Raw genomic sequence first — 56,733 nt, 5'->3', positions numbered from 1 at the left:
AGGGGCCGAGGGCGAAGCGGCGCGGATGGGGGCGTCCTTCGCGGTCCAGGATCCGGCCGTCGGCTGGGTCGACGGAGAGCAGCCCGGTGCCGGTGCCGGCCGCGCCGTCCTCGTACAGCCCGCTCAGCAGCCGGCTGCGCGTCGTTCGCAGCGAGGGGTCGGGCAGCCGGGCCTCGACCAGGGCGCGGGCCTCGGTGGACGCGCCGGGGACGGTGGTGCCGCGGGCACGGAAGACGCCGTGTTCCTCGTCGGCCTCGACGGTCATTCCGGCGCCGAGGAAGCGTACGACCCCGGCCCGCGAGAGGGCGAGGAGCTGGCGAAGCCGGGGCCCGGGCGGCCCGGATGCGAGGTAGCTGAAGAAGCCGTGCCACCGCTCGCCGATGTCGCCGAAGCGGGTCAACTGCCCGTAGACGGAGAGCAGCCCGAGGAAGACGGCGAGGTCAGGGCTGTGCCGGGGGTCGTGCCGGCGTTCGAGGTCGGCGGTGATGTAGGCGCGCAGCCCGTCCTGCAGCGAGTCGTACGAGGCGTGGCGCACCCCGTCGAGTGGATGGTCGAGGGCATCGAGGTCGAGCCGGTCCGCGGGGTCGGGGACGGCGGAGGCGACGAGGGCCGCGAGCTCGGGGCTGCCGGGCGCGGCGACGGCGTAATCCTCCTCGAAGTCGCTCAGGTCCACGGCGGTGCGCTCGGGATGGGCGGTGAGGAGCCGGTGGTAGTGGGCGTGGCCGAGCTCCTTGGCGACCAGCGGCCAGAGGTCGCGCCGGAAGTCCGGGGGGCCAGGGCGGCCCAGGATCTCGTCCGCCTGGTCGGCTCCGAAGTGCCGTGGCAGGGGCGGCCGTTCACCCTCCAGGGAGTAGCCGATCTTGGAGTGGTACGGGACGCCCCGCCGCGACCCGACATACAGGACGGGCTCCTTGCCGGAGGGGATGTAGACCCCGTCCTCGTAGCGCCCGCCGCGGCCTTCGGTGAGCAGCACCATCAGGTCGATGAAGGCGAGGCCGAAGCCGCGCACGAGGACGGGTTCTCCCGCGGGCAGGGCCGTCAGGTCGGTGTCGGCGGTGAAGCCGGGCGGCAGGTGGACCAGCCCGTGGCGCGCGGCGAAGGCCGCCAGTTCCTGCTGGCCGGCGTCCGGTTCGGCGTCGAGGTGGCCGACGGCGAGGACGACGAGGTCGGCGTCGAGCGGTTCGGCGCGCCCCTGGATCCCGACACGCTGCCGGCCGTCAGGAGGTCCCGAGACGCACAGGGCGTGTCCGGTGTGCTCGTGGACGGTGATGCCGGGCGGGAGGGCGGCGAGCGTCCGCTCGTACACCCAGCGCAGGTAGGCGCTCTGCAGCCGCCGGCTGGGGAAGTCCTGGCCTCCGAGGGCGTGGACCTCCGCCAGGATCCCGGGGTCGGTCCGGATGACGGTCCGCCCTTCACGGACGTCCGCCGCCCAGGTGTGGAGGGCGGGGCCCGGGCGGACCGGGCCGTCCAGCAGGACCGTGTCGTCGGTGAACATGGTGACGTCCTCGGCCATGGAGTTCATCCAGAGCAACGGGGACTGGTCCTCCCGCCAGATCCGTCCGCCGCCCGGCGGGTACGGATCGACGAGGTGGATGTCCAGGGGCCGGCCCCCGTACAGCTCGGCGGCGTTGGCGGCTATTCGCTCGATGACACCGGTGCCGCGCGGTCCGGCCCCGATGACGACGAGCGTCGGTCCGGCGCTCACCGCGCGCCCGCCGTGCCGCGTGCGTAGTGGCGTTCGACGTAGTACTGGCCGATGGACAGGAGCGAGGTGACCGCCACGTACCAGAGGGTGGCGACCAGCAGCAGCGGGATGACCTCGTAGGTGCGGTGGTAGACGAGCTGCACGGAGTACAGCAGGTCCTGCACGGCGATGATGCTGACGATCGAGGTGCCCTTGAGCGTCCCGATCAGCATGTTCCCGGCGGGCGGGATGATGGAGCGCATGGCCTGCGGCAGCACGATCCGCCGGAGCCGGCGCCAGGGCCGGAGGCCGAGCGACTGGGCGGCCTCCAGCTGGCCGCGCTCGACGGAGAGGATGCCGCCGCGGACCACCTCGGCGGCGTACGCGGCCTCGTGGAGCGTGAGTCCGATGACTGCGACGGTGACCGGGCCGAGGAGGTTGACCGTGTCGACGCCCAGGATCTGCGGGTAGAGGGCGCCGATGTTGAACCAGAAGAGCAGCTGGACCAGGATCGGTGTGGACCTGAAGAGCCAGATGTAGCCCCAACTCACGGCCCGCAGAACGGGGTTGCCGGAGAGCCTGCACACCGCGAGCAGTGCGCCGAGGGCGAAGCCGAGCGCCATGACGAGGCCGGTGAGCCAGAGGGTGAGGCCGAGGCCCCTCAGTACGGAGTCGGTCGTGAGGTACCGGCCCACGACGTCCCACTGGAAGGCGTCGTTGCGGACGACGGAGACCAGGGCGCCGGCGAGGAGGAGGAGGACGACGACTGCCGCCGCCCACCGGCCGGTTCGGCGTACGGGGACGATGCGCGGGGCGGGCCCCCCGGTATGTCCGCCCGGCGGGGACGAGAGGGGCGGGGAAGAAATTTCTGTCTGCGCGGACATGCGAAGGCTCCGTGGATGCAGAGATCGAACACGGGGCGTGCCTTCAGCGCGTAACACAACGTGGACCGGGCCCCTCAGCGCCGGTCCGCCTCCGAGAAAAGCGCCACCCCGGTCACGTTGTCAAGCTTGTCCACAGTATGAGCCGTACGTCTCATGCCGGTTGACGCACAACCGGATGCCTGCTCCACTTGGGCCATGTATTCGCAGCTGTGGCTGGTCACCCGCTCCCACATCGACTTCGGTCGCGTGTGGTCCTGTTCCTGTTGAGCTGACCCCCCTGCGTCTCCGTTCTTCCCGCTCGCGCCCCTGCCGGCGCTGGAGCGGCCTTCCCTGCGTTCCTTCACGTACACGACATCGCTCCGCCCTCCCCTCGTACAGCTGATCTCCCGCCCCGACGCCCCGTGCCGCCCAGGCACCGGGGCGCGGTCGACGAACCCGGAGAAACTCCGCCATGCCCAGAACCCGGCAGACCGCTGCCTTCGCGCTGATCACCGTGGCCGCCCTCTCGCTCACCGCCTGCGGATCGGGTGACCCCGCGGCAGCGCCGGCGGGGGCGGGACCAGCGGGCAAGGGGAACACCCCGACGACCGACGTGGTCTCGTCGGTGAGGAAGAGTGACGACGCGGCGAAACTGCTGCCGGGGCAGGTGCGCGCCTCGGGCACCCTTTCCCTCGCGTCGAGCGTCGGCGCTCCGCCCGGGGCGTTCTACCAGGAGGACGGCAGGACACTCGCGGGTGCCGACATCGACTTCGCGGACGCGGTCGCCAGGAAGCTCGGACTGAAGCTGAAGCGGGAGGTCGCCTCCTTCGAGGCGATCCTGCCGGCACTCGGCAGCGGCAAGTACGACCTGGGCACGGGCAACTTCGGGGTGACGGACGAACGCAGGAAGACCATCGACTTCGTCACGTACATCAACGACGGGCAGGGCTTCGCCGTCCGGGAGGACAGCGGCCTGGAGAAGGTCACCGATCTCACCCAGCTCTGCGGCCTCACCGTCGGCACCGGCGCCGGAACCACCTTCGAGGCGACCCTTGAGGAGAACAAGCACCTGTGCGCCGACGCCGGCAGGAAGGCGTACGAGGTCAAGACGTACGCCGACCAGGCCGCCGTCTGGATCTCTCTCCAGCAGGGCCGCAGCGACGTCCTGATGTCCACGATCAACGGACTGCGCTACGCCGTGACCCAGCAGGAGGGGCTGCGCTTCCTCAACGAGTACAAGCGGCTCGACGTCGGCTTCGCCTTCAGGAAGGGCACCCCCCTGGCACCGGCTTTCCAGGCGGCGGTCAACGGCCTGAAGGAGGACGGGACCTACGACCGCATCCTGAAGAAGTGGGGCACGTCCGAGTCGGCGATCGAGACGTCGCGGATCTCACCTCCCGAGATCGGCTGAGTCCGGCCGGCGCCCGGTCAGCAGTCGCACCCGCAGTCGCAGCCCTCGCCGCAGCTGCAGCAGTTGCCGCAGCAGTCACAGGCCTCGCAGCAGTCCCCACAGTCGCACTTGTGGCAGAGGCCTTCGCGCTCCTGACCGGTCCACGGGTCGTTGAAGCTGCCGGAGCAGCACATCTGGCAGGTGCAGGCGAGACCGGCCCAGACCAGGCAGCCGGCGATGAGGCCGCGCCGGTTGCGCGGGGGCTCGGGCGGGAGCGGCGGACCGGAGGGTCCCCCCGGCGTCGGCGCGTACGGGTTGCCGGGCGCCGGGCCGAAGGAGCCCGACGGCTGCCCGCCGTGCCGGTGTGCGCACGGGGCGGGTCCGAAGGCCCTGTCCACGGAACGCCGCAGCTCGTGCACGAGGAGCACGTGGGCCAGCGCGCCGTCGTCGAACTCCGCGTCGCGCATCGCGAGGCGCACGCCGTGCAGCGCGTCGTCGCAGAGGCGGCGGGCCTCCTCCAGTGGTGTGCCGGTCGCTGTGAGCGGGTTCCAGGCACCCGACGCCGCGTCAGCTTCGAGGTCCTCCACGGCATCCAGCAGATGGGCGAGCCGGCCGAAGAGCCGTCCCGCCTCGGCGAGCGGCTCGGCGTTCCGCGGCCTGCCCGCGAGGACGGCGGTGTGCGCGAAGGCCGCGGCGGTCGCCGTCTCGGTCGGCTCGGTGACCGTCAGCAGGGAGGTCCCCGGCCCGGCGAGTGACTCGATGCCGGTCTGCCGGTCGACGGCGTCCACCAGGACCGCGGTGTCGAAGCCGAGCTCGGCGCCGGTGCGCGCCCCCGCCCTGTCCCAGCCCGCGGCGACCCGGCGAGCGGCGGCGGCCACCGGGCGCCGCTTCAACAGACCGTCGCGGTCGGCCACATGGTCGCGCACCTTCGCGGACGCCAGCACGAGCGACACGGCGGCGGCGAGCCTGGCCCCCTCACCCCGCGCGACCGGGGCCGTACGCATCGAGCGCAGCGGGCACGGGCCGGCGGTGCGCCTCTGTCCCGCGGAGCGCTCGGACTGAGCCTCCGTCAGGACCGAGACGATGAGGCCGTCATAGTTCGTCACGACACGAGCGAACTGCCCGTGGTCCGCGCGAAGAGCGAGACAGAGCCCGCAGAGATGAGCCATCCACTCCGCCTTGAGCCCTTCGGACAGCCGATGGGTACAGGGCCTCACGATTCCGAACACGACGATCCCCCGGGAGCCGTTCACCTGCACGAGCCGGGCTCATGCACTTACGCGGCGAGCATCGTACCGAGCGATCCGTTCACCCGTCCGCCCCTCAGATCACCCGTACGGACGGGAGAATCATATTTTCGTTCCGCAAGCCCTCCTACGAGGTAGGTACCCTGACGAATCGCCACATGTTCTGCACCAGTAGCGTCACGAATCGCCTGCGCGGCGACTATCCCCTTGGCGCTGTATCCGCATCATGGACGACCATAGGGATAGGAAAGACATGCGGAACACCAACGAACCGCGGTGAGAGGAGGCGTCCATGGGATCGGTGCGCAAGGCGAGTGCCTGGCTGGGCCTCGTGGAGGACAACGACGAGCGGTACTACGACGACGAGTACTCCGAGGATGCTGAGACCGGCACGCATCAGCCATGGGTGACCGACCCCCGGGTGCAGGTGGCATCCGAGAAGGCCGAGGACAAGGGCCGTCGGATCGCCACCGTCACCCCGGACAGCTTCCGGGACGCACGCGGCATCGGAGAGCTCTTCCGGGACGGCGTCCCGGTGATCGTCAACCTCACCGCCATGGATCCCACCGACGCGAAGCGCGTCGTGGACTTCGCCGCGGGACTGACCTTCGGGCTGCGGGGCTCCATCGAGCGCGTGGCCACCAGAGTGTTCCTGCTGACCCCCGCCCACACCCAGGTGGTGAACGGCGAAGCCGTCGGCCGGCCGGCCGACGGCTTCTTCAACCAGAGCTGAGCAGGCGCTCGCCGGAACGTCCTACCGGAATGCGTCCAGGCCGGTGAGCGCCTTGCCCAGCACCAGCTGGTGCATCTCCACGGTGCCCTCGTAGGTGAGCACCGATTCCAGGTTCGTCGCGTGCCGCATCACCGGGTACTCCAGCGAGATCCCGTTGGCGCCCAGGATCGTGCGCGAGGTGCGGCAGATCTCGATCGCCTCCCGCACGTTGTTGAGCTTCCCGAAGCTGACCTGCTCCGGGCGGATCCTTCCCGCGTCCATCCGGCGGCCCAGATGGTGGGCGAGCAGGATGCCCTTGTGGAGTTCCAGGGCCATGTCCGCGAGCTTCGCCTGGGTGAGCTGGAAACCGCCGATCGGCCTGCCGAACTGCTCGCGTGACCTGGCGTAGTCCAGAGCCGCCTCGAAGCTCGCCCGAGCGGCACCCATGGCCCCCCAGACGATGCCGTAGCGGGCGTGGCTGAGACAGCTGAGCGGGCCGCGCAGCCCGGTGGCGCCCGGCAGGACCGCGTCGGCGGGCAGCCGCACGCCGTCCAGGACCAGCTCGCTGGTGACCGAGGCGCGCAGCGACCACTTGTGGGTGATCTCCGGTGCGGAGAAACCGGGACTGTCCGTCGGTACGACGAATCCGCGGATCCCCGATCCGCCGCCCTCCTGGTCGGTCTGCGCCCAGACGACGGCGACCCCGGCCACCGATCCGTTGGTGATCCACATCTTGCGGCCGCTGAGGACCCAGTCCTCGCCGTCCCGCTGGGCGTACGTCCGCATCCCGGCGGGGTCCGAGCCGTGGTCCGGCTCGGTGAGGCCGAAGCAGCCGATGGTCTCCCCGGCAGCCATGCCGGGCAGCCAGCGCTGCTTCTGCTCCTCGGATCCGAAGCGGTGGATGGCGTACATCGCGAGGGAGCCCTGGACGGAGACCAGGGAGCGGATACCCGAGTCGGCGGCCTCCAGCTCCAGGCAGGCCAGGCCGTACTGGACGGCACTCGCCCCGGCGCAGCCGTACCCCTGCAGGGACATGCCCAGCGCTCCGAGTGAGCCCAGCTCCCGGGCCAGCTCGCGGATGCCGGGGAGCTCGCCGTTCTCGTACCACTCGGCGATGTGCGGGAGGACCCGGTCGGCGGCCCAGGTGCGCACGGTGTCGCGGATCGCGAGGTCCTCGGGGCCGAGGAGGTCGTCGATGCCGAGGGGGTCACCCGGATCGAAGGGCGGCACCCTCATCGGCTTCGAGGGCTTCGCGGACTCGGTGGTGGACATGAGTGCCTCCGGCGGCTCGCACGGTACAGAAACGCGCCACGGTACTAAAACTAGCAGTGGTAGTTACGGCGCCGTGCCGACGTTACGGCTCAGCGTGCGGCCCGTCCAGAGCCGGCGGCCTCGGCGGGTGCGCGGCGGGCGGGGAGAGGAACCCGGTGCCCGGGGGCGTCCGATGAGCCGGACCGGCGGCGGGAGGCGGGTACGGCGGGGTCCGGCACGGCGGCCTCCTGCTCACCGCGGACGCCCTTGAGCGGCGGACAGTCCATGACGCGCGGCAGGCGCAGCGCCGCCAGCGCCCCGAGCAGCAGCAGGGCCGCACTGACCATCAGGGTGACGTGCAGACCGTCGACGAAGGCGTGCCGGGCCGTGTTCCGCAGCAGATCACCCATGGGGCCGCCCAGCCGGCCGGCCACCTGGTAGGCCTCGCCCAGGGAGTGCGACGCTGCGGACCCCGCCGAGGCCGGCACCCCCTCCTCCCGGAGCCGGGAGAGCCCAGGTGCGTAGGCGGCGTTCATGACACTGCCGAGCAGCGCGATCCCCAGGCCGGCTCCCAGCTGGTAGGAGGTCTCGCCGATCGCCGCCGCGCCGCCCGCCCGCTCGGCGGGGGCCTCGCTCAGCATCGACTCGTACGCCCCGAACAGGGTGGACTGCAACCCGAAGCCCAGCAGGACGAAACCGGAGGTGAGCAGTACGGGGCGGTCGTGCTGGCCCATCAGGGTCAGCAGGAGCACGGAGGCCGCCGTGAGCACGAAGCCCCAGGCGACCATCCGGCGCGGACCGACGCGGCTGAGCGTGTGCGAACCGGTGGCCCCGGCCGCCATCGCGGCGAAGGTCAGCGGGAGCAGCCGCAGACCCGTCTCCAGCGGGCTCAGGTCCAGGACCAGCTGGAGGTACTGGACCGCGATCAGCTCCAGGCCGACCAGGGCCAGCATGGCCAGCACGATGCAGCCGACGGCGGTGGTGAAAGCGGGCCGGGAGAACATGGCGATGTCGATCAGCGGATGTGTGCGGCGCCTCTGCCTGCGCACGAAGAGGGTGACCAGCGCGGCGCCGGCGAGCAGCGGAACGAGCGTGGCGGGGTTCAGCAGCCCCTCTCCCCCGCCGATCCGCTTGATCCCGAGGACGACTCCGAGCACACCGGCGGCGGCCATCAGCGCGCCGAGGACGTCCCAGGGGCCGTCGTTCTCACCGCGGGACTCGGGCAGCAGCCATCGGGCGAGCGGGAGGATCAGCGCCATCAGCGGGATGTTGATCAGGAAGACCGAGCCCCACCAGTAGTGCTCGACGAGGAAGCCGCCGATGACCGGACCGGTCGCGGCGCCGACCGCGGCGACCGCGGTCCAGATGCCGACGGCCATGGCCCGCTCGCGGCGGTCGGGGAAGACCTGGCGGAGTATCGACAGCGTGGCCGGCATGATCATGGCGCCGCCGACGCCGAGCATCGCCCGTGCCGCGATCAGAACGCCGGGCGAGTCGGCCGTCGCGGCGATCGCCGAGGCGACCCCGAAGAGCGCGTAGCCGAAGAGGAGGACGCGCCGCCTGCCGATCCGGTCACCGAGCGTGCCGAAGAGAATCAGCAGCGAGGCGCAGACCAGTGGATAGGCGTCCACGATCCAGAGCAGGCCGACGGCGCTGGGCCGCAGGTCCTCGGTGACGGCGGGAACGGCGACGTGCAGCACGGTCGCGTCGAGAGCGACGAGCAGCAGACTGAGGCAGAGGACGACCAGGACGACCCAGCGGTTGGCATCGTCGGCTGCTGCGCGCAGCCTGCTCACGGCCGTGGACGTCCCAGTCATGTACGTACCTCCCACAATGAGTCCCTCGCGCTCGGCAGACCCGCTGGGGAACCGGCTGCCGGTGTCCCCCCGGGCCCGGCATCGACGGGCGAGTGAGCCGTCAGAGTACGCGAGTTCCTGGTGGTCACGCGTGGTGCAGTTCATACGTTCACCGGCCACCAGGTGTGGCGTACACCACTCCACCCCCTGTACGCGGGGTGACGGCCGGACCGCCACGCCGGTACCTCGGCGCCCCGCCCCGCACCGGTCGGCGCGTCACCCGAATGGCCCCGCGCTCACCCGGAGCGATCACGCCTCCGCCATTTCGTCGACGCTCAAACGTTTCTACGAATAAGGGCCGGAACGAATAGCCGACGGGTCGAAACCATTCCCCGGCACACCACGAATGGATACCTGGCTGAGACAAAGTCCACATCACATCGTCATCACAAAGACGCGGGATCGGCCGGATCACACACTCACTCGCTGTAACGTCCATTGCGTGCGTACCGACATCTTTGCCCGTCTGGACCGGGAGCCGGAACCGCCGAAGATAGAGACCCCGCGGATGAGCCGTCACCGCATCGCTCTCTTCGGCGGGACTTTGGCGTTCTATCTCGCCATCGTCGTTGCCGTACTCGTCTCGTCCTGGCTGGTGACCCTCGACTGGAAGGTCATGCTGTTCCGGCCCTACCAGCAGTGGCCCGGACTCCACGCCTTCCTCGACTACTACGTCGTGCTGGGCCAGCGTGGCCCCACGGCCGTGATGGTCGCTTCCTGGCTCGGCTGGCGCTCCTGGCGCCAGCACACGCTGCGGCCCCTGCTCACGCTGGGCACCTCCCTGCTGCTGCTCAACGTGTCGGTGGGCGCGGTCAAGTACGGCCTGGGGCGGCTGGGCCCGCACTACGCCACCCAGATCGGCTCGGCCGAGCTCTTCGCCGGCGGCGATATATTTCCTTCGGGACACACCGCCAACGCCGTGGTGACCTGGGGAATCCTGGCCTACCTGGCCACCACGCCACGGGCCAGGCGCTATCTGTCGGCCCTCTCCGCGTTCGTCTCGCTGGGCGTGGGCCTCACCACCGTCTACATCGGCACCCACTGGCTCAGCGACGTCCTCCTGGGCTGGGCCGCCGGTCTGCTGATCCTGCTGGCCCTGCCCTGGTTCGAGCCGCTGATCACACGCGCCGAGGCCGTGATCCTCTCGCTGCGCGAGCGGTGGCGGGCCCGTCGCCGGCACCGGACGTCCGTTCCGGCCGCCCCCGTGGCGCCGGAGCCGGTGCTGCTGCCGCAGGCGCTGAGCGGCGGGGCCGCGACGGCCGAGAGCTCTCAGCAGGCCGCTGCCCCGGCGCCCGGGACCGCGGGATCCGCGGGTCACCCGGGTGCGGCCGGCCGGGCCAGGGCCCACCAGGCGCACCTCTCGCGCCCGGAGCGGACGCCGCAGGCACCGGGCGTCTCGCGCCGCCCGCCGCACGCGGACCGCGCCCCGCGGAACAGCGGGGGCCCCTCCCGCCCGGTCGCGGGCGGGACGGTCGCCCCCTGACCTGCCGCTTCCACCTGCGGGTACGGATCGCATCGCCGCTCCCGCACACGACGAGGGCCCCGACTCCGGTCGGGGCCCTCGTCCGTCGGGGCCGGCCTCAGCCGACCCAGCAGCGGGTCACGGTCTCGTCGTCCACCTCGAAGTTGATACGTCCGCCGCGGAACTCCATGGTGATGACGGTGCCCGGCGCGAGAGCCCGGACGGTGCTCCAGCCGCGCTCTCTGGCCTGCCGGTCCGCGGTCCCGGCATCGAGGCCGACATAGGAGTCGGGGGTGTCGTCCGGCTGGAGGGAAGGAGTCGGTACAGGTGCCATACGTCTCACCGTAGGCCGCCGGGCGCCGTGGCGGAAGCCGCGGCGCCGCGGAGCAGGGGCGGTGCTCCGTACCTCCGCTGTCACGCTCGTGTCACAGGATCACCACAGCAGTCCCGCGTGAGCCACTTCACCCGAACGGGCTGCCGGAGGGCCGGTGACCCGTATTGCGTGACTATCCGCAAAAGGCCGCCCAGGGCCCTCCCGAGTGAAATTACGGGCGCGTGCACATCGGCCGGATCCACCTTTTCCGGGGCCGCCCGAAAAGGCGAATATACGGGTACGCAACCTGGAATTCACCCGCACTTACGCGAGCCTTACTTTCCCCGCCCCCACCCGGGGAACCCCGGCCCGGCGCCCCCGACACCGCCACCCCATCCGGAATGCAACGGTCCGGGATACGGCGCCCGGACGCACGGTCCGGGCGCCCCGGCTCAGCCCCGCCCTCTGCGGACCACCCCCGCCGCCTTGTCACGCAGCGCATACGCCCCGTCGAGCACGCTGCCCCGTGAGCGGTGGACCGCGCCGCGCAGTACGCCCCGCGAGCCCTTCCCCCCGCCTCGCGCGGCCAGCTCCGCGAAGAGCCTCTCGTGCCGCTCGGCGATCGGTGCCGGATCGAACCGCGCGGCGGAGATCCTCGCGGCACGGCCCATCCGGCGCCGCAGGGCGTCGTCGTCGATCAGGCCGAGCAGGGCCTTGGCGAAGGCGCCGGTGTCCCCGAGGGGCACGAGCCGGCCGTCCGTGCCGTCGTCGATGATCTCGGCCGGTCCGTGGGGGCAGTCGGTCGCCACCACCGGCACACCACAGCGCATCGCCTCCACGATGGTCATGCCGAACGACTCGCGCTCGGAGGTGACGGCGGCGATGGAGCTCTTGGGCCACTCCGCCTCCATCGGGTCGACCGACCCCATGAGGAGCACCCGCTCCCGGAGGCCCAGCTCGTCGACGAGCGCGCGCAGCGGCCGCTGCTCGTTGCCGGACGCGTCACCGGCACCGTAGATCCGCAGCCGCCACTCCGGGCGGACCGCCGCGACCTCGGCGAAGGCCCGGATCAGGACGTCGTAGCGCTTGACCCGGTGCAGCCGGCCCGCCGCGACAATGTACTTGGCGTCGCACCCGGCGGGCGGGCCGGCCGGGGCGGGCACGCTGTTCGGGATGACCTCGATCCGCACGCCCGGCAGCCGCAGCCTGGCGCGGTAGTCCCGGGCGTCGGCCTCGGTGACGGTCGTGACGGCGTCGAGCAGTGCGTACCGGTGCCCTATCTCCCGGCGGAGCCGGTAGCCATGGCTCTCGAGCGTGAGGTGCTCCTGGCCGACCCTCACCGGGCCGCGCCGCGCCTGCCGGCTGATGTGGACGTTGAGTCCGGGGCGTGTGCCCACGACGACGTCGGCCTCCAGCGCGCCCAGATGGGCCGCGATACGGCTGTCGGTGAGCCTGCTGTACTGCCGGTGCCTGGTGTCGCCCCGCGGGAACACCGAGGCGGGCACGGCGTGTTCGGCGGTCTCCCCCTCGTATCCCGGGCTCGACCTGCGCAGGTCGACGAGGTGGCTCATCCGGACACCGGCCGGCGCCCCGAGCTTCGGGTCGTCGCGGTGCCGGAAGACGGAGACGATCTCGACGTCGTGCTGCTGCGCCAGGGTTCCGGCGAGCGTGAAGGTGGTACGGATCGTTCCCCCGATGCCGTACGCGTTGTGGAGCAGAAATGAAATGTGCATTACGTAGTCGTTTCCCCTGTTCGACTGGTCCGCAACGGACCTTACGTGCCGTCAGAAGGCGGCACAGCATTCGCACAGGAGTCGCACAAACCCGTGACGTTTCGAACGAACGGGCGTGCAACAGGGGCCATGGCGCGGAATTTCCTCCTCCACTTCACTTGCCCGATCTTCGGGCCCCCCGGCCCACCTGGCGCGGCGCTTAATCTCCCGATTCACGCGTGACCCCGGCCCCGGGTCTTCCGTTGTCTCTTCATGAGCCGGGAACCGCCCGGCCCACGCACCGAGTTCGAGGAGCCACCCGTGCCGCGCATGCTCGACGTCAGCGAGGACGTACGCGCCGAGATCGGCGATGCCGAAGCCGACCGGCTGCTCGTCGGCGACAGTGCCCCAGGCAGTTACGACTGCACCTCGTGCCGCACCCCCGGCGATTCCGACCAGGAGCGCACCAGCACGGTGCTCTTCGTGGGCGACGAGACCGCCGTGCTCGCCTTCGCCCACGCGACCTGCATCCCCTCGCAGGTCGTCCAGGTCGCGGAGGACCAGCTCCAGGGCGCCGTACGGTCCATCACCGGCAGCGAGCCACAGAACCCGGAGGGCCTCATGCCCGAACAGGCCGTCCTCGGCATCACCAGCGGTCTCGTCCTGATCGAGGACGACCTCCGCCCGGCTCTGGTCGTCGAGCCGACGGGGCCGATCGCCCGGCCCGGCACGGACGGCAGCGGCGGCGACCAGTTCCTGCAACTGCTGCTGGAGCAGGGCTTCCTGCCCACGCCCCACCTGAACCGGCTGCCCGGGGTGCTCCCCGGCTGGTCCGTCCTCCTCGCCATGGGCCAGCTGCACGCCGTGCTGCAGCCGGGCGCCGGCGGTGGCAACCCGGTCGCCTGGTGGCAGGCCCACCAGCCGCTCCAGGTCACCGAGGGCTGGCGGACGGCCGCGAACAAGGCGCAGAGCGTGCTGGTCTTCGCCGCGCCCGCCGGTTCCATCGGCCAGCAGCCGCGCGAGGACCTGCTCCGTGACGCGCTGGACAAGGCCGCGGTCAACGGCCTCCTGGTCGCCGCGACGATGCCGCTGGCCGGGACCTGAGCGTGCCCGTGCCGCGCCCCTCTGCCCGCCGAACAGCGTTTTCTCCCTCCGGCCCGCATCCGACGGGCGGTGAGGTCGTTGGCACCTACGTGCACTCATACGACCCTCCTCGCCAGCAGCAGACCCCGATCCCGGCCATGCGCCCGTCGCAGGACCCCTCGGGCGGCAAGTCCCCCACCCCGATCTACGACGCCCTGTACTCCGAGTACAGGCGATCGTTCCGGGCGCTTCCCGGGGACCGCACGGGTGAGGAGAATCTCGGCTTCAGAACGTTCGGTATCGGGATGTTCGGCAGCCGTGCACCGCTGAACCCCCGTACGGCGGCGAACGCCCAGGGAAGCCACGGCGGGGGCGGGGGCAACCCCGGTTCCTGGCAGCGGGTCGGACGTCACGCCGGGCGCGCCCGGCCTGCGGCGCTGCCGCCCGGGTCCACGGACGCCTGACGACACGGGCGCCTGACGACACGGGCGCCTGACGTGTACGGGCGGCTGCCCTGCACGGGCGAGTGACGTATACGGGCGGCTGACGTATACGGCGAAGCCCCGGACCACCCGCTCCGTGCGGGGGTCCGGGGCTTCGCCGTGGGGCTGCCTACTTCTTGCGGCCGCGCTTCTCGCGCACCCGCACCGAGATGTGCAGCGGCGTGCCCTCGAAGCCGAACTCCTCGCGCAGACGGCGCTCGACGAAGCGGCGGTAGCCGTGCTCCAGGAAGCCTGACGAGAAGAGCACGAACCTCGGCGGCTTGGTGCCCGCCTGGGTGCCGAAGAGGATGCGGGGCTGCTTGCCGCCGCGTACCGGGTGCGGGTGGGAGGCGACGATCTCGCCGAGGAAGGCGTTCAGCCTTCCGGTGGGGATACGGGTCTCCCAGCCCTCGATCGCGGTCTCGATCGCCGGGACCAGCTTCTCCATGTGGCGGCCCGTGACGGCCGAGACGTTGACGCGGGGGGCCCACGCGACCTGCGCGAGCTCCGTCTCGATCTCGCGCTCCAGGTAGTAGCGGCGCTCCTCGTCGAGGGTGTCCCACTTGTTGAAGGCGAGCACGATCGCACGGCCCGCTTCCACGGCCATCGTGACGATCCGCTGGTCCTGGACGCTGATCGACTCGCTCGAGTCGATCAGGATGACGGCGACCTCGGCCTTCTCCACGGCGGCCGCGGTGCGCAGCGAGGCGTAGTAGTCCGCGCCCTCCTGGAGGTGCACCTTGCGGCGGATGCCGGCCGTGTCGATGAACTTCCAGGTGACGCCGCCGAGCTCGATCAGCTCGTCGACCGGGTCGCGGGTGGTGCCGGCGAGCGAGTTGACGACGACACGGTCCTCGTTGGCCACCTTGTTGAGGAGCGAGGACTTCCCGACGTTGGGGCGGCCGATGAGCGCGATGCGGCGGGGGCCGCCGAGCGCGGTGCCGAAGGACTGCGCGGGAGCCTCGGGCAGGGCCTCCAGGACGGCGTCCAGCATGTCGCCGGTGCCCCGGCCGTGCAGGGAGGAGACCGGGTGCGGCTCACCGAGGCCCAGCGACCAGAGCGCGGTGGCGTCGGCCTCGCCGCTCTGTCCGTCGACCTTGTTGGCGCACAGGACGACGGGCTTGCCGGCGCGGCGCAGCAGCTTGACGACGGCCTCGTCGGTGTCGGTGGCGCCGACGGTGGCGTCGACCACGAAGACGACCGCGTCGGCGGTCTCGATGGCGTATTCGGCCTGGGCGGCGACGGAGGCGTCGAGGCCCAGCACGTCCTGCTCCCAGCCGCCGGTGTCGACGACCTTGAAGCGGCGGCCCGCCCACTCGGCCTCGTAGCTGACGCGGTCACGGGTGACGCCGGGCTTGTCCTGGACGACGGCCTCGCGGCGGCCGATGATCCGGTTCACCAGGGTCGACTTGCCGACGTTCGGGCGGCCGACGACGGCGAGCGCGGGAAGCGGGCCGTGACCGGCCTCACCGATCGCGCCCTCGACCTCCTCGGGGTCGAACCCCTCCTGCGCGGCGAGCTCCATGAACTCCGCGTACTCGGCATCGCCAAGTGCTCCGTGCTCGTGGTCCGAGCCGCCGGAGTGAATCTGGTCGTTCATGAAGTCCGTTCCTCTTTGCATCATCATCGATGGGCCACGATGGCGCGGCCCACTACTCAAGTCTTAACAGTGCGCCCGGTGAGGCGCCTGGCGTTCTCCAGGTGCGCGGTCAGCTCGCCCTGGATCCGGACCGTGGCCTCGTCCAGCGCCTTCCTCGTGCGCCGCCCGCTGCCGTCACCGGCCTGGAAGGCGTCGCCGAAGACGACGTCGACCCGGCTGCGCAGCGGAGGCAGTGCCCTTGTCAACCGTCCGCGGCCCTCCGTGCTTCCCAGGACCGCGACGGGGACGATGGGTGCCCTGCCGCGCACCGCGAAGTACGCGAGCCCCGCACGCAGGGAGGCGAAGTCGCCTTCGCCCCTGGTGCCCTCGGGGAAGATCCCGAGGACGCCTCCGTCGTCCAGCACGCCGAGTGCCTGCGTGATGGCCGTGCGGTCGACGGTCGTGCGGTCCACCTTCAGCTGCCCGATTCCGCGCAGGAACGGGTCGAGGGGGCCGACGAACGCCTCCTTCTTGATCAGGAAGTGGACGGGCCGGGGCGCGGTGCCCATCAGCATCGGTCCGTCGAGATTGTGCGCGTGGTTCACCGCGAGTATGACGGGTCCCGTGGTGGGGACCCGCCACGCGCCGAGCACACGGGGCCTGAACAGCCCGTACATGAGCCCGATGCCGATGCCGCGCCCGATGGCCGCTCCGCGCAGCGTCGGCGCGGCGGTGGCTTCGGTCACTTCGCGGCCTGCTTCTCCCCGACGAGGGTGACGACGCACTCGATGACCTGCGCGAGGGTCAGCTCGGTGGTGTCCACCTCGACGGCGTCGCCGGCCTTGGCCAGCGGCGAGGTCTTGCGGCCGGAGTCGGCCGCGTCCCGCTTGACCAGTGCTTCCCGGGTGGCGGCGAGGTCGGAGCCCTTGAGCTCACCGCTGCGGCGTGCGGCGCGCGCCTCCGGGGACGCGGTCAGGAAGATCTTGATGTCGGCGTCGGGCAGCACGGTGGTGCCGATGTCGCGGCCCTCGACGACGATGCCGCGCTCGGCCTCCGCGGCGATCGAGCGCTGCAGCTCGGTGATCAGGGCGCGCACCTCGGGGACGGCGCTGACGGCGCTGACCTGGGAGGTGACCTCCTGGGTGCGGATCGGGCCCGAGGCGTCCTCGCCGTCGACGGTGATCGTCGGGGCGGACGGATCCGTGCCCGAGACGATGACCGGCTTGGCGGCGGCCGTGGCGATCTCGGCCGGGTTCCGCACGTCGATGCCGTTGTTCAGCATCCACCACGTGATCGCCCGGTACTGGGCGCCGGTGTCCAGGTAGCTCAGGCCGAGCTGGGCGGCGACGGCCTTGGAGGTGCTCGACTTGCCGGTGCCGGAGGGGCCGTCGATGGCGACGATCACTGCGGCCGGGGCGGTCCGGGCGGCGGCGCTTACGGTTTCCACGGTGGTGGACACCTTCCTGGTACACGGGGGCGGGCGGAGCGGGGCAGGGCAGACCGGGGCGCCCTCCCCACAAGGTTACCGAGTGCGCGAAGCGCCTTTGCACCCCTGCCTCCGGGCCCGTCCCGGAGGGCTCCTACGGGCGGATCGACCAGCCGCGCTCGCTGAGGGCCGCGCTCAGCGCGGGGGCCGCGCTCGGCTCGACCATCAGCTGGACGAGTCCGGCCTGCTGGCCGGTGGCGTGCTCGATGCGGACGTCCTCGATGTTGACGCCGGCCTTCCCCGCGTCGGCGAAGATCGCGGCGAGCTCGCCCGGCCGGTCGCTGATGAGCACGGCGACGACCTCGTACGACGCCGGGGCGGCCCCGTGCTTGCCGGGGACCCTGACGCGGCCCGCGTTGCCGCGGCGCAGGACGTCCTGGATGCCGGCGGTGCCCGTGCGGCGCTCGTCCTCGTCGGCGGACTGCAGGCCGCGCAGCGCCCGGACCGTCTCGTCCAGGTCGGTGGCCACGCCGGCCAGTACGTCGGCGACCGGGCCGGGGTTGGCGGAGAGGATCTCCACCCACATCCGGGGGTCGGAGGCCGCGATGCGGGTCACGTCCCTGATCCCCTGGCCGCAGAGGCGTACGGCTGTCTCGTCGGCCTCCTCCAGCCGGGCGGCGACCATCGAGGAGATCAGCTGCGGGGTGTGGGACACCAGGGCGACGGCTCGGTCGTGGGCGTCGGCGTCCATGACGACCGGGACGGCGCGGCAGAGCGCGACCAGCTCCAGGGCGAGGTTGAGGACCTCGGTGTCCGTCTCCCGGGTCGGGGTGAGGACCCAGGGACGGCCCTCGAAGAGGTCGGCGGTGGCCGCGAGGGGCCCGGAGCGCTCCTTGCCGGCCATGGGGTGCGTGCCGATGTACGGCGTGAGGTCGGCGCCGAGCACCTCCAGCTCACGGCGCGGGCCGCCCTTGACGCTGGCGACGTCGAGGTAGGCGCGGGCGATCCCGTCCCGCATGGCGGTGGCGAGCACGGAGGCGGTGTGGGCGGGCGGTACGGCGACGATCGCCAGGTCGACGGGCCCCTCGGGCGCCTCGTCCGTACCGGCGCCGAGCGCGGCCGCGGTCCGTGCCGAGGACGCGTCGCGGTCGGTCAGGTACACCTGGATGCCGCGGCCGGCGAGGGCGAGGGCCGCGGAGGTGCCGACCAGGCCCGTTCCGATGACGAGGGCTGTTCTCACTGGGCGATGTCCTTGCGGAGGGCGCCGGTGGCGCCGAGGTAGACATGGCTGATCTCGGCCTTGGAGAGATACGTCTCCACGTGGGCGAGTATGCGGACGACGCGGGGCATGGCCCCGGTGATGTCCAGCTCCTGGGCGCAGATCAGCGGTACGTCGACGATGCCGAGGCCCCGGGCGGCGGCCGCCGGGAAATCGCTGTGCAGGTCGGGGGTGGCGGTGAACCACACGCTGATCAGGTCGTCGGCGACGATCTGGTTGCGCTCCAGGACCTCGGTGAGGAGTGCGCTCACCCGCTCGTCCATGTGACCGGCTTCGTCCCGCTCCAGCTGGACGGCTCCACGGACTGCTCGTACCGCCACGTCGTACCCCTCGTTGCCTCGTGCTGTGTGCCCTTTCAGCCTAGAGGGGCGGCGGACGGGCCGGTCACCGTGCTCTGTCCGTGAGACACGGCGCAGCGGCGGCACCGCTCCGCGGCCCACCCGGTCGGGCGCATCCACCGCCGTGTCGCGGGGCCGGGACGCCGGGCGGGTGACGACGCCTGTCATCGTCCCCAGCATCGATCACCCTGCGAGGAGAAGCATGAACGCACGGCGAAGGACGGTCCTGACCGCGGGAGCGGCCGCACTGGTGACCGGCTGCGGCTCGTCCGGGGACGGGGACGGGGGCGGGACCGAGGAGAGCTCCCCGGTCGCCTCCGGCTCCCCGTCCGCCCCGGGGGACGCGGAGCTGACGACGACCGCCGACATCCCGGCCGGGGGCGGGAAGATCTTCAAGGACCGCAAGGTCGTGGTGACCCAGCCGGCCGCCGGGGAGTTCAATGCCTTCTCCGCGGTGTGCACCCACGCGGGCTGCATCGTCTCCTCGGTCTCCGACGGCACCATCGACTGCGCCTGCCACGGGAGCAGGTTCAGCATCGAGGACGGGGCCGTCGAACAGGGCCCGGCCACGCGCGCGCTGCCCGCCGAGCGGATCACCGTCGAGGGCGACAGCATCCGGCTCACGCGGGGAGCGTAGCCTCGCGCGCATGATCACCCCTGACGAAGCGCGGCTCGTGCGGGAGCACACCGTCTACTCGTGCGTGATGGGCTCCCGGGCCTTCGGGCTGGCCACGGATGACAGCGACACGGACCGGCGCGGGGTGTTCCTCGCGCCGACCCCGCTCTTCTGGGGCTTCACGAAACCGCCCTCCCACGTCGAGGGGCCGGCCGACGAGCAGTTCTCCTGGGAGCTGGAGCGCTTCTGCGAGCTGGCGCTGCGGGCCAACCCCAATGTGCTGGAGTGCCTGCACTCGCCGATCGTGGAGCGGATCGACGCCAGGGGCGAGGAGCTCCTCGGCCTGCGCGACGCCTTCCTCTCCCGGCAGGCCCACGGGACGTTCGTACGCTACGCGCTGGGCCGGCGCCGGAAGCTGGAGGCCGATGTCCGGACGCACGGCGCTCCGCGCTGGAAGCACGCCATGCACCTGCTGCGACTGCTGGCGTCCTGCCGGGACCTGCTGCGGACCGGCCTGCTGACGATCGACGTCCAGGACGCGCGGGAGGACCTGCTGGCGGTGAAGCGGGGCGAGGTCCCGTGGTCCGAGGTGGAGCGGCGGATGACGCGCCTGGCCGAGGAGAACGACGAGGCGGCCGTCCGCTCCCCGCTGCCGCCGGAGCCGGACCGGGAGCGGGTGGAGGCGTTCCTGGTCCGGCTCCGGCGGGCTTCGGCGGCCGGGTGACTCAGGCGGGGGCCACCGGGCGGCGGGCCACCCAGAGCTGACGGGTGGAGCGGACGACCAGGTCGTCGCGGTGGCGGACGTCCCGCGGGCCGCCGTCGAGCAGGGTGCCGAGCTCGGTGAGGTCCGCGGCGTCGGCCCTGCCGTCGAGGGCGCCTCGGATGCGGGAGAACACGATCTGCGCGTAGCGGCCGGCGCCGGCGGGCAGCGGTGCGCGCAGCTCCAGCAGTTCCGCGCTCTCGTGCTCGACGGTGAGACCGGCCGCCGCGAGCAGTACGGCCCAGTCGGCGCCCAGGTGCGGTACCTGCTCGCCGTGGAGCACGTCCAGCGCCGCACGGCAGCGGGCCTCCAGGCCGGGGCCGCCCGCCTCGGCACCGTCCGGCAGGAAGCGCGGCAGCCCGTCCAGCTCGGCGACGGCCAGCAGGCCGCCGGGACGCAGCGCGGCACGAGCCGCTGTGAGCGCGGCGGCCGGATCGTCGACGTGGTGCAGGGAGGCGGACGCCCAGACGAGGTCGGCGCCCTCGATGGAGGCGAGCCCCGCCGCGGCGTCCGCCTCCAGGGGACGCACCCTGTCGCCCAGGCCCCTGGCGCGGGCCGCCTCGACGAGCCGTGCCAGCATCGCGGGCGAGGTGTCGACGGCGGTCACCTCGGCCTCGGGGAAACGTTCCAGCAGGGCGAACGTGCCCGTGCCCGTGCCCGATCCGAGGTCGACGACGTGCCGGACGCCTTCACCGGCGAGGCTCGCGATGCGCTCGGTCACGGCGTCGAGGTAGGGGGCGAACAGCTCGGCGTCGAGGTCGAGCATCTCGGCGAGATCGCTGTCCTGGACCGCGTCGTCCGCGTGGTGGTCGTGCCCGTGGGAGCGGTCGTGGGAGTGGTCGTGCGCGTGGGGGCGGGCGCCGTGCTCGTGGGCGTGCGGGCCTGATGCGGAACGTGTCATGCCACCCAGCCTATGAAGGATTGCGTTCTGCGCATACCGTCTTGCCCATGACGCAAGAAGGTAGTGATCTCGACGGCCTCGTACGCAAACGGGTCCGGGCCCTGCGGGCCGCGCACGGCTGGTCGCTCGACGACCTCGCCGCCCGCTGCCACCTCAGCGCCTCCACGCTCAGCCGGATCGAGACCGGGCACCGCAGGATCGCGCTCGACCAGCTCACCGTGATCGCCCGGGCCCTGGGGTCCTCGCTCGACCAGCTCGTCGAGGCGGCGGAGGACGACGTGGTCACGAACCCCACGCACAACCCGGCGCACGGTCTGACCCAGTGGGCGATGCGCGGTGAGCCCGGCGTCACGGTGGCCCGCATACGGCTCACCGGACCTCCCCCCGAAGGGCCCTCGGCGCTCAAGGCGCATCCCGGCCGCGAGTGGTTCACGGTGCTGTCCGGCACGGTGATGCTGGTGCTGGGCGAACGGAGGCTGCGGGTGGAGGAGGGACAGGCGGCGGAGTTCACGACGATGCTCCCGCACGCGCTGGGCGCCGTCGGCGGCCCGGCCGAGGTCCTCGGCATCTTCGACCGGGACGGCCGCCGCTCCCACCTGCGCGAGCGTGGGTGAGGGGCGGACGCCGCGGTGTCAGGACGGGAGGGGCTCCCCCAGCCGGGTCCGGACGACGAGATCGTGCAGGGCGTCGAACCCCGAAGGCGCGCCGGCGAGCCGTGACGCGGCCTGCGCCTCGTCGAGGACCACGTGCAGCGCCTCGACGTCACGTGCGGCGGCGGCGGAGTCGGCCGGGTCCGCGGCCCCGTGCTCGGCGGCCGACTTCGCCTCGATCAGCGCGGGGAGGAAGGCGGGCGCCCGCACCTCTCCCAGCAGGGTCGGCAGATGCGCCACCAGTTCGCCGGTGCGCATCAGGTGGATGCCGGTGAGCAGGGCGCGGAAGGTATAGAGGAGCGGCTTCAGTTCGCCGGTCCTCTCGTGGAGCCGCCACTGCGTGCCGGCGAAGCCCCGGTAGTGGTGGGCGTGGTTGCGGGTCACCACCGCCGGTGCCAGCGAGGCGAGTTCCGCGTGGAGTTCCGTGGTGTGCACCACGAGCGGCGAGAGCAGCTGCTCCAGCACGTAGCCGTTGGGCTTCAGCATGAGCCGGACGAACTTGCGCAGGTCGTGGGTGACGAGGTCCATCTCGGTCCCGTCGTGGTCCCACATCCGCGAGCGCGTCTCCTCCGGCTCCCGCAGGCCCACGAGATCCTCCGCCGGCAGGACGTGGACCCCCCGCAGGTCCACGTCCGAGTCCCGCGAGGGGAAGCCGTACAGGTGGGCGCCCGAGACCGTGGCGAAAAGGAGCGGGAAGGGCTCCCCGGCGAGTATCGGAGTCAGGTCGGTGACCGGCAGCCCGGCCCCCCGCGGGAGTGTCGTGTCGCTGTGCATGGATCAAGCGTCCCAGAGGGCGGCCAGGGACAGCAGGTCGCTGCGGTACTCGATCCGTTCCGACCACTCCTTGGGCCAGGCCCCCGCCCCCAGGTGCGCTCCGGCCAGCGCGCCCGTCAGACAGCCCAGGGAGTCGGAGTCGCCCCGTGTGCAGGCGGCCCGGCGCAGCGCGGTGACCGGCTCCTCGGGGAAGAGCAGGAAGCAGTGCAGGGCGGTGGCGAGTGCTTCCTCGGCGATCCAGCCGTCGCCGGTCCGCTCGCACGGGTCGGTCTCCGGGGAGGGATCGCGCAGGGCGTCCTGGACGGCCGCGAGCGCGGTCAGGCACTCGTCCCAGCCCCGGCTGATGTACGCCTCGGGCGAGGCGTCATGGGTGTGCCGCCACAGGTCACCGAGCCACCGGCTGAGGTAGCGGCCACGGTTCTCGTACGCGTACGAGCGCAACTGACCGACGAGGCCGAGCGGTTCGGCCCCCTGGGCGAGGAGGAACACCGCGCGGGCCATCAGGTCGGAGGCGGCCAGCGCCGTGGGGTGGCCGTGGGTGAGCGCGGCCTGGAGCTGGGCGGCGCCGGAACGCTGTTCCTCGCTGAGGCCGGGCACGAGGCCGATGGGCGCGACGCGCATGTCGGCGCCGCAGCCCTTGGAGCCGGTCCGGCTGGCCTCCTGCCAGGGCCGGTCGCCCTCCAGCAGTTCACACGCCTCGATGCAGGTACGGCCGGGAGCGCGGTTGTTCTCGGGTGAGCGGTTCCACCGGACGAACTCCTCCCGGACCGGGCCCACCATCCGCTCCGGCGTGAGCAGCCCCTCGTCCATGGCGGTGCGGATGCCACGGCCCAGGGCGAGGGTCATCTGGGTGTCGTCGGTGACGAACGCGGGCTTCGGCAGCCGCATCTCGCGCCACGGCCCGCACTTGGCGAGGATCGCGGGGACGTTGTTGAACTCGGTGGGGAAGCCCAGCGCGTCACCGAGCGCGAGCCCGGTCAGGGCGCCGGTGGCAGCCTGCTTGGTGAGTATCCGTGTCGGGATCATGATGTCCGTCCTTCAGGGCGTCCTTCCGGGCGCAGCAAGGGTGGGTGCAGGGCGGTAGCGGCACCCGCCCGGTAGAGGGCGGCGGGCTTTCCCCGTCCGCCGGTGCGGCGCGGCGGGCCGTCCACGGCCTGGACGAAGCCGGGCGTGGTGAGGACCTTGCGCCTGAAGTTGGGGCGGTCGAGCGCGACGCCCCAGACGGTCTCGTAGACCTGCTGGAGCTCGCCGAGGGTGAACTCGGCGGGGCAGAACGTGGTGGCGAGGCAGGAGTACTCGAGCCTGGCGCCGATCCGGTCGTGCGCGTCCGCCAGGATGCGGTCGTGGTCGAAGGCGAGCGGCCCGGTGCCGTCCGCGTCCCACCACTGCGCGTGTGCCGCGTCCCCGCCGCCCCGTGGTTCGGGGAGGTCGGGCACGAGAGCGGCGTACGCGACGGAGACCACCCGCATCCTGGGGTCACGGTCCGGGTCGCTGTAGGTGCGCAGTTGTTCGAGGTGGAAGCCGCACACGGACCTCTTCGTCAGCCCCGTCTCCTCGGCGAGCTCGCGGCGGGCCGCCTCCTCGGCGGACTCCCGGGGGAGCACGAATCCGCCGGGCAGGGCCCACCGGCCCTCGTAGGGCGCCTGGCCGCGTTCCACGAGCAGCACGTGGAGCCGCGCTTCGCGGACGGTGAAGACGGCGAGGTCGACGGTGACGGCGAAGGGGACGAAGGCGTGGGGGTCGTACCCCTCGGGGGCGGTGCTCATCGGTGCTCCGGCAGGGGTGCGGTGAAGTGCCAGCCGGCGTCGAGGAGGCCGTCCACGGCGGCGACCGCCGCCGCGAGGCGTTCGTCGCGGTCCCCGGTGATCTCGATGAACCTCCGCCCCGTACGGGTGAGTTCGGCGCGGAAGCGATCCGTCATCCAGGGCCGCAGCTCCTCGCCGTCACGCAGCCCGTCGTCCTCGAAGGCGACTCCCTCGTGGTCGGTGAGCAGCCAGAGGTGGTGGGCGACCCGGTCGGCGGTCTCCTCGACGAGCGGGTTGCGTCCGCCGATGTAGCGCTCGTGCCAGACCGTGGTGGCGAAGGAGTCGGTGTCGCAGAAGAGCACGGGGGACCCGGCCCGCGCGGCGGCCTCCTCCCGGGCGTTCTGGGTCTCGGCGATGAGGGGGAAGTCCTCGGTGGTGAAGGTGACGTCCTCCCACTGGACACCCGGCCACCGCTCACGCAGCGAAGCGAGCTTCGCCTCGCTGAACTCCCGGCCGTATTCGGCGACATAGCCGGTCCGTGCCCACACGCCGCCGCGCCGGCGGTAGTGAGCCGCCAGGGCGCGGGCCAGGGTCGTGGTGCCGGTGGACTCGGCACCGAGCACGACGATCCGGCGGGCGAGCGCGGCGCGCACGGGCGGCTCCAGGTAGTCCCAGCAGCCGGCCGGGTCCGCGCGGACCGCGGTGCCCGATACGGGGAACAGGGTGCGGCCGGGGTCGACGAGCACGGACTGCGCGCCGAAGCGGCGGGCGAGTTCCTCGCCGTACGTCTCCGATGTGAAGACGGCGTCGACCCGCTCGGGCACGGCCGCGGTGAACACCTCCATGTGCGCGTCCCAGACCGCCGCGTCATTGAGGTCCATGTGGGTGTCGTCGACCGCGCCCACCACCCGTACACCGGGGTGGGCCTCCCGCATCCAGGCGACCCGGTCGGCGAGCGGGACGGATTCGACGGAGGAGGCGCAGACCAGGACGGTGAGCCGTTCGCAGCGGTCCCGCGCGGTGCGGACGAGGTGGTGGTGGCCGGCGTGCGGCGGGTAGAACTTGCCGAGGACGAGACCGTGCCCGTGGCGCTTCACGCCGCCACCACCGCGTCCGCGCGCCGGTGGGCGGCGAGGTCCCTGCTCCAGTTGCGCAGCCCGACGAGGCAGAGCGTGAGGAAGCCGGCGTACAGCAGGGAGGTCAGGTAGAGCTCCTTGTACGCGTAGAGCGGGATGTAGACCACGTCGGCGGCGATCCACAGCCACCAGGACTCGACGCGCTTGCGGCACTGCCCGTACGTCGCCATGAGGGACAGCGATGTCGTCAGGGCGTCCCAGAAGGGCACGGTCGAGTCCGTGGCCCGGGACAGCAGCAGGGTGAGGCCGAGGGTGCCCGCCGCCCCCGCCGCGAGCAGCCAGGTCCATTCGGTGCGGGTGGTGCTCCGCACCGGCAGGACGGTCGCACCTGGTCCACCCCCGTGGGTCCAGGTCCACCAGCCGTACGCGGCGAGGGAGATGAAGACGATCTGCAGGCCGGCGTCGGCGTACAGACCGGACTGGGCGAACAGCAGGATGAAGAACAGGTTGTTGGCGATGCCGATCGGCCAGTTGGCGAGGTGCTGGCGGGCCACGAGCCAGACGCACAGAGCACCGCTGCCGAAACCCAGCACCTCGGTCCAGCTGACCGGGGTGTCCAGGACCGTCACCAGGGGCTGCTGCAGGGGATCGAGTATGTCCGCGAGCGTCACCGCGCCGCCTCCTTCTTTAATGGTCACTCTGACTATAAAGAAGAAACGGCGGCGGCAAAAGGCCCGCGGCCGGTTCCTGTTCGAAAAGATGAACGAGAACCGGCCGCGGGCCGTTCGGTGCCGGGCGGTGGGCTACAGCCCGACCTCGCGCATCAGCATGCCGACCTCGGTGTTGGTCAGGCGTCGCAGCCAGCCGGACTTCTGGTCACCCAGCGGAATCGGCCCGAAGGACGTGCGCACCAGCCGCTCGACCGGGAAGCCGGCCTCGGCCAGCATCCGGCGGACGATGTGCTTGCGGCCCTCGTGGAGCGTGACCTCGACCAGGTAGTTCTTGCCGGTGTTCTCGACGACCCGGAAGTGGTCGGCGCGGGCGTACCCGTCCTCCAGCTGGATGCCGTCCTTGAGCCGCTTGCCGAGGTCGCGCGGGAGCGGTCCCTGGATGGCGGCCAGGTAGGTCTTCTTCACGCCGTACTTGGGGTGCGTCAGACGGTGGGCCAGCTCACCGTGGTTGGTGAGCAGGATGATGCCCTCGGTCTCGGTGTCGAGCCGCCCGACGTGGAACAGCCGTGTCTCGCGGTTGGTGACGTAGTCGCCGAGGTTCTGGCGACCGTCCGGGTCACCCATGGTGGAGACGACGCCGGCCGGCTTGTTCAGCGCGAAGAAGAGGTACGACTGGGTCGCGACGGTCAGGCCGTCGACCTTGATCTCGTCGTGCTGCGGGTCGACGCGCATGCCCTGCTCGAGGACGATCTCGCCGTTGACCTCGACCCTGGCCTGCTCGATCAGCTCCTCGCACGCCCGGCGGGAGCCCATCCCGGCGCGGGCGAGGATCTTCTGCAGACGCTCGCCCTCCTGCTCGGCGCCCGGGTGCGTCTTCGGCGTCCTGATCTCGGGCTTCTCGGCGTACCGGTCGCGGTTGCGCTGCTCGATCTTGGCGTCGAGCTCGCGGGGGCGGGCGGGCGCGCCCTGGCGCCGGCCGCCCTTGCTCACGTTCTGAGCGGGCTTCGTCGGCCCGCCCTTGGCGCCGCCGCGCGCCGCCGTGCCCCGGCCCTTGCGGGGGCCGCCGTCGCCGCCCGGCTTGTCGGAGCCCACGTCGTAGCGGCGCTCCTCGGGGCGGGGCCGGCGGGGGCGCTGCTCCTGCTTGTCGTCACGCCCGGAGCCGGAGACCCGGGGGTTCGGGTTGCTGTTCCTGCCGGTGCCGGCGTTGTTCCTGGCGCTCCGGCCGCCGCCACCGCTCCGGCCGCCGCCGCTGTTGCCGCTTCCGCTGTTCCTGCCACTGCTTCGCATCAAAAATCCGTCTTGTCGTGTGCGTGAGTATCCGGGGTGTCCGGTGCGTCCGGATCGAACGACGGCACACCCTCTAGCGTCTCAGCCTCGATCGCGTCCGCCTCCGGGAGGAAGGGCGCGAGCTCCGGGAGCTCGTCCAGGCCTCGCAGGCCCATGCGCTCCAGAAAGTAGTTCGTCGTCCTGTACAGGATCGCACCTGTTTCGGGTTCCGCGCCCGCCTCCCCGACGAGACCCCTCTGGAGCAGGGTCCTCATGACGCCGTCGCAGTTCACTCCGCGTACCGCCGAGACCCTCGACCGGCTGACCGGCTGACGGTACGCGACCACCGCGAGCGTCTCCAGCGCCGCCTGGGTGAGCCGGGCGTGCTGGCCGTCCAGGACGAAGCCCTCGACCGCCTCCGCGTACTCCGGGCGGGTGTAGAAGCGCCAGCCCCCGGCGACGAGCCTGAGGTCGAATCCGCGGCGCTGGACGGTGTACTCGTCGGCCAGCTCCCGCAGGGCGTCCGCGACGGCCCTGCGGGGCCGCTGGAGGACCTTGGCGAGGTGCTCCTCGGTGGCGGGCTCGTCGACGACCATGAGGACCGCCTCCAGGGCGGGCTTGAGGTCGAGCCCGGCAACCGTGGCGTCCTGCCCGTCATCGTCCGTTCTCATGCCTGTGCGTCCTCCTGTGGCTCGCGCACCTCTTGGTCGAACTCGTCCGTGACCACCGGTTCCGCCCCCTCGCCCCCCGCCCAGCGCACCAGGAGCTCTCCGAGCGCCTCCTCCTGGTCCAGTGCGACCGCCTTCTCCCGGTAGAGCTCCAGGAGCGCCAGGAAGCGGGCGACGACCGTGAGGGTGTCCTCCGCGTCCTCGGTGAGCGCCTGGAAGCTGATCTCCCCCTCCGCGCGCAGCCGGGCCACGACGATCTCGGCCTGTTCACGCACGCTGACCAGGGGCGCGTGGATGTGGTCTACGTACACCTGCGGCTTCGGCTTCGGCTGCATCGCCTTCACGGCGAGCCGGGCGAACCCCTCGGGGCCGATGCTGATCACGACCTCGGGCAGCAGTGCGGCGTGCTGGGGCTCGAGTCCGACGGTACGGGGGTAGCGGCGGGCCTCGGACTCCAGCCGGTCGCTGAAGATCTCCGCGATCCGCTTGTACGCGCGGTACTGCAGCAGCCGCGCGAAGAGCAGGTCACGCGCTTCCAGCAGGGCGAGGTCCGCCTCGTCCTCCACCTCGGCCGTGGGGAGGAGCCGCGCGGCCTTCAGGTCGAGGAGGGTCGCGGCGACGACGAGGAACTCGGTGGTCTGGTCGAGGTCCCAGTCCGGCCCCATGGCGCGGATGTGCGCCATGAACTCGTCGGTGACCTTGGACAGGGCGACCTCGGTCACGTCGAGCTTGTGCTTGGAGATCAGCTGGAGGAGCAGGTCGAAGGGGCCCTCGAAGTTGACCAGCCGCACGGTGAACCGCCGGTCGCCGGAGGCTTCGACGGCCGGCTCGCCGGCCCCCTCGGGGGCGTCGGCGCGTGCTTCCGCCGCCTCCACGGGCGACAAGGCCCCCGGAAGGCCCTCGACGGGGCCGACGGCGGCCTGCGGGGCCTGCGGGGCCTGCGGGGCCTGCGGGGCCTGTGCGGCCTGCGGGGCCTGCGGGGCCTGTGCGGCCTGCGGGGCCTGTGCGGCCTGCGGGGCCGCCCCGTCGCCCGGCGGGGCCGACAGGGCCTCCTGGGCGGCCTCAGGCTCCGCGGGGGACGCCGCGGCCCGTATCCCAGGCCCGCGGCCGAGGGCGCGGCGGGTCCGGCGGGGCGTGTCGTCGGCAGTCGGCATGTGCTGGGGTCCAGGGGTGCGGCGGGAGGCGGGCGGTGGGCCCCGGGGGCGGGGCCGCCCGTACGGCGTCCCTCCCCCGGCAGGCTACCGGCGCGGCGCCGGTCAGCGGCCCCGCAGCCGCCGTACGAGGATGCTCGCGTCGCCGCGCGACTCCAGGTCCGCCAGCACGACCGCGACCGCCTCCCGGACGATGCGCCCGCGGTCGACGGCCAGTCCGTGTTCACCGCGCAGCACGAGGCGCGCGTGCTCGAGGTCCATGAGTTCCTCGGCCGACACGTAGACGGTGATCTTCTCGTCGTGGCGCTCACGTCCGCTGGGCCGGCGGTTCGCCCCTCGTCCGCCCCCGCCCCCGCGTCCGCGCTGCGGCTGGACCTGGACGGTGGGAGCGGCCTCCTGGGGCGGCACCGTGCGGGCCCGGGGCGGGCCGGACGTTCCCTGCCCCTCCCCGTCGGCACGGCTGCGGGAGCCGCCGCCGTCGGCGTCCGCCGCGGAGTGCTCCTCCCGGGACGCCCCTGCGGGTGTGGCTCCGGTCGCCGGTGCGCCGCCCTGGCCTGCCTCCGCGGCCGGATCGCTTCCTCCGGCCGGTGCGGGGACCCGCGCCTCGCCGTTCGCCTTGCGTCTCCGCTCGGCGGGGGACGAGGCCTGAAGACCCATGCCCCCGGTGGTACGGAACAGCTCGTCGGCCCCCGGCAGACTCACTCGGCGTGACACCGGGCGAGCACCTCCCTGGCGAGCTGGCGGTAGGCGGCGGCACCGACGGAGTTGGACGCGTACGTGGTGATGGGCTCACCGGCGACCGTGGTCTCCGGGAAGCGCACGGTCCGCCCGATGACGGTGTGGTAGACGTGGTCGTCGAAGGCCTCGACGACACGTGCCAGCACCTCGCGGCTGTGCACCGTGCGGGAGTCGTACATGGTGGCGAGGATGCCGTCCAGCTCCAGCTCGGGGTTGAGCCTCTCCTGGACCTTCTCGATGGTCTCGGTGAGGAGCGCCACACCGCGCAGCGCGAAGAACTCGCACTCCAGCGGGACTATCACCTTGTGAGCCGCCGTCAGGGCGTTCACGGTGAGCAGGCCGAGCGAGGGCTGACAGTCGATCACGATGTAGTCGTAGTCGGCCATCAGCGGCTTGAGGGCGCGCTGCAGCGTCGACTCCCGGGCCACCTCGCTCACCAGCTGCACCTCGGCGGCCGAGAGGTCGATGTTGCTCGGGAGCAGGTCCATGTTGGGCACGGCCGTCTTCAGCAGGACGTCGTCGGCCGCCATGCCCCGCTCCATGAGCAGGTTGTAGACGGTGAGGTCGAGCTCCATCGGGTTGACCCCGAGGCCGACGGAAAGGGCTCCCTGCGGGTCGAAGTCGACGAGCAGGACGCGCCGGCCGTACTCCGCGAGTGCGGCACCCAGGTTGATGGTCGACGTGGTCTTGCCCACACCGCCCTTCTGGTTGCACATCGCGATGATCTTCGCGGGACCGTGATCGGTCAGCGGACCGGGAATCGGGAAGTACGGCAGCGGCCGGCCGGTCGGGCCGATCCGCTCGCGGCGCTGGCGGGCGGCGTCGGGCGCGAGCGTGGCCGCGTACTCCGGATCGGGCTCGTATTCGGCATCGGGGTCGTAGAAGTGCCCCTCGGGCACCTCGGCGAAGTCGGCGAAGTGGGCGGTCTCCCGGCCACTCTCGTTGCCGGCCATGGCGTTCACGTGTAGGCCGTCCATCATCTGGGGGGCTGTCGTCATCTGCTGGTGGGTGGCGAAGGTGCGGACAGCGACGGAGCCGACAGCTTCGAGCCCGATCGGGCTCAGACCCCGTGCAGGCATCCCTGGTTGACCACCCCCGGGAGTAATTGTCGACTCATTCACAAGTCGTCTTACCTCCTTGGATGTGACCAGGAAACTTATCGATAGGTCAGCGTGGCACCATGCCGACGATTGGCGACTCTATGGCGTGTCACCGGTTCGCAGCAACACAATCCGCCGGACCCGGCCCGATGTGTCGGCAATCGAACACCCCTCTGTCAAGAGCACGGAGCGCCCGGGGCGCACCTTTCGCGGGGGTGCAAAAAGGGTAGAGGGCTATGTCTCCGGCGAGTTGGGCCGGGCCCCCTCACACGTCCGGCCGGACCTTGCTGGGCAAGGTCCGGCCGGACGTGTGAGGTTGACGGAGGGGGTTGACCCGCTCAGCCGATGAGCGTGCTCAGTTCGACGTGGTCGAGACCGTGAGCCTCGGCCACCTCGCGGTAAACCACCTGGCCGTCATGGGTGTTGAGACCCTTGGCGAGCGCGGCGTCGCGACGCAGGGCGCCGACCCAGCCCCGGTTCGCGAGCTCCAGGATGTAGGGCAGCGTGGCGTTGGTGAGGGCGTACGTGGAGGTGTTCGGCACGGCGCCCGGCATGTTCGCGACACAGTAGAAGACCGAGTTGTGGACCATGAAGGTCGGCTCGGCGTGCGTGGTCGGATGCGAGTCCTCGAAGCAGCCGCCCTGGTCGATCGCAATGTCGACAAGAACACTTCCGGGCTTCATCTTGGCGACCAGTTCGTTGGTGACCAGCTTCGGCGCCTTCGCACCGGGGATGAGGACGGCGCCCACGACGAGGTCGGCCTCGACGACGGCCTTCTCGAGCTCGAGCGCGTTGGAGACGACCGTCCGGACCTTCGTGCCGAAGACCTTGTCGGCCTCGCGCAGCTTGTTGATGTCCCTGTCGAGCAGTGTCACGTGGAAGCCGAGCCCGACGGCGATCTGGGTGGCGTTCCAGCCGGAGACCCCGCCGCCGATGACGACGGCCCTGGCCGACCCCGTGCCGGGGACACCGCCGGGGAGCACGCCGCGACCGCCGACCGAGCGCATCAGGTGGTAGGCGCCGACCTGCGGGGCGAGGCGGCCGGCCACCTCGGACATCGGGGCGAGCAGCGGCAGGGCGCGGGTCGCGGTCTCGACGGTCTCGTAGGCGATGGCGGTCGTGCCCGACGCGATCAGCGCGTCCGTGCACGCGCGGGAGGCGGCGAGGTGCAGGTACGTGAAGAGCGTCTGGTCCTTGCGGAGGCGGTGGTACTCCTCGGCGACCGGCTCCTTGACCTTGAGCAGCAGGTCGGCGGCGGCCCAGACCTCGTCGGCGGTCGGCAGGATCCGCGCGCCGGCGGCGACGTACTCCGCGTCGGGGATGGAGGAACCCTCACCGGCGTGCTGCTCGACGAGCACCTGGTGGCCGTGACGGACGAGCTCATGCACTCCGGCAGGGGTGATCGCCACCCGGAACTCGTTGTTCTTGACTTCGCGGGGGATGCCGACCTTCACGTCGATCACGGTCCTTGGCTCGGAGATGTGCTCGGACATAGCAGGAGGTACCCGCATGAACCAAGCATAGGGGGAGACACCGCAGAGATGTGCGGCAGAGCCATCATTAATGAAGGGCTTCCCGCTGTCCAGCCTTACAAAGCATTAAGTTTCGACGGAAGCACTACGGATTTCGTAGGCAGAGCCTTCCTCTCCCAGCAGCCTGTCGGCCGCTGCCCGGTGCAGCCGGGCCGCCGCCGGGTCCCCCAGACGGTCCAGGGTGTCCGCCAGCCTGAGCTCCAGCGCGGCCTGGAGCCGCACGTCACCGGCCCTGCGCGCCAGATCGACCGCTTCCCGGCAGGTGTGCAGCGACTCCTGCGGCCTGCCCGCGTACTCCTGCACCCGCGCGGCCTCGCTGAGCGCACGCGCCTGGGCGGCCGGGTCCCCGAGCCTGCGGTGGCCCGCCGCCGCCGCCCGCCAGTCGCGCAGCGCCTCGCCGTAGCGCCCGGCGTACGTGTGGACGGCTCCCAGCCGGCCGTAGAGCCGCGCCGCGTCGGCCCGCTCCCCCTGGCCCAGGCGCTGCGCGAGGGCCCGGCCGTACCAGTCGGAGGCCCGGTTGTAGTCGCCCAGCTCGGCGTACGCGCCGCCTGCGGATTCCATCGCGCGGCCGGTCGCGTAGAGGTCGTTCGCCGCGCGCCCGGCGTCCAGTGCGGCCCGGTAGCGGGCCAGTGCCTCCCGCGTACGGCCGGTCCTGGCGTCCAGATCGGCGAGATTGAGCAGGGCCGCGGCCCTCTCCCGGGGCAGGTCGCGGCGGACCGCCACATCGAGGACCAGGCCGTGCAGCCCGTACAGCACGGGGGCGGCGTCCTCGGTCCCCCGGTGCGCGGCGAGGGCCCGGACCAGCGCGGCCACCAGCCGGCGGGCGAGGGTGTCCAGGTCCCCTTCCCCCACCGCGGCGCGGGCGGACGCCAGCAGCGCGGGCTCCCGGATCCGCAGCCACTCGGCGGCGGCCTCGGGATGGGGGAAGCGCAGGGAGCGCGGCAGCCCCGCCAGCCTGCGGCGGGCCGGGGAGTCCTCGGGTTCGGTGACCGCCCGGCACGCCTGGAGCCGGCGGACGGTCCGCTCCAGCATCCGGGCCCGGGCCAGCTGGATCTCGGCGGGCCGCTCCCTCTCCTCCAGCGCGGCGCGCACCAGCGGGGCGAGGCAGCCGGGCACCTCGTACTGCGGGAGCTCCGCGCCGTTGGTCCGGAGCAGCCCGGACCGGACGAAGTCGTCCAGGGTGTCCTGCGCCGCCGACACCGAGCACCCGGCCAGCGCGGACGCGGTGTGGGCGTCGGCCAGGCCGGCGGGGGCGAGGGCGAGCAGACGCAGTATCCGGGCGGCGGCCGACGGCAGCGAGTCGTGGACCAGCTGGAACGCGCGGGGCAACGGACGTGTCGCGGAGGGCTGTTCGGAATCGTCCTGCTGTTCCCGCAGTTGCTTGGCGACGTCCGCGACCGACGCGCCCGGCCGGGCGGCGAGCCAGCCCGCGACCAGGGTGAGTGCGGCGGGCTGCCCCCCGCACTCCTCCGTGAGCGTCTCCGCGGTGCGCGGATCGACGGTGATGCGGACCTGCCCGATGGTGCGGGCGAGCAACTGCACGGCCGAGCCCGCGTCCAGGCCGCCGATGGTGCACGGGCGGACGCCGGGGATTCCGGTGAGGGGCCCGGTCGCGGTGGCGACGACCAGGCAGTCGGGGTTGTCCGGCAGCAGGGGGTCGACCTGTCCGGCGTCCACGGCGTCGTCGAGCACGATCAGGGCGCGGCGCGCGGCGAACGCCTCGCGGACCATCTCGGCCAGTTCGTCCTCGTCGGTCCCGGGCGGGGCGGTGACGGAGAGGAGGTCCAGGAGTCCGCGTGCGGTGCGCTCCAGGGGGACGCGCTCGCCCCCGGGCTCGGTGAGCGTGGCCCGGAAGACCCCGTCGGGGTAGTCGCCCGGTTCCGCGAGCCGGCGGGCGAGTTCGGCGGCGAGGGCGCTGCGTCCGGATCCGGGCCGGCCGGCGATCAGCAGGACCCGGGCGCGTGCCGCCTTGCGGCCGGCCAGGGTATCCAGGCCGGCCCCCTCGACGTCCTCCTGAAGGGCCTTCAACTCGCGTTCACGGCCGAAGAACTGGGCTGGAGCGGCGCCAGGCGGTTCCTTGGCTCCCGCTGTCCCCGCCACTGAGGCCGGGCCGCTGGTGTCCACCGCCTGATCGGTCACGGGCCACGCTCCACTTCGCTGCACGCGGTTGCCCGCCGGAACTCCGGGCGGGGCCTTTCGAGCGTAGTTCAGCGGTGCGGACGATCACGGCCGAGCGGGGCGGACACATCCCTCGATCGGATCAGCTTTTCGTACGATCACCCCCCGATCGGCCCAGACCCGGTACCGGCCCGCCCCACAGGGACGGACCGGGCGGCTCAGGGACGGACGGAGGCTCAAGGACGGACCCGGGCGGCTCGGGAACGGACCGGACGGCTCAGGCTTCGAACGGGCGGGCCGGCCAGGGCGCCTGGGCGGGACGCAGCGAGTCCACCCCGTCGCCCGCCAGCACCGCGGTCAGCGACAGGACGCCCACCACCAGGCAGTTGTTGTGCAGGTCCCCGGCGAGGACCCCCCGTACGAGCTCCTCCAGGGGCACCCTGGCCTGCTCCATGTCGGCCTCCTCCTCGGCGACCTCGAAGCGCTCGCCCTCGGCCTCGGAGAGGTCCCGGGCGAGGAAGACGCGCACGGCTTCGTCGCAGCCGCCGGGCGTGGTGTAGACGTCGGTCAGCACCCGCCAGTCCTCGGCCTTGACGTGGGCCTCCTCGTACAGCTCGCGCTGCGCGGCGTGCAGCGGGTTCTCGCCGGGGACGTCGAGCAGCCCCGCCGGGATCTCCCACAGCTTGTGGCGCACCGGGTGCCGGTACTGCCGCAGGACGAGGACCCTGCCGTCCGCGTCGAGGGCGAGCACGGCGACGGAACCGGGGTGGACCTGGTAGTCGCGGCTGTGGACGCTGCCGTCGGGCATCACGACGTCGTCCGTGCGGACGCTGGTCTTGTTGCCGGTGAAGGGGGTCACCGTCGCGGTGACCTGCCACTCCTCGGGTGTGTCCTGGAAACCCATGTACGTCCTCCCACGAACAAACAGAAACCGGGGTACGCATCCGTGAAGGATCCGTACCCCGGTCAACCGTATCGCCTTACGCGTCGGCGCCCGTCCCGTGCGCCGCGACCTTGCGCTCCACCGCGGCCTTCACCAGACCGGCGAAGAGCGGGTGGGGGCGCGTCGGGCGGGAACGCAGCTCCGGGTGCGCCTGGGTGGCGACCAGGTAGGGGTGCACCTCACGCGGGTACTCGACGTACTCGACGAGCTTGTTGTCCGGGGAGGTGCCGGAGAAGACCAGTCCGGCCTTCTTCTCCAGCTCCGCCCGGTAGCCGTTGTTGACCTCGTAGCGGTGGCGGTGGCGCTCCTCGACGTACGGCTCGCCGGCGTACGCCTCGCGGACCAGGGAGCCCTCGGCGAGCTTCGCCGGGTACATCCCGAGCCGCATGGTGCCGCCCAGGTCGCCGGCGCCCTCGACGTACGCGAGCTGCTCCTCCATCGTCGAGATGACGGGGTGGGCCGTGGCCGCGTCGAACTCGGTGGAGTTGGCGTCGGTGATCCCGGCGAGGTTCCGCGCGGCCTCGATCACGATGCACTGGAGGCCGAGGCAGAGACCGAGCAGCGGCACCTTGTTCTCGCGGGCGAACTGGATGGCGCCGACCTTGCCGACCACACCGCGCTCGCCGAAGCCGCCGGGGATGCAGATCGCGTCGACGTCACCGAGCTGCTTCTGCGCGCCGGCCGGGGTCTTGCAGTCGTCGGAGGCGACCCACTTGACCTTGACCCGTGCCTTGTTCGCGAAGCCGCCGGCCCGGATGGCCTCGGTGACCGAGAGGTAGGCGTCGGGCAGGTCGATGTACTTGCCGACCAGGGCGACGGTGACCTCGTGGTCGGGGTTGTGGACCCGGTCCAGCAGGTCGTCCCAGGTGGTCCAGTCGACGTCGCGGAACGGCAGGTCGAGCTTGCGGACGACGTAGGCGTCCAGGCCCTCGGTGTGCAGCACCTTGGGGATGTCGTAGATCGACCGGGCGTCCTTGCAGGCCACCACGGCGGTCTCGTCGACGTCGCACATCAGGGAGATCTTGCGCTTGATGGCGGTCGGGACGTCGCGGTCGGCGCGCAGCACGATGGCGTCCGGCTGGATACCGATGTTGCGCAGCGCGGCGACCGAGTGCTGGGTGGGCTTGGTCTTCAGCTCGCCGGACGGGCCGATGTAGGGCAGCAGTGAGATGTGCACGACGAAGACGTTGTCGCGGCCGACCTCGTGGCGGACCTGGCGGACCGTCTCCAGGAAGGGCAGCGACTCGATGTCGCCGACCGTGCCGCCGACCTCGGTGATGACGACGTCGACGTCGTCGGTCGCCATGCGGCGGATGCGGTGCTTGATCTCGTTGGTGATGTGCGGGATGACCTGGACGGTGTCACCGAGGTACTCGCCGCGCCGCTCCTTGGCGATCACGGTGTTGTAGACCTGGCCGGTCGTGACGTTGGCCGAGCCGTCGAGGTCGACGTCGAGGAAGCGCTCGTAGTGGCCGATGTCCAGGTCGGTCTCGGCGCCGTCGTTGGTGACGAAGACCTCACCGTGCTGGAAGGGGTTCATCGTGCCGGGGTCGACGTTGAGGTAGGGGTCGAGCTTCTGCATGGTGACCCGCAGGCCACGTGCCTTGAGCAGGGCACCCAGGCTGGAGGCAGTCAGACCCTTGCCGAGGGAGGAGGCGACACCCCCGGTGACGAAGATGTGCTTGGTCGTCGTGGATGTGGGCTGCATAGCCAAAGGGGGCTCCCGTGGTCGCGATCGTGAGGTGCGTGCCGGCATGCCGTACGGAGATTTCCGGAGGCGCCGTCGCTGCGGTTCGGGGGCCTCGTCCACTGTCGGGACGACCACCGGTCCACGGGCTACCAGGGTAACAGCGACGAGGGGAGGGTGCTTCCGGCCATGCCCGCGGCGGCGCGGTCACAAGATCGGCACGTCCGTTTCAGGTCCCACCCATTCGCCCGGGTCGGGCCGCGGACAACTTGCGGACAGTCGCGCGGAACCCCCGGGTGCGTCGTATCCTGCTCGGACACTCGCTGCCGAGTCGGCCGGCCCAGCGGCACCACCCCAGCCCGCTCACCCGCGCAAGAGCTCGTCGGTTCTACTACAACGACCCCTTGACCAGCAGTAAGCGCCCTGCGGGGCGACATGGCCGTTCGACTGGAGACGCACGTGGCCGGGCGCATCGAGGATTACGCACTCATCGGAGACATGCAGACCGCAGCCCTGGTCTGCCGGGACGGCACAGCGGACTGGCTGTGCCTCCCCCGCTTCGACTCACACGCGATTTTCGCCGGACTTCTCGGTACCGAGGAGCACGGCTTCTGGCGGCTGGGACCCGCCCGCGCCGAGGGGGCGGAGGCTCCCGCGGCGGACCGCCGCCGCTATCGCGGCGACTCGCTCATCCTGGAATCGGAGTGGGACACCCCCCGCGGCACGGTCCGCGTGACCGACTTCATGCCGCCGCGTGACGGCGCGCCGCAGCTGATCCGCATCGTGGAGGGCGTGAGCGGCCGGGTTCCGATGCGCTCCGAACTGCGGATGCGTTTCAGTTACGGACGGGTCACCCCGTGGGTGCACAAGGTCGACAACCGCACGGTCGCCGTCGCGGGCCCCGACTCGGTGTGGCTGGACACCGAGGCGGAGACGTACGGCCAGAACCTGACCACGTACTCCGACTTCACCGTGGCGCCCGGCGACCGGATCGCCTTCACGATCAGCTGGCAGCCCTCGCACCACGAGCCGCCCGGTGTGCCGGAGCCCGAGTCGTCCCTGGAGGCGACCGAGAACTTCTGGCGCGAATGGGTCGAGCAGTGCACGTACCACGGCCCCTACCGGGAGGCCGTCGTCCGCTCGCTGATCACGCTCAAGGCGCTCACCTACGCGCCGACCGGCGGCATCGTGGCCGCCCCGACCACCTCCCTGCCCGAGGACATCGGCGGCTCGCGGAACTGGGACTACCGCTACACCTGGCTGCGGGACGCGGCGATCACGCTCTCCTCCCTGCTCCGCACGGGGTACCGCGAGGAGGCCCGCGCGTGGCGCGAGTGGCTGCTGCGGGCCGTCGCGGGCGACCCGGAGAACCTGCAGATCATGTACGGCATCGCGGGTGAGCGGGAGCTCGGCGAGGCGGAGCTGGACTGGCTGCCCGGTTACGAGAACTCCGGGCCGGTCCGGGTAGGCAACGGCGCGGCGAACCAACTCCAGCTCGACGTGTACGGCGAGGTCACCGAGGCCCTGCACCTGGCGCACATGACGGGGCTGACCCGCAACGACTACGCCATGGGTCTCCAGCTCAAGCTGATCAGCTATCTGGAGAAGCACTGGGACGAGCCGGACGAGGGCATCTGGGAGGTGCGCGGGCCGCGCCGGCACTTCGTGCACTCCAAGGTGATGGCCTGGGTCGCCGTCGACCGCACGATCAAGCTGATCGAGTCGGGGGACGCCGAGGGGCCGCTGGAGCGGTGGCACCAGCTGCGTGACGACATCCACCGCGACGTGTGCGAACGGGGCTACGACCCGGAGCGCAACACGTTCACCCAGTCCTACGGGTCGAAGGAACTGGACGCGTCGCTCCTGCTGATCCCGCAGATGGGTTTCCTGCCCCCCGACGACAAGCGGGTCATCGGCACGATCGAGGCGATCCAGCGGGAGCTGTCCACGGAGGACGGTTTCGTCCTGCGCTACCCCACCGAGGGTGATGACGCGGGCGTGGACGGCCTGGAGGGCGACGAGGGCGCGTTCCTGGCCTGCTCCTTCTGGCTGGCGGACGACTTGGCGATGATCGGCCGGGTCGACGAGGCCCGCCGCCTCTTCGAGAAGCTGCTGTCGCTCCGTAACGACCTGGGCCTGCTGGCCGAGGAGTGGGACTCCGGCCTCCAGCGCCAGGTGGGGAACTTCCCGCAGGCGTTCAGCCACGTGCCGCTGATCGACACGGCACTGCGCCTGACGGCCAGCGGGGCGTACGTGGGCTGATCCGGCGCGGGATCCCGTTCCCCCCGCTGTGTTCCGGACCGCCCCGGTCGTCGTCGACGTGTACGGCGGGGGCGGTCCGGCACGTCCGGCGGCCGGTCGGGACGGACCGGGGAGCACAGGGCCGGAGTCCGGTGAGCGCCGGGCCGGTACGGGTGGGCGTCCGGCGTGCCGCCGGGTCCGGCTCGTCGCCGTCCTGCTGCGGGAGCGGCCGATCTCCACGGCCGGGCCTACGATGGAAGGGTCTTGCCACGCCCTGCGAAGGGGGCTCCACATGACGCCCCGCACTGCGGCGGACGCCGCTCCGGCCCGCCTCGGATCCGGTTTCTCCGGTGAGGTCCATGTCCCCGGTGACCCGGGCTACGACGAGGCCCGGACCGTCTTCAACAGCATGATCGACCGCAGACCCGCGGTGGTGGCCCAGTGCGCGTCCGAGGCGGATGTCGTGCGTGCCCTGCGCTTCGCACGCGACGAGGAGCTGGAGGTCGCCGTACGCGGCGGCGGTCACAGCGTCGCGGGCATGGCCCTCAGCGAGGGCGGTCTGGTGGTCGACCTGCGCCGTATGCGGACGGTGGACGTCGACCGCGAGGCCCGGTCGGCCCGCGTCGGCGGCGGCGCCACCATGGGCGACCTGGACCGGGCCACCCAGCCGGACGCCCTGGCGACCACGGGCGGACGGGTCTCGACCACGGGTGTCGGCGGCTTCACGCTCGGCGGCGGATCGGGGTGGCTGGAGCGCGCGTTCGGGCTGGCCTGCGACAACCTGCTGGCCGCCGATGTGGTGACGGCTGACGGCGGCTCCGTCCGCGCGAGCGCGGACGAGAACCCGGAGCTCTTCTGGGCCCTGCACGGCGGCGGTGGCAACTTCGGCGTGGTCACCTCGCTGACGCTGCGGCTGCACGACCTGCCGGCGATGAGCATGGCGCTGCTCCTGTTCCGCCCGGAGAACGGCCCCGAGGCGGTCCGTACGTACCGGGACGTGATGGAGTCCGCCCCGGACGCGGCGGGCGGCGCCTGTATCTACATCACCGGGCCGCCCGAGGAGTGGGTGCCCGAGGCCATGGTGGGCCGCCTCGTGTGCGCGGTCCTGGTCACCTACGCCGGGACGGAGGCGGAGCTGCGCGAGGTGGCGGCTCCCCTGCTGGCGCTGGAGCGCGAGGCCGGGGTGATCGACGGCATCCCCTACGCCGACCTGCAGTGCATGCTCGACGACCCGCCCGGCATGCGGAACTACTGGTCGGCGGAGTATCTGGGCGGCTTCCCCGACGAGGCCGCGGCCGCCTTCTGCGCGGCCGCCGCGACGATGCCCGTCCCCTCCGGTTCGCAGCACGTGCTGTTCCCGATGGGCGGCGCGGTGGCCCGCGGACCCGCCGACTACCCGCTGCCCTGGCGCTCCTCGCCGTGGGCCGTGCATCCCTTCGGTGTCTGGGAGAACGAGACCGACGACGAACAGGGCAGACAGTGGGTGCGCCGGGTCCGCGGCGACCTCGTTCCGTGGGCGAGCGGCGCGGTCTATCTCAACTTCATCGGGCGCGAGGGCCAGGAGCGGGTCGTCGCCGGATTCGGGGAGGACGCCTACGAACGGCTGTCCCGGGTCAAGGCCCGCTACGACCCCGACAACGTCTTCCACCTGAACCACAACGTCAAGCCTGCCGTGGCCGCGGTGTGACGTGCCCCGGCGGAGGCCGGTACCTTCCTGACCGGGGCGTTCTCGCCCCTGGACATGGGACACGAGCGCGTGGGCGCACGACGGGAAGCAGGCCGGAGCCGGTGGCGACAGAGGGTGGGATCACCGTGCGGCGGGCGCTGGAGCTGCCGGGGCTGCGCGGCGGGCTCCCGGAGGTACTGACCTGCGAGGACCGGCTGGACCGCAGGGTGCGCTGGGTGCACGCGGGTGAGGCGCCGAACATACCCGCCCTCCTCAAGGGCGGGGAACTGCTGCTCACGACGGGCCTCGGCCTCGGGGCCCGGCCCTCCGACCAGCGCGCCTTCGTCCGGAAGCTGGCCGACCGCGGCATCGCCGCCCTGGTCGTGGAGCTCGGACCGCGCTTCGGCAGGCTGCCCACGGCGATCGTGGAGGCGGCCAGGACGGCGGGGCTGCCGCTCGTCCAGCTGCACCGCGAGGTGCCGTTCGTGGCGGTGACCGAGGAGATCCACACCGAGATCGTCAACGGCCACTACGCCCTGCTCCAGCAGGCCGAGGAGGTCCACCGGCGGTGCACACAGGCGGTTCTCGGCGGCGGCGGGGTGCCGCAGGTCCTGGGGATCCTGGCGGACTTCGCCGCCAACCCGGTCTTCCTGGAGACCCCGGACGGCCGGCTGCTGTTCGCGGCGGGCACCGGGACGGGACCGGTGGGAGCCGATCCGCTGCAGGTCTGGGAGGGGCTGCGCGGGGCACGCGCGGCCCGGGACGCGCCACCGGCCGGAGCGGTCCTGGTCGAGGTGCCGGGTGGCGGGCCCGGCACCGGTTCCGTGCGCGCCCGGCTGGTGCTGCTGGCCGTGTCGGGGCCGCTGGCGGCGGTGCACCGGATGGCGGCCGAGCGGGCGGCGGGCATCCTGGCGGTCGTGCTGATGCAGGCCCGCCAGGAGGACGAAGTGGCGGCGCGGGGGCGCGGTGACTTCCTCACGGATCTCGCCGAGGGCAGGATCTCCTCCGGTGACGCGCCGGCGCAGGCCGCGGTTCTGGGGTTCAGGCCGGGCGGGCACCCGCTGCTGCCCGTGGTGATGCTGCTCGCCCCCGAGTCCGCCCCCTCGGGGAGCTGGGCGCTGCCGGCCGGAATCGTGACGGAGGAACTCGCGGCGGTCGGAGCACCGGTGCTGGTGGGGGTGCGCCCGGTGGAGGGCAGGGTTCTCCTGCTGCTGGCTCTGCGACCGGGTACGACCCGTACGGCCCTGGCCGACCGGGTGGCGGCGGCGCTACGGGCCGGAGCCGGGCGGGCGGGCCTCGACCGGGCGGGTGACCGTACCCCGGTCGTCGTGGTGGTCGGGGCCGAGGGCGGCTGGGCCACGGCGGGCGCGGGGCTGCGGCACGCGGCGGACGCCGCGACGGCCGCCCAGGGGCTGGACGAACGCCCCTGGTACGACGCGCGCCGACTGGACATCGACCTGCTGCTGTGGCGGCTGCGGGACCATCCGGACCTGGAGTCCTTCGTGGACCGGGCGATCGGGCCGCTGCGTGAGCACGACCGGACCTCCCGTCCGGCGCTGCTGCCCACCCTGGAGGCGTACCTCGCGCACGCGGGCCGCAAGGCGGAGGCCGCACGCGACCTGCATCTGAACCGCCAGACGCTCTACAACCGGCTGGCCCGCATCGGCGAGGTGCTCGGCACGGACCTCGACGACCCGCAGTCGGTGCTCGCCCTGAGCCTGGCCCTGAGGGCCCGCCGCCACACCCGCTGACCCCCGGCACCTCGCCGTACGCCGGGCTCGCGAACCGGGCACGATCCGGGCGGGACGGCCCTCAGGCGCGGTCCCCCGCCAGGGGCTGCGCCAACTCGTCGTAGACGGAGAGCACATGGGCGATCGAGTCCTCCTCGGTCGGCCAGCGGGCTGCCCGGGCGCGCCCGGACTCGGCGAGCCGTTCCCGCCGTACGGGGTCGCCGAGGAGCCCGGCTACCGCGCCGGCCAGCGCCTCGGCGTCGCCGTACGGGACCAGCGCGGCGGCGTCGCCGACGAGTTCGGGCAGACCGTCGGCTTGGGCCGCGACCAGGGGGATCCCGAGGCGGAGGGCCTCCTGGGCGAGCAGCGGCCCGCCCTCCCCTCGGCCGGCGAGCACGGCGATGTCGGCGGCGGCGAGGAGATCCCCGATGTCATCCGCGCCGCCGGCGAGGACGACGGGCAGGCCCTCGGCCGCGATCCGGCGCCGCAGGGCGCCCGGCCGGGGCCCCTCCCCCACGACGGCCAGCAGGGGCACGGGGTCCAGTGAGCGCCAGGTCCGTGCGGCGTCCAACAGGGCCTCCTGGCCGTCCTGGGCGACGGACACGAGCAACGGCCTGCCGACCGCCCCCAGTTCGGCACGGGCCTTGCCGTCGTCGGGGGCGCCCGGGAAGCGGCTCGCGGGGATCGGCGCGGCGGCGAGCCGGGCGTCCCTGGCACCCCGGCGGCGTGCGCGGTCGACCAGCTCCCACGAGGTGCCGAGGACAACGGCGGCCGCGCGGGCCGCCCTTCGCTCCAGCAGCCGCAGCAGCCGTCCGCGGGTGCCCTCGGCGTGGACCCGGGTGTGCCAGGTCACGACCAGAGGGGTGCCGCGGCCGCTGAGCGCGATCCCGGCGCGTACGGCGGCGTGCAGCCCGTGGGCGTGGACGATGTCGGCTCCGGTGCAGGCGGTCCGGAGGGCGGCGACGGCCGCGGGGTCGCTGCGCCGGGGCACCGCGACGAAGCGGGCACCGGCCACCGGAAGGCCGTGGGCGCGGCCCGTACCGGCCGGGGCACAGACGGTGACCTGCACGCCCCGGGCGACCAGTCCCGCGGCGAGCGAGCGGACATGAGCGCTGCTTCCGGCACCGCCGCCCAGGACTTGGACCGTACGCAGCTGTGACACGTTGATCGGCTCCCGGGGCTCCCGAGTCGGTGGTAGGTACAGCGCCAAGGATGCCAGTCCGTACGCACGTTCCGGGACCGATGAAACGTTGCTCCCGTCCTCTCGCCGGGAGCAGGACACCTCACCCCACTCTTTCGAGTGATGCATCGGTCCCCAGATTGACGTCAGCCGATCGTCATCCGTCGGCCCTCGCGGTCTCCAGCAGCTCCTCGGCGTGCGCCCGCGCGGTCTCCGAGTCCTCCTGTCCGGCGAGCATCCGGGAGAGCTCCCGCACCCGGTCCTCGCCCTCCAGGACCGTGACCCCGCTCCTGGTCACCGATCCGTCGACGGTCTTCTCGACCAGCAGCTGCCGGTCCGCGAAGGCCGCCACCTGCGGCAGGTGGGTGACCACGACGACCTGCGCGGACCGGGCGAGCTTCGCCAGCCGCCGGCCGACCTCGACGGCGGCCTTGCCGCCGACTCCCGCGTCGACCTCGTCGAAGAGGTACGTCGGCACGGGATCGGACCCCGCGAACACCACCTCGACGGCGAGCATCACCCGGGACAGCTCACCACCCGACGCGCCCTTGGCGATCGGCCGGGGCTGGGCACCGGGGTGCGGCGCCAGCAGGAGCTCCACCTCGTCGGCGCCGGACGGCCCGTAGAGCACGCTCCGGCCGCCGATGTCGATGCCGGACGCCTCGTCCGGCGCCTCGGTCTGCCCGATGGCGAAGGAGACCCGGGCGTGCGGCATGGCGAGCGACGCCAGCTCGTCCGTGACGGCCGCGGCGAAGCGCGCCGCCGCCTCCGTCCGGGCGTCGGTCAGTGCCTGCCCGAGGACGGAGAGTTCTCCGCGCAGCGCGTCGCGTTCGGCCGTCAGCTCTCCGATCCGCTCGTCGTCGCCCTCCAGCTCGGTCAGCCGGGAGGCGCCCTCCTCCGCCCAGGCCAGCACGGAGGAGATGTCCTCGCCGTACTTGCGGGTGAGCGCGGTGAGCGCGGCACGACGCTCCTCCACGGCGGCGAGCCGCAGCGGGTCGGCGTCCAGCTGGTCGGCGTATCCGGCGAGCTCGCCGCCCACGTCGCCGAGCAGGATCGAGATCTCCCCGATCCGGTCGGCGAGCGCGGCCAGCGCCGGATCGTGCGCCCGTACGGCGTCCAGGGACCGTCCGGCGGCGGCGACCACCGTGGTGGCGTCCACGCCCTCCTGGTCCTCCGGATCGCCCGCGAGCGCGGCGTGGGCGAGGGCCGCCGCCGAAGCGAGCGCCTCGGCGTGGCCGAGCCGCTCGGCTTCGGCGGCCAGCTCGGTGTCCTCCCCCGGCAGCGGCTCCACGGCGGCGACCTCGTCGAGGCCGAAGCGCAGCAGATCGGCCTCCTGTGCCCGGTCCCTGGCCCGCGTGGTCAGTTCGTCGAGCTCGGTGACGACCGCGCGCAGCCGCCGGTAGGCGGCGGCGTACGTGGTGTGGGGTGCCGCGACACCCTCGCCCGCGTACCGGTCGAGGGCCTGGCGCTGGCGGGCGGGCTTGAGGAGCCCCTGCTGGTCGGTCTGGCCGTGCACGGCGACGAGTTCGTCGGCGAGCTCGGCGAGCACTCCCACGGGCACGGATCTCCCCCCGAGATGGGCCCGGGAGCGCCCTTCCGCCGAGACGGTACGGCTGACGAGCAGCGCACCGTCCTCGATCTCGGCCCCCGCCTCCTCGGCGCGCAGCGCCGCCGCGTCGCCCGGGGACACCGTGATCCGCCCCTCGACGACCGCGGCCTTGGCACCGACCCGTACGAGGGCCGGGTCCGCGCGCCCGCCGAGCAGCAGCCCGAGGCTCGTGACGACCATGGTCTTGCCCGCGCCGGTCTCACCCGTCACCGCGGTGAAACCGGGTGACAGCTCCACCACCGCGTCGTCGATGACTCCGAGCGACCGTATCCGCATCTCCTCCAACACGGACATGACCTTACGAGGTCCGGAGCCCGGTGTGTGACGGGCCCCGGCGGCGGGTTCACTCACGCGGGTGTGAGCAGCGCCCCGGGCAGTCAGTGCGGAGCACCCCGCCAGCCCTGCACGGGCAGCGCGAACTTGGCCACCAGGCGGTCGGTGAAGGAGGCCTGGTGCAGGCGTGCGAGGCGTACGGGCACCGCCCCGCGCCGCACCTCGACCCTGGCCCCGGCGGGCAGCTCGACCGTCCGGCGGCCGTCGCACCACAGCACCCCGTGCGGGGTGTGGGGCTGCACCTCCACGGCCAGCACCGAGTCGGGCGAGGTCACCAGCGGCTTCGCGAACAGGGCGTGGGCGCTGATCGGCACCATCAGCAGCGCCTCGACCTCCGGCCAGACGACGGGGCCGCCGGCCGAGAAGGCGTACGCGGTCGAGCCGGTCGGGGTCGCGCAGACGATCCCGTCGCAGCCGAACCCGGTCACCGGGCGTCCGTCGATCTCCAGCACGACCTCGAGCATCCGCTCGGGGGAGACCTTCTGCACGGCGGCCTCGTTGAGCGCCCAGTCGGAGTGGACGACCTCACCGTTGCTGTGCACCAGGACGTCGAGCGTCATCCGCTCCTCGACCTGGTAGGCGCGGGTGACGACGCGGTCGACGACCTTGTCCAGGTCGTCACGCTCGGCCTCGGCGAGGAATCCCACCCTTCCGAGGTTGACGCCGAGCATCGGCACACCGGAGGCGCGGGAGATCTCGGCGCCGCGCAGCAGCGTCCCGTCCCCGCCGAGCACGATCAGCAGCTCGCAGCCGTCCACGGCCGCGGGTGTGGCGTCCGTGACCGTCATCACCGACGGCGGCAGCGGCAGGTCCTCCGCCTCCACGGCCAGCACCCGCACCCCCAGGCCGTTCTTCAACAAGCCCTGGACGACGAGCTCGGCGCTGCGGATCGCGGCCGGGCGGCCGGTGTGCGCCAGCAGGAAGACGGTGCGTTCCGCGTTCCCAGGTCGTGCCGCATGTGTCGTCAACGGGGCCCCTCCGCCACTGCACGGTCGACATCCGCGGGATCCAGCTCCGGTGCGCCGGCCCGCAGCCACAGAAAGTACTCGACATTTCCCGACGGGCCGGGCAGCGGGCTCGCCGTGACCCCCTGGACACCCAGGCCCAGCAGACCGGCCCGGCGCGCCACCTCCCGTACCGCCTCGGCCCGCAGCTCGGGGCTGCGGACCACACCTCCGCTGCCGAGGCGCTCCTTGCCCACCTCGAACTGCGGCTTCACCATGAGCACCAGGTCGGCGTCCGGTGCGGCGCAGCGCGCCAGGGCGGGGAGGACCAGACCGAGCGGGATGAACGACAGGTCGCCGACCACCAGGTCCACCTCCTTCCCGTCGATCTGTTCCACCGTCAGCTCACGCACGTTGGTACGGTCCTTGACGGTGACGCGTTCATCGGACTGGAGGGACCAGGCGAGCTGCCCGTAGCCGACGTCCACGGCCACGACGTGGCCGGCTCCGGCCCGCAGCAGCACATCGGTGAAGCCGCCGGTCGAGGCGCCGGCGTCCAGCGCCCGCCGCCCCTCGACCTTCAGCCCGAGGGGCGTGAAGGCGGCGAGGGCGCCCGCGAGTTTGTGCCCGCCGCGCGAGACGTACTCGGGGTCGCTGTCGTCCTTGACGACGACGACGGCGGCGCTGGTCTCGACCTGGGTGGCGGGCTTGGTCGCGGTGTTCCCGCCGACGGTCACCCGCCCGGCCGCGATCAGCTGGCTCGCGTGCTCACGCGAGCGGGCGAGCTTGCGGCGTACCAGCTCGGCGTCGAGGCGGCGACGTGCCACTCCTGCCACTTCTCGTTCAGCTCCTGTTGTCGTGCGTGGGCGTCGGTGCGGGTGCGGGCCGTGCGTCCAGCGCGGTCAGCTCGTCGCGCAGCCCACGGTGTACATCCTCGTACACCTCGGTGTGGCCGTCCGCCGCGAGGTGGTCGGCGTCGGCCAGGCGCTCCAGCCGCGCGTCGACACCGGCGTGCCCGGTGAGGGTGCGTGCGACACCGAGGGGTGCGGGCGGGGCGGGGTCGAAGGTGGGCGCGGGAGGCGCGGCGGGCTGCCCGGCGGCCGTCCCGCCCGCCTCACCCCGCTGCTCCGTGTCCGGCCCAGGCGTCCAGTCGCTCATGCGGGAACGCTACCCCGAACGGCCGGTGTACCGTCGGTGACGATGGCGACCATGGCGGAGTGCCGCAGCGCACTCGACACACTTTCCGACAACCTGGCGGGGGCCGACGGCGACGTGCGCGGCGCCGCCGCCCTCGACCGCTCGCTGAGCTGCCACATCAGGGATCTCGATGTGACGTTCACCGGACGGCTGGCGAACGGCCGGATCCGGGTGCTGGACACGCACGACGGCCCGCCCCGCGAGAAGGCCGAGATCCGCCTCGCGATGACCGGGGACGACCTGGTGGCCATGGTCGGCGGCGAGCTGAACTTCGCGAAGGCCTGGGGTTCGGGCCGGGTGCGGCTGGAGGCGGGCTTCCGCGATCTCCTGAAGCTCAAGTCACTGCTGTGACCCGGGGCCTCAGGCGGAGGCCTCCGCGCGCTTCCTGCGGGCCGCGGGGACGATGAGCGGAGTTCCCGTCTCGGGGTCGTCGATGACCTGGCAACGCATCCCGAAGACCTCCTCCACGAGCCGCGCGGTGACGACGTCGCCGGGTGCCCCCTCGGCGATGACCGCGCCCTCGCGCATGGCGATGAGGTGCGTGGCGTACCGGGCGGCGTGGTTGAGGTCGTGCAGCACGGCGACCAGTGTGCGGCCCTGCGTCTCGTGCAGTTCGGCGCAGAGGTCGAGCACCTCGATCTGGTGCTGGATGTCGAGGTAGGTCGTCGGTTCGTCGAGCAGGAGCAGCGGGGTCTGCTGGGCGAGGGCCATGGCGATCCAGACCCGCTGGCGCTGGCCGCCGGAGAGCTCGTCGACGTAACGGTCGGCGAGTGCGCCGACACCGGTCGACTCCATGGACTCCATCACGATCCGCTCGTCCTCGGGCGACCACTGGCGCAGCAGCCCCTGGTGCGGGTAGCGGCCGCGCGCGACGAGGTCGGCGACGGTGATGCCGTCCGGGGCCGTGGAGGACTGGGGCAGCAGACCCAGCGTCCTGGCGACCTTCTTCGCGGGCATGCGGTGGATGGACTGCCCGTCCAGCAGCACGTCGCCGGCGCTCGGCTTCAGCATCCGGGAGAGGGCGCGCAGCAGGGTCGACTTCCCGCAGGCGTTGGGGCCGACGATGACGGTGAAGGAGTTGTCGGGTATCTCGACCGAGAGGTTCTCCGCGATGACCCGCTGGTCGTAGCCGAGGGTCACCGAGTCCGCGGTGAGGCGCTGCATGGTCGTACTCCCGGAGTCGGTGGGATCGGTCTGCGAGGGGTCGGGCCCGCCCGGCTTCATATGCGTCCTGCCCGGCGCTCGGACACGAGGAGCCACAGCAGGTAGCAGCCGCCGAGCACGCCGGTCACGACGCCCACCGGGAGCTGGCGGTCCCCGAAGGCGTTCATGGCGGTCCAGTCGGCGACGAGGAGCAGGGCCGCTCCCGTGGCGGCCGCGGCGGCCAGGTTGGGGCCGGGTGCGCGGGTCAGCCGGCGGGCGACCTGCGGGGCGCTGAGCGAGACGAAGACGATGGGCCCCGCGGCGGCGGTGGCGACGGCGACGAGCAGCACGGCGCAGCTCAGCAGGACGAGCCGGGTGCGCTCCACGGGTACGCCCAGGGCGTGGGCGGCGTCGTCGCCCATCTCGATCATGCGCAGCGCCCGCCCGTGGCCGAGGATCAGGGGGATCAGGACGCAGCAGACCGCGAGGAGCGGCCAGACCTGTGCCCAGTCCCGGCCGTCGAGGGAGCCGGTCATCCAGACGACGGCGCGGGTGGCGTCGACGAGGTCGGCCTTGGTGATCAGGAAGTGGGTCACCGCGGTGAGCATCGCCGCGGCGCCGATGCCGACGAGGACGAGCCGGTAGCCGTGCACCCCGCGCTTCCAGGCCAGCAGGTAGACGGCGACACCCGTCAGCAGTCCGCCGCCGACGGCCCCCGCGGCGACCTCCGTGGGGCCGCCGTGGAAGAGCACGATCACGATGAGGGCGCCGACCGCGGAGCCCTGGCCGAAGCCGAGGACGTCCGGGCTTCCGAGCGGGTTGCGGGAAACGCTCTGGAAGACGGCGCCGCCGACACCGAGCGCCGCGCCGACGAGCAGCCCGACCAGGACCCTCGGCAGCCGCAGTTCGGTGACGATGAACTCCTGCTGGAAGGTGCCGTTGCCGAAGAGGGTGGTGACGACCTGCCCGGGTGACATGGAGTAGTCGCCGCTGCCGATCAGCACCACGGCGGCGAAGGCCGCCGCCGCGACGAGCAGCGCGATCACCGCGAACGCCCGTGCGTCCACACGGAAGGAGAGCCCGCCGGCCGTCCGTACGGCGTGGACCGTCCTCGTGGTGTCCTGCGGGGTCTTCACAGCCGGCCCATCCTCTTGCGTCGTACGAGATGGATGAAGACGGGCCCGCCCAGCAGTGCGGTGACGATGCCCACCTGCAGCTCGGAGGGGCGGGCGACGACCCTGCCCACCACGTCGGCGCCGAGCAGCAGCACAGGGGAGAGCACGGCCGCGTAGGGCAGGATCCACCGCATGTCCGGGCCGGTGATCGTGCGGACCAGGTGCGGGATCATCAGCCCGATGAAGACGATCGGCCCGCATGCGGCGGTCGCCGCGCCGCACAGCAGGGTGACGGCCACCATCGCGAGGACCCGGGTACGCGTCAGATGCGCGCCGAGCGCCTTGGCGGTGTCGTCGCCCATCTCCAGCGCGTTCAGCGGCCGGGCGATCAACAGGGCCAGGAGCACACCGAGCGCGATGAACGGCCACACCTTGCCGACGGTCTCCGGGGTCGCGGAGGCCAGCGATCCCACGGTCCAGAAGCGCAGCCGGTCCAGCGCCGCGGAGTCCAGCAGCTGTACGGCGTTGACGTAGCCGAACAGCGCCGCGGTGACCGCCGTGCCGGCGAGCGCCAGCCTTACCGGGTTCGCCGACCGGCTGCCACCGAGCAGGTACACGGCAACGGACACGATCGCGGCGCCGCCGAAGGCGAACCAGACGTACCCGGTCAGCGAGGTGACGCCGAGGAAGGAGATGGCCGAGACGACGGCCGCCGCCGCGCCCGCGTTGACGCCCAGGAGACCGGGCTCGGCGAGCGGGTTGCGGGTCAGTGCCTGCATCACCGCGCCGGCCAGCCCCAGGGCGGCCCCGACGATCAGCCCCAGCACGGTGCGCGGAACCCGCACATCCCGCACCAGGACGTCGCCGTTGGTGCCCGAGTAGTGGAACAGCCCGTGCCACACCTCGGAGAACGGGAGGGCCTTGGCACCGATCGCGACACTCGCGAGGCAGACCAGCACCAGCACACCCGCGGCGACCAGCAGGCCCGCGGCACGTACCGCGTGGCGTCCTGCGCGCGCAGGTGTGTCCGGCGCGGCTTCGGGGCCGGAACTCGATTCGGGGGGACTCTCGACCAACACGTGGTTAGGTTAGCCTATCCTCGTATCATCTCAACTTCCCCGTACGGTACGCGGTCCGGTGCCCTAAAGGTCCAGTCCGGCCACGGCCTTCGCGGCGTCCAGCGCGCACGCGCCCTCCCCGGCGTGCGTCCACGCCGCCCCGCACAGGGCTCGCAGCCCGTCGATCGCGTCGCCCTCGCCCTCCAGCACGAGCGCGTCCCCGCGCACCGCGGCCGTCCATCCGCCGCAGCGGAACCCGCCGTCCTCCTCCGACACCTCGGGCTGACCGGTGAGCAGCCCCCGCAGATCGCGGTCCACGTAGGTCGGGCGGTACTTGGGCTCGGCCGCGATCAGCTGTGCCGCGTCGGTCACCCCGGTGAGGACGAGCAGCGAGTCCACGCCACCGTTGAAGGCGCCCTCGATGTCCGTGTCCAGCCGGTCGCCGACGACCAATGGCCGCTTCGCCCCGGTCCGCAGCACGGTCTCGCGGTGCATCGGCGGCAGCGGCTTGCCCGCGACCTGCGGCTCGGCGCCGGTCGCGATCCGCACGACCTCCACCGCCGCGCCGTTGCCCGGCGCGATGCCGCGGGCGCCCGGAATCGTCAGGTCCGTGTTCGAGGCGAACCACACCGCTCCACGCCTGATCGCGTACGCCGCCTCCGCGAACCGGCCCCACGGGAGATCGGGCCCGCCGAACCCCTGCGCCACGGCGGCCGGATCGTCGTCCGCCGACTCCACCGGCACGAGGCCGCGCTCGCGCAGCGCGACCCGCAGCCCCTCCCCGCCGACCACGAGCACCTTGGCCCCGGGCGGCAGCTGATCGGCCATCAGCCTGGCCACGGCCTGTGCCGACGTGATGACATCAGCCGGATCGGCCGGCACCCCGAGCTCCGTCAGGTGCTCGGCCACCGCGTCCGGCGTCCGCAGCGCGTTGTTCGTCACGTACGCCAGGTGCATGCCGCCCGCGCGGGCGCTGCCCAGCGACCCGACGGCGTGAACGATCGCATGCCCGCCCGCGTACACCACCCCGTCGAGGTCGAGCAGGGCCGTGTCGTACGCCTCGCTCAGCGCCACGGCGCTTCCGAGCGGCCGGGACCTGTACTGCTGACTCATATGCCTGCGCTCCTCATTCCATGCTCCTCCCCCGATCATCGCGCATCCCGGGAGCGCACATACGATGCACAAATGAACACAACCGGGCCCGCCGCCGGCCGGGGACTGCGGCTGACCCCCTTCCGCGGACTGCGGTACGTCCCCGAGCAGGTCGGCAGCCTGGCGGCGGTGACCTCACCCCCGTACGACGTCGTCGTACGGCCCGACGGACTGCACCACCTGGAGTCCGCGGACCCGCACAACATCGTGCGGCTCATCCTTCCGCAGGCCGGCACGGCAGCCGCGCGCCACCGGCAGGCGGCCGACACCCTGCAGCGCTGGCTCACGGAGGGCGTCCTGGCCCCGGACCCGGAGCCCGTCCTCTACGTCTACGAGCAGCGGGCCGGTGACGTCCTTCAGCGCGGTGTGATCGGGGCTCTGGCGCTCTCCCCCGCCTCGGAGGGCATCGTGCTGCCGCACGAGGACGTCATGGCCGACGTGGTGGAGGACCGCGCCGATCTGATGCGTACGGCGGCCGCCCACCTCGAACCCCTGCTCCTCAGCTACGCGGGTGACGGCGGGCCGAGCGGCGCGACGGCCGTCATCGAGCGCGTGGTGGCACGGCTCCCGTTGCTCACCACGACGACCGAGGACGGCTTCGGTCACCGCCTCTGGGCCGTCACGGATCCCGCGGAGCGGGCGGAGATCGAGTCGGACCTGTCCCGGCGCCAGGCCCTGATCGCCGACGGTCACCACCGCTGGGCCACCTATCTCCGGCTCCAGAAGGAACACTCCGCCCCAGGCCCATGGGACTTCGGGCTCGTCCTGCTCGTCGACACCGCCCGCTATCCCCTGCGGGTGCGCGCCATCCACCGGCTGCTGCACCGGCTCCCGGTCGCCGACGCGCTCCGCGCCCTCGACGGCCACTTCCGGGTCCGGCCCGTCGACGGGCCCCTGCCCAGGGCCCTCGACGCACTCGCCGGCGCCGCGGCACAGGGCAACGCGTTCCTCCTCGCGGGCGACGGCCGTTTCCATCTGGCCGACAGGCCCGACGAGCGGCTGCTGGCCCGCACCATCCGGACCGACCGGCCCGCCGCCTGGCGCGCGCTCGACGCGACCGTGCTGCACTCCGCTCTCCTCGACGACGTCTGGGGGATCCCCGACGCCCCGGAGCACATCGCCTACATCCACGACGTCGCGGCGGCGGTCGAGCAGGCGGAGCGGCACGGCGCCACGGCGGTCCTGATGAATCCCGTGCGCGAGGAAACCGTCCGGGAGCTGGCCAGGCAGGGCGTCACGATGCCCCGCAAGTCGACCTCCTTCGGTCCCAAACCGGCCACGGGACTGGTCCTGCGCAGCCTGGACATCGACTGAGGCACCGCGGGCCGGGGCCGGAAGACCTGGCCGGCCTCCCCCGGGGCCGTGCGACGAGGCGGAAACGCAGAGAGGGCGGCACCCTGCCGGGTGCCGCCCTCTCCTCATGCCGTGTCCATCAGGCCTCAGGCCTTCGTGGAGCCGTCCACGTCGTCGCCCTGGCCGTCCGAGTGCTCGTCGGAGTCCGCGTCCGCGTCCTCGTCGGAGTCGTCGCCCTCGTCGAAGTCGTCGCCCTCGTCGGAGTCGTCGTCCTCGTCGAAGTCGTCGTCGGAGTCCTTGAGCGAGTCATCGCCCGCTTCGTCGTCCTGCTCCTTCGTGTCCACCGGCGTGTCGGCAGGATCGTCGTCCTCACCGAGCGCATCGACGAACTCGACACCGTCGAGCTCGGCAAGCCGGTCGGACGCATCGGTCGCGCCGTCCTTGTCGGCTTCCATGGCCTTGCCGAACCACTCACGGGCCTCGTCCTCCCGGCCTGCCTCCAGGAGCGCGTCGGCGTAGGCGTAGCGCAGACGCGGCGTCCACGAGTGGACCGCGCTGGAAGCGAGCTCGGGGCTCTGCAAGGTGACGATCGCGGCATCGATCTGGCCCATGTCCCTGCGGGCTCCCGCGGCGACCAGACGCATCTCGACCTGCCCGGCCTTGTCCAGCTTCTGCACCTCGGGCTCGCCGGCCATGGCCATCGCCCGCTCGGGACGGCCCAGTCCGCGCTCGCAGTCGGCCATGACGGGCCACAGGTCCACCGAGCCGGTCATCCGCCGTGACGCCCGGAACTCGGCCAGAGCCTCGGCGTACTTCTGCGTGGCATACGCCGCGAAGCCCGCAGCCTCACGCACGGCGGCGACCCTCGACGCCAGCCGGAGAGCGATGCGCGAGTACGCGTAGGCCTGCTCGGGGTCCTCGTCGATCAGGCGGGCGACCATGACGAGGTTCCGTGCGACGTCCTCAGCGAGGGTCTTCGGCAGGCTCAACAGCTCCTGGCGAACGTCCTTGTCGATCTCGTCGCCGGTGACGTCGTCGGGGATGGGAAGCCGCTTGATGGGCTCACGGTCCCGGTCGTCGCGGCCCTGGTAACCGCCACGGTCGTCGCGACCACGGTAACCACCGCGGTCGTTGCCCCGGTCGTTGTCACGGCGCGGACCGCGGTCGCGGTCGCCGCCCCGGCTGTCGTCGCGGCGGAAGCCGCCGCCGGTGCTGCCACCGCGGCTGTCGTCACGCCGGAAGCCACCGGGACGGTCGTCGTCACGACGCGGACCACGCGGCCGGTCGTCACGCCGCTCGAAGCCACCACCACTGGGACGGCCACCACGGTCATCACGACGCTCGAAGCCACCACCACTGGGACGGCCACCACGGTCATCACGACGCTCGAAGCCACCACCACTCGGACGGCCACCACGGTCATCACGCTGGCCACCGCGGTAGCCACCACGCTCGTCATCACGACGCGGGGCACGGTCATCACGTCGGAAGTTGCTCGACCGGTCGTCGTCACGGCGCGGACCGCGGTCTCGGTCGCCGCCCCGGCTGTCGTCGCGGCGGAAGCCGCCGCCGGTGCTGCCACCGCGGCTGTCGTCACGGCGGAAACCGCCGGGACGGTCGTCGTCACGACGCGGACCACGCGGCCGGTCGTCACGCCGCTCGAAGCCACCACTACTGGGACGGCCACCACGGTCGTCACGCTGGCCACCGCGGTAGCCACCACGCTCGTCATCACGACGCGGGGCACGGTCGCGGTCGTCGCGACGGAAACCGCCATCGCCGCCCCGGCTGTCGTCGCGGCGGAAACCGCCGCCGGTGCTGCCACCGCGGCTGTCGTCACGCCGGAAACCGCCGGGACGGTCGTCGTCACGACGCGGACCACGCGGCCGGTCGTCACGCCGCTCGAAGCCACCACCACTGGGACGGCCACCGCGGTCATCGCGCTGGCCACCCCGGTAGCCACCACGCTCGTCATCACGACGCGGGGCACGGTCGTCACGACGCTCGAAGCCACCACCGCTCGGACGGCCACCGCGGTCATCGCGCTGGCCACCCCGGTAGCCACCACGCTCGTCATCACGACGCGGGGCACGGTCATCACGCCGGAAGTTGCTCGACCGGTCGTCGTCACGGCGCGGACCGCGGTCACTGCTCCGGTCGTCGCGGCGGAAACCGCCGCCGGTGCTGCCACCGCGGCTGTCGTCACGCCGGAAGCCACCGGGACGGTCGTCGTCACGACGCGGACCACGCGGCCGGTCGTCACGCCGCTCGAAGCCACCACCGCTCGGACGGCCACCACGGTCATCACGCCGCTCGAAGCCACCACCACTGGGACGGCCACCACGGTCGTCGCGCTGGCCACCGCGGTAGCCACCACGCTCGTCATCACGACGCGGGGCACGGTCATCACGCCGGAAGCCACCACGGTCGTTGTCACGTCGAGGCGCGCCGGCCCGATCGTCACGGCCGCCTCGGAAGCCGCCCCTGTCACCGCCGTCCCGGCGACGCGGCTCGCGCTCCGGACGGTCGTCGGAAGAGTTGGTGGACATGGGGGTGACTCCTGTCATCGGGTACCACAGACATTCTCGCGCAGTCGACCATCCGACGCGCTTCGACAAAACAAAAAAAGGACCCTTGGCCCCAGCATGAACGCTGGGACCAAGGGCCCTGAAAGATTGTTCGGCGGCGTCCTACTCTCCCACAGGGTCCCCCCTGCAGTACCATCGGCGCTGAAAGGCTTAGCTTCCGGGTTCGGAATGTAACCGGGCGTTTCCCTAACGCAATGACCACCGAAACACTATCGACCACTCCACATAAGCGGAGATCGGCACTTAGCGAACAAGCACACTTTTCAGTTAAGTAGTGAAGCTGTTCAACCAGCACGACTGTTCGTGGCCTGGGAACAACACAGTGGACGCGAGCAACTGAGGACAAGCCCTCGGCCTATTAGTACCAGTCAGCTCCACCCGTTACCGGGCTTCCACATCTGGCCTATCAAC

General features: G+C 72.3%; 51 protein-coding genes and 2 rRNA genes (1 of these 53 only partly in view). 13 read left to right on the top strand and 40 right to left on the bottom strand.

Annotation, left to right across the window (positions count from 1 at the left end; all coding sequences use genetic code 11):
- Together ACIRJR_RS28235 and ACIRJR_RS28230 are read right to left on the bottom strand one after the other, a co-directional pair.
- A protein-coding gene (locus ACIRJR_RS28235; RefSeq protein WP_403785727.1) for an FAD/NAD(P)-binding protein crosses the window boundary here: on the bottom strand, nt 1-1,705 show its 5' portion. Its footprint begins 137 nt before the window's first position; only the first 1,705 of its 1,842 coding nucleotides appear in the window; the start codon lies at nt 1,703-1,705; the stop codon falls past the left edge of the window.
- Nucleotides 1,702-2,568 carry an amino acid ABC transporter permease gene (locus tag ACIRJR_RS28230; RefSeq protein ID WP_403785725.1) on the bottom strand — a complete coding sequence of 289 codons (867 nt, stop codon included), beginning with the start codon at nt 2,566-2,568 and terminating at the stop codon, nt 1,702-1,704. The genes ACIRJR_RS28235 and ACIRJR_RS28230 overlap by 4 nt, the downstream gene beginning before the upstream one ends.
- A gap of 451 nt (nt 2,569-3,019) precedes the next feature.
- Between ACIRJR_RS28230 and ACIRJR_RS28225 the strand changes: the two genes are divergently transcribed.
- Entirely contained in the window at nt 3,020-3,958 is a 939-nt protein-coding gene (locus ACIRJR_RS28225) for an ABC transporter substrate-binding protein (RefSeq protein WP_403785723.1), read from the top strand.
- 17 nt (nt 3,959-3,975) lie between these two features.
- Here ACIRJR_RS28225 and ACIRJR_RS28220 read toward each other — a convergent pair whose 3' ends face one another.
- Nucleotides 3,976-5,166, bottom strand: a complete 1,191-nt coding sequence (locus ACIRJR_RS28220) for a DUF5685 family protein (RefSeq protein ID WP_403785721.1) — start codon at nt 5,164-5,166, stop codon at nt 3,976-3,978.
- 310 nt (nt 5,167-5,476) lie between these two features.
- On the opposite strand from ACIRJR_RS28220, the gene ACIRJR_RS28215 reads away from it, so the two are divergent.
- Nucleotides 5,477-5,917: a cell division protein SepF gene (locus tag ACIRJR_RS28215; RefSeq protein ID WP_103517051.1), complete on the top strand. Its 441-nt coding sequence runs from the start codon at nt 5,477-5,479 to the stop codon at nt 5,915-5,917.
- A gap of 21 nt (nt 5,918-5,938) precedes the next feature.
- Here the strand turns inward: ACIRJR_RS28215 and ACIRJR_RS28210 are convergent, their stop codons facing one another.
- Nucleotides 5,939-7,168, bottom strand: a complete 1,230-nt coding sequence (locus ACIRJR_RS28210) for an acyl-CoA dehydrogenase family protein (protein WP_403785718.1) — start codon at nt 7,166-7,168, stop codon at nt 5,939-5,941.
- Between the two features lie 89 nt (nt 7,169-7,257).
- A complete protein-coding gene (locus tag ACIRJR_RS28205) occupies nt 7,258-8,964 on the bottom strand; it encodes an MFS transporter (protein WP_403785716.1) in 1,707 nt (568 codons plus the stop codon).
- Nucleotides 8,965-9,445: 481 nt separating this feature from the next.
- On the opposite strand from ACIRJR_RS28205, the gene ACIRJR_RS28200 reads away from it, so the two are divergent.
- On the top strand, nt 9,446-10,486 hold the full coding sequence (locus tag ACIRJR_RS28200) for a phosphatase PAP2 family protein (RefSeq protein ID WP_403785714.1): 1,041 nt from the start codon (nt 9,446-9,448) through the stop codon (nt 10,484-10,486).
- 97 nt (nt 10,487-10,583) lie between these two features.
- Here the strand turns inward: ACIRJR_RS28200 and ACIRJR_RS28195 are convergent, their stop codons facing one another.
- Nucleotides 10,584-10,799 carry an I78 family peptidase inhibitor gene (locus tag ACIRJR_RS28195; RefSeq protein ID WP_403785712.1) on the bottom strand — a complete coding sequence of 72 codons (216 nt, stop codon included), beginning with the start codon at nt 10,797-10,799 and terminating at the stop codon, nt 10,584-10,586.
- A 431-nt stretch (nt 10,800-11,230) separates the two neighbouring features.
- Complete coding sequence (locus ACIRJR_RS28190) at nt 11,231-12,511, bottom strand: glycosyltransferase family 4 protein (protein ID WP_403785710.1); 1,281 nt, start codon at nt 12,509-12,511, stop codon at nt 11,231-11,233.
- 300 nt (nt 12,512-12,811) lie between these two features.
- Here ACIRJR_RS28190 and ACIRJR_RS28185 point away from each other — a divergent pair, with 300 nt between their 5' ends.
- Entirely contained in the window at nt 12,812-13,594 is a 783-nt protein-coding gene (locus ACIRJR_RS28185; protein ID WP_403785708.1) for a hypothetical protein, read from the top strand.
- A gap of 137 nt (nt 13,595-13,731) precedes the next feature.
- Nucleotides 13,732-14,037: a hypothetical protein gene (locus tag ACIRJR_RS28180; protein ID WP_403785706.1), complete on the top strand. Its 306-nt coding sequence runs from the start codon at nt 13,732-13,734 to the stop codon at nt 14,035-14,037.
- 148 nt (nt 14,038-14,185) lie between these two features.
- Here the strand turns inward: ACIRJR_RS28180 and der are convergent, their stop codons facing one another.
- The 5 genes from der to aroH all read right to left on the bottom strand — a co-directional run bounded on the left by der (nt 14,186) and on the right by aroH (nt 18,659).
- Nucleotides 14,186-15,655: a ribosome biogenesis GTPase Der gene (gene der / locus ACIRJR_RS28175; RefSeq protein WP_403785704.1), complete on the bottom strand. Its 1,470-nt coding sequence runs from the start codon at nt 15,653-15,655 to the stop codon at nt 14,186-14,188.
- A 56-nt stretch (nt 15,656-15,711) separates the two neighbouring features.
- Nucleotides 15,712-16,380 carry a lysophospholipid acyltransferase family protein gene (locus tag ACIRJR_RS28170; protein WP_403785702.1) on the bottom strand — a complete coding sequence of 223 codons (669 nt, stop codon included), beginning with the start codon at nt 16,378-16,380 and terminating at the stop codon, nt 15,712-15,714.
- A complete protein-coding gene (cmk, locus tag ACIRJR_RS28165) occupies nt 16,377-17,093 on the bottom strand; it encodes a (d)CMP kinase (protein WP_403785700.1) in 717 nt (238 codons plus the stop codon). The genes ACIRJR_RS28170 and cmk overlap by 4 nt, the downstream gene beginning before the upstream one ends.
- A 121-nt stretch (nt 17,094-17,214) precedes the next feature.
- On the bottom strand, nt 17,215-18,300 hold the full coding sequence (locus ACIRJR_RS28160) for a prephenate dehydrogenase (RefSeq protein ID WP_403785698.1): 1,086 nt from the start codon (nt 18,298-18,300) through the stop codon (nt 17,215-17,217).
- On the bottom strand, nt 18,297-18,659 hold the full coding sequence (aroH, locus tag ACIRJR_RS28155; RefSeq protein WP_403785696.1) for a chorismate mutase: 363 nt from the start codon (nt 18,657-18,659) through the stop codon (nt 18,297-18,299). Before aroH ends, ACIRJR_RS28160 begins: the two co-directional genes overlap by 4 nt.
- 220 nt (nt 18,660-18,879) lie before the next feature.
- Here aroH and ACIRJR_RS28150 point away from each other — a divergent pair, with 220 nt between their 5' ends.
- Nucleotides 18,880-19,314 (top strand): Rieske (2Fe-2S) protein, encoded by a 435-nt coding sequence (locus ACIRJR_RS28150; RefSeq protein WP_403785694.1) that lies wholly within the window; start codon nt 18,880-18,882, stop codon nt 19,312-19,314.
- A 10-nt stretch (nt 19,315-19,324) separates the two neighbouring features.
- On the top strand, nt 19,325-20,017 hold the full coding sequence (locus ACIRJR_RS28145; RefSeq protein WP_403785692.1) for a DNA polymerase beta superfamily protein: 693 nt from the start codon (nt 19,325-19,327) through the stop codon (nt 20,015-20,017).
- A gap of 1 nt (nt 20,018) precedes the next feature.
- On the opposite strand, the gene ACIRJR_RS28140 is transcribed toward ACIRJR_RS28145, so the two are convergent.
- A complete protein-coding gene (locus ACIRJR_RS28140) occupies nt 20,019-20,954 on the bottom strand; it encodes a class I SAM-dependent methyltransferase (RefSeq protein ID WP_403785690.1) in 936 nt (311 codons plus the stop codon).
- 47 nt (nt 20,955-21,001) lie between these two features.
- On the opposite strand from ACIRJR_RS28140, the gene ACIRJR_RS28135 reads away from it, so the two are divergent.
- Nucleotides 21,002-21,568, top strand: a complete 567-nt coding sequence (locus ACIRJR_RS28135) for a helix-turn-helix domain-containing protein (RefSeq protein ID WP_403785688.1) — start codon at nt 21,002-21,004, stop codon at nt 21,566-21,568.
- 18 nt (nt 21,569-21,586) lie between these two features.
- Here ACIRJR_RS28135 and ACIRJR_RS28130 read toward each other — a convergent pair whose 3' ends face one another.
- The 14 genes from ACIRJR_RS28130 to ACIRJR_RS28065 form a co-directional block, all read right to left on the bottom strand.
- Entirely contained in the window at nt 21,587-22,378 is a 792-nt protein-coding gene (locus tag ACIRJR_RS28130; protein WP_403785686.1) for a DNA polymerase beta superfamily protein, read from the bottom strand.
- A gap of 3 nt (nt 22,379-22,381) precedes the next feature.
- Complete coding sequence (locus ACIRJR_RS28125) at nt 22,382-23,404, bottom strand: ADP-ribosylglycohydrolase family protein (protein WP_403785684.1); 1,023 nt, start codon at nt 23,402-23,404, stop codon at nt 22,382-22,384.
- Nucleotides 23,401-24,144, bottom strand: coding sequence for an NUDIX hydrolase (locus ACIRJR_RS28120; RefSeq protein ID WP_403785682.1), 744 nt, complete (start codon nt 24,142-24,144; stop codon nt 23,401-23,403). The genes ACIRJR_RS28125 and ACIRJR_RS28120 overlap by 4 nt, the downstream gene beginning before the upstream one ends.
- Nucleotides 24,141-25,220, bottom strand: a complete 1,080-nt coding sequence (locus tag ACIRJR_RS28115) for an AAA family ATPase (RefSeq protein ID WP_403785680.1) — start codon at nt 25,218-25,220, stop codon at nt 24,141-24,143. Before ACIRJR_RS28115 ends, ACIRJR_RS28120 begins: the two co-directional genes overlap by 4 nt.
- Nucleotides 25,217-25,870: a nicotinamide riboside transporter PnuC gene (gene pnuC / locus ACIRJR_RS28110; RefSeq protein WP_403785678.1), complete on the bottom strand. Its 654-nt coding sequence runs from the start codon at nt 25,868-25,870 to the stop codon at nt 25,217-25,219. The genes ACIRJR_RS28115 and pnuC overlap by 4 nt, the downstream gene beginning before the upstream one ends.
- Before the next feature lie 132 nt (nt 25,871-26,002).
- Nucleotides 26,003-27,157, bottom strand: coding sequence for a pseudouridine synthase (locus ACIRJR_RS28105; protein WP_403785676.1), 1,155 nt, complete (start codon nt 27,155-27,157; stop codon nt 26,003-26,005).
- Nucleotides 27,157-27,807, bottom strand: a complete 651-nt coding sequence (scpB, locus tag ACIRJR_RS28100) for an SMC-Scp complex subunit ScpB (RefSeq protein WP_403785674.1) — start codon at nt 27,805-27,807, stop codon at nt 27,157-27,159. Before scpB ends, ACIRJR_RS28105 begins: the two co-directional genes overlap by 1 nt.
- Nucleotides 27,804-28,958: a segregation and condensation protein A gene (locus ACIRJR_RS28095; protein ID WP_403785672.1), complete on the bottom strand. Its 1,155-nt coding sequence runs from the start codon at nt 28,956-28,958 to the stop codon at nt 27,804-27,806. The genes scpB and ACIRJR_RS28095 overlap by 4 nt, the downstream gene beginning before the upstream one ends.
- Nucleotides 28,959-29,060: 102 nt before the next feature.
- A complete protein-coding gene (locus tag ACIRJR_RS28090; protein WP_403785943.1) occupies nt 29,061-29,657 on the bottom strand; it encodes a hypothetical protein in 597 nt (198 codons plus the stop codon).
- Entirely contained in the window at nt 29,654-30,772 is a 1,119-nt protein-coding gene (locus ACIRJR_RS28085) for a ParA family protein (protein WP_403785670.1), read from the bottom strand. Before ACIRJR_RS28085 ends, ACIRJR_RS28090 begins: the two co-directional genes overlap by 4 nt.
- A gap of 359 nt (nt 30,773-31,131) precedes the next feature.
- Nucleotides 31,132-32,247: an alanine dehydrogenase gene (ald, locus tag ACIRJR_RS28080; protein ID WP_403785941.1), complete on the bottom strand. Its 1,116-nt coding sequence runs from the start codon at nt 32,245-32,247 to the stop codon at nt 31,132-31,134.
- A 144-nt stretch (nt 32,248-32,391) separates the two neighbouring features.
- Nucleotides 32,392-34,464, bottom strand: a complete 2,073-nt coding sequence (locus ACIRJR_RS28075) for a tetratricopeptide repeat protein (RefSeq protein ID WP_403785668.1) — start codon at nt 34,462-34,464, stop codon at nt 32,392-32,394.
- 256 nt (nt 34,465-34,720) lie between these two features.
- Complete coding sequence (locus ACIRJR_RS28070; protein ID WP_403785666.1) at nt 34,721-35,347, bottom strand: NUDIX domain-containing protein; 627 nt, start codon at nt 35,345-35,347, stop codon at nt 34,721-34,723.
- Nucleotides 35,348-35,423: 76 nt separating this feature from the next.
- The gene (locus ACIRJR_RS28065; RefSeq protein WP_403785664.1) at nt 35,424-37,094 is read right to left on the bottom strand and encodes a CTP synthase; all 1,671 of its coding nucleotides are present in this window, start codon (nt 37,092-37,094) and stop codon (nt 35,424-35,426) included.
- Nucleotides 37,095-37,508: 414 nt separating this feature from the next.
- On the opposite strand from ACIRJR_RS28065, the gene ACIRJR_RS28060 reads away from it, so the two are divergent.
- From ACIRJR_RS28060 to ACIRJR_RS28050, 3 genes are all read left to right on the top strand, one after another.
- Nucleotides 37,509-39,335 carry a glycoside hydrolase family 15 protein gene (locus ACIRJR_RS28060; protein WP_403785662.1) on the top strand — a complete coding sequence of 609 codons (1,827 nt, stop codon included), beginning with the start codon at nt 37,509-37,511 and terminating at the stop codon, nt 39,333-39,335.
- Between the two features lie 271 nt (nt 39,336-39,606).
- Entirely contained in the window at nt 39,607-41,001 is a 1,395-nt protein-coding gene (locus ACIRJR_RS28055; protein ID WP_403785660.1) for an FAD-binding oxidoreductase, read from the top strand.
- A 101-nt stretch (nt 41,002-41,102) separates the two neighbouring features.
- A complete protein-coding gene (locus tag ACIRJR_RS28050) occupies nt 41,103-42,731 on the top strand; it encodes a PucR family transcriptional regulator (protein WP_403785658.1) in 1,629 nt (542 codons plus the stop codon).
- Nucleotides 42,732-42,792: 61 nt separating this feature from the next.
- Here ACIRJR_RS28050 and ACIRJR_RS28045 read toward each other — a convergent pair whose 3' ends face one another.
- The 5 genes from ACIRJR_RS28045 to ACIRJR_RS28025 all read right to left on the bottom strand — a co-directional run bounded on the left by ACIRJR_RS28045 (nt 42,793) and on the right by ACIRJR_RS28025 (nt 47,934).
- Nucleotides 42,793-43,872, bottom strand: coding sequence for a glycosyltransferase family 4 protein (locus ACIRJR_RS28045; RefSeq protein ID WP_403785656.1), 1,080 nt, complete (start codon nt 43,870-43,872; stop codon nt 42,793-42,795).
- A 175-nt stretch (nt 43,873-44,047) separates the two neighbouring features.
- Nucleotides 44,048-45,793, bottom strand: a complete 1,746-nt coding sequence (gene recN, locus ACIRJR_RS28040) for a DNA repair protein RecN (RefSeq protein ID WP_403785654.1) — start codon at nt 45,791-45,793, stop codon at nt 44,048-44,050.
- An 83-nt stretch (nt 45,794-45,876) separates the two neighbouring features.
- Entirely contained in the window at nt 45,877-46,800 is a 924-nt protein-coding gene (locus tag ACIRJR_RS28035) for an NAD kinase (RefSeq protein ID WP_403785652.1), read from the bottom strand.
- Nucleotides 46,797-47,612 carry a TlyA family RNA methyltransferase gene (locus ACIRJR_RS28030; RefSeq protein ID WP_403785650.1) on the bottom strand — a complete coding sequence of 272 codons (816 nt, stop codon included), beginning with the start codon at nt 47,610-47,612 and terminating at the stop codon, nt 46,797-46,799. Before ACIRJR_RS28030 ends, ACIRJR_RS28035 begins: the two co-directional genes overlap by 4 nt.
- A 7-nt stretch (nt 47,613-47,619) precedes the next feature.
- On the bottom strand, nt 47,620-47,934 hold the full coding sequence (locus tag ACIRJR_RS28025) for a hypothetical protein (RefSeq protein WP_403785648.1): 315 nt from the start codon (nt 47,932-47,934) through the stop codon (nt 47,620-47,622).
- A 42-nt stretch (nt 47,935-47,976) separates the two neighbouring features.
- On the opposite strand from ACIRJR_RS28025, the gene ACIRJR_RS28020 reads away from it, so the two are divergent.
- Entirely contained in the window at nt 47,977-48,324 is a 348-nt protein-coding gene (locus ACIRJR_RS28020) for an SCP2 sterol-binding domain-containing protein (protein ID WP_403785646.1), read from the top strand.
- Nucleotides 48,325-48,333: 9 nt separating this feature from the next.
- On the opposite strand, the gene ACIRJR_RS28015 is transcribed toward ACIRJR_RS28020, so the two are convergent.
- The 4 genes from ACIRJR_RS28015 to ACIRJR_RS28000 all read right to left on the bottom strand — a co-directional run bounded on the left by ACIRJR_RS28015 (nt 48,334) and on the right by ACIRJR_RS28000 (nt 52,402).
- Nucleotides 48,334-49,137: an ABC transporter ATP-binding protein gene (locus ACIRJR_RS28015; RefSeq protein WP_403785644.1), complete on the bottom strand. Its 804-nt coding sequence runs from the start codon at nt 49,135-49,137 to the stop codon at nt 48,334-48,336.
- A gap of 56 nt (nt 49,138-49,193) precedes the next feature.
- A complete protein-coding gene (locus tag ACIRJR_RS28010; RefSeq protein ID WP_403785642.1) occupies nt 49,194-50,252 on the bottom strand; it encodes a FecCD family ABC transporter permease in 1,059 nt (352 codons plus the stop codon).
- Entirely contained in the window at nt 50,249-51,310 is a 1,062-nt protein-coding gene (locus ACIRJR_RS28005) for a FecCD family ABC transporter permease (protein WP_403785640.1), read from the bottom strand. Before ACIRJR_RS28005 ends, ACIRJR_RS28010 begins: the two co-directional genes overlap by 4 nt.
- Before the next feature lie 63 nt (nt 51,311-51,373).
- Complete coding sequence (locus tag ACIRJR_RS28000; protein ID WP_403785638.1) at nt 51,374-52,402, bottom strand: HAD hydrolase-like protein; 1,029 nt, start codon at nt 52,400-52,402, stop codon at nt 51,374-51,376.
- A 72-nt stretch (nt 52,403-52,474) separates the two neighbouring features.
- Between ACIRJR_RS28000 and ACIRJR_RS27995 the strand changes: the two genes are divergently transcribed.
- Entirely contained in the window at nt 52,475-53,755 is a 1,281-nt protein-coding gene (locus ACIRJR_RS27995) for a DUF1015 family protein (protein ID WP_403785636.1), read from the top strand.
- 125 nt (nt 53,756-53,880) lie between these two features.
- Here ACIRJR_RS27995 and ACIRJR_RS27990 read toward each other — a convergent pair whose 3' ends face one another.
- From ACIRJR_RS27990 to ACIRJR_RS27975, 4 genes are all read right to left on the bottom strand, one after another.
- The gene (locus tag ACIRJR_RS27990; RefSeq protein WP_403785634.1) at nt 53,881-54,723 is read right to left on the bottom strand and encodes a hypothetical protein; all 843 of its coding nucleotides are present in this window, start codon (nt 54,721-54,723) and stop codon (nt 53,881-53,883) included.
- The gene (locus tag ACIRJR_RS27985) at nt 54,720-56,198 is read right to left on the bottom strand and encodes a hypothetical protein (RefSeq protein WP_403785631.1); all 1,479 of its coding nucleotides are present in this window, start codon (nt 56,196-56,198) and stop codon (nt 54,720-54,722) included. Before ACIRJR_RS27985 ends, ACIRJR_RS27990 begins: the two co-directional genes overlap by 4 nt.
- A 213-nt stretch (nt 56,199-56,411) precedes the next feature.
- A 5S ribosomal RNA gene (gene rrf, locus ACIRJR_RS27980) occupies nt 56,412-56,528 on the bottom strand.
- Between the two features lie 132 nt (nt 56,529-56,660).
- Nucleotides 56,661-56,733, bottom strand: a 23S ribosomal RNA gene (locus tag ACIRJR_RS27975); the annotation flags it as partial.

It is taken from the genome of Streptomyces sp. NPDC102402 (assembly GCF_044765765.1).
In the GTDB taxonomy this organism is placed as follows: domain Bacteria; phylum Actinomycetota; class Actinomycetes; order Streptomycetales; family Streptomycetaceae; genus Streptomyces.
This window is presented reverse-complemented; position numbering and strand designations above follow the sequence as displayed.

Coding starts and splice junctions, on each gene's coding strand:
- ACIRJR_RS28230 (WP_403785725.1), bottom strand. CDS start 2,568: ATGTCCGCGCAGACAGAAATTTCTTCCCCGCCCCTCTCGTCCCCGCCG.
- ACIRJR_RS28000 (WP_403785638.1), bottom strand. CDS start 52,402: ATGAGTCAGCAGTACAGGTCCCGGCCGCTCGGAAGCGCCGTGGCGCTG.
- ACIRJR_RS28095 (WP_403785672.1), bottom strand. CDS start 28,958: ATGCCGACTGCCGACGACACGCCCCGCCGGACCCGCCGCGCCCTCGGC.
- ACIRJR_RS28135 (WP_403785688.1), top strand. CDS start 21,002: ATGACGCAAGAAGGTAGTGATCTCGACGGCCTCGTACGCAAACGGGTC.
- ACIRJR_RS28145 (WP_403785692.1), top strand. CDS start 19,325: ATGATCACCCCTGACGAAGCGCGGCTCGTGCGGGAGCACACCGTCTAC.
- ACIRJR_RS28205 (WP_403785716.1), bottom strand. CDS start 8,964: ATGACTGGGACGTCCACGGCCGTGAGCAGGCTGCGCGCAGCAGCCGAC.
- ACIRJR_RS27995 (WP_403785636.1), top strand. CDS start 52,475: ATGAACACAACCGGGCCCGCCGCCGGCCGGGGACTGCGGCTGACCCCC.
- ACIRJR_RS28015 (WP_403785644.1), bottom strand. CDS start 49,137: ATGCAGCGCCTCACCGCGGACTCGGTGACCCTCGGCTACGACCAGCGG.
- ACIRJR_RS28065 (WP_403785664.1), bottom strand. CDS start 37,094: ATGCAGCCCACATCCACGACGACCAAGCACATCTTCGTCACCGGGGGT.
- ACIRJR_RS28120 (WP_403785682.1), bottom strand. CDS start 24,144: ATGAGCACCGCCCCCGAGGGGTACGACCCCCACGCCTTCGTCCCCTTC.
- ACIRJR_RS28055 (WP_403785660.1), top strand. CDS start 39,607: ATGACGCCCCGCACTGCGGCGGACGCCGCTCCGGCCCGCCTCGGATCC.
- recN (WP_403785654.1), bottom strand. CDS start 45,793: ATGTCCGTGTTGGAGGAGATGCGGATACGGTCGCTCGGAGTCATCGAC.
- ACIRJR_RS28225 (WP_403785723.1), top strand. CDS start 3,020: ATGCCCAGAACCCGGCAGACCGCTGCCTTCGCGCTGATCACCGTGGCC.
- ACIRJR_RS28085 (WP_403785670.1), bottom strand. CDS start 30,772: ATGCCTGCACGGGGTCTGAGCCCGATCGGGCTCGAAGCTGTCGGCTCC.
- ACIRJR_RS28150 (WP_403785694.1), top strand. CDS start 18,880: ATGAACGCACGGCGAAGGACGGTCCTGACCGCGGGAGCGGCCGCACTG.
- ACIRJR_RS28140 (WP_403785690.1), bottom strand. CDS start 20,954: ATGACACGTTCCGCATCAGGCCCGCACGCCCACGAGCACGGCGCCCGC.
- scpB (WP_403785674.1), bottom strand. CDS start 27,807: ATGAGAACGGACGATGACGGGCAGGACGCCACGGTTGCCGGGCTCGAC.
- ACIRJR_RS28195 (WP_403785712.1), bottom strand. CDS start 10,799: ATGGCACCTGTACCGACTCCTTCCCTCCAGCCGGACGACACCCCCGAC.
- ACIRJR_RS28105 (WP_403785676.1), bottom strand. CDS start 27,157: ATGCGAAGCAGTGGCAGGAACAGCGGAAGCGGCAACAGCGGCGGCGGC.
- ACIRJR_RS28130 (WP_403785686.1), bottom strand. CDS start 22,378: ATGCACAGCGACACGACACTCCCGCGGGGGGCCGGGCTGCCGGTCACC.
- ACIRJR_RS28180 (WP_403785706.1), top strand. CDS start 13,732: ATGCGCCCGTCGCAGGACCCCTCGGGCGGCAAGTCCCCCACCCCGATC.
- ACIRJR_RS28190 (WP_403785710.1), bottom strand. CDS start 12,511: ATGCACATTTCATTTCTGCTCCACAACGCGTACGGCATCGGGGGAACG.
- ACIRJR_RS28125 (WP_403785684.1), bottom strand. CDS start 23,404: ATGATCCCGACACGGATACTCACCAAGCAGGCTGCCACCGGCGCCCTG.
- der (WP_403785704.1), bottom strand. CDS start 15,655: ATGAACGACCAGATTCACTCCGGCGGCTCGGACCACGAGCACGGAGCA.
- ACIRJR_RS28210 (WP_403785718.1), bottom strand. CDS start 7,168: ATGTCCACCACCGAGTCCGCGAAGCCCTCGAAGCCGATGAGGGTGCCG.
- ACIRJR_RS28020 (WP_403785646.1), top strand. CDS start 47,977: ATGGCGACCATGGCGGAGTGCCGCAGCGCACTCGACACACTTTCCGAC.
- ACIRJR_RS28070 (WP_403785666.1), bottom strand. CDS start 35,347: ATGGGTTTCCAGGACACACCCGAGGAGTGGCAGGTCACCGCGACGGTG.
- ACIRJR_RS28060 (WP_403785662.1), top strand. CDS start 37,509: ATGGCCGTTCGACTGGAGACGCACGTGGCCGGGCGCATCGAGGATTAC.
- ACIRJR_RS28215 (WP_103517051.1), top strand. CDS start 5,477: ATGGGATCGGTGCGCAAGGCGAGTGCCTGGCTGGGCCTCGTGGAGGAC.
- ACIRJR_RS28025 (WP_403785648.1), bottom strand. CDS start 47,934: ATGAGCGACTGGACGCCTGGGCCGGACACGGAGCAGCGGGGTGAGGCG.